This window comes from Mycobacterium sp. IDUB_19 (assembly GCF_055419445.1).
This window is the reverse complement of sequence record NZ_JBVAXR010000009.1, coordinates 1-54062: the sequence shown is the minus strand read 5'-3', so window position 1 is coordinate 54062 and position 54062 is coordinate 1. Positions and strand designations below refer to the sequence as shown.

Below are 54062 nucleotides of genomic sequence, written 5' to 3'. Positions count from 1 at the left end.
TGCCCTCGCGATAGCGGGGGAGGGCGGTGTTCTCCAGGCTGGAGAACACATCGCTGCGCCGCGAAACCTCTTTGACGTCCTTGTGCTTGGATACCACCCAGTAGCCGTCGTCATCGAATCCGCCGGAGCCGTTAGCCTGCTCGTTCCACCAGATCGGCGCGGTGCGGCGCAGCTCGGCCAGTTCTTCCACCGGCAGTCGCTCGGCGTGAATGTCTGGATCGGTGAAATCGAACCCCGGAGGGAGATTGGGGATCGGCTTGGTGGTCGGCTTGGTAGTTGACAAGGCCCACTCCTCGATACGAAGTCTTCTAGTCGTATGTCTTGTGCCAAATAAACCACTGCTACACCACCGTTGGGAAGCATTGACACAAGTTCGCCCGACCGAATTGCAACATGTTCACCGGCGATGAGTTCCGGGCATCACGCCGGTCTAAACGCACAAGCGGCAACGGCCAACCGAAAGGCACGAGCCATGCGCATCGTCTTGAGCGACTTCATGAGTCTGGACGGCGTGGTCCAAGCCCCGGGCGGCCCGGGGGAGGACACCGACGACGGGTTCGCGCACGGCGGATGGTCTTGAGCTAGTTCGAGCCGTACTTCGAACCCGAAACGATGGGGCCCGCCGTCGCCGAGACCATGGCCGACACGGAGGCACTCCTGTTCGGCCGGCGCACGTGGCAGGCGATGTCCCCCGCGTGGCCGGGCCGCGCCGGCGATCCGTTCGCTGGCCGGATGAACGAGATCCCCAAGTACGTGGCATCGCGCACGCTGATCGACGACGACCTGACCTGGCGCGGCTCGACTCTGCTTCCCGCCGATGACGCCATCGGGGCCATTCGCCGGCTGCGAGCCGACGACGGCAAAACTATTCAGGTCATGGGAAGTGCGTCATTGGCAGCACAACTGATCGCACACGACTTGGTCGACGAGTATCGGCTGATGATCGAACCCATCCTGCTCGGCGGTGGAAAACGAGTGTTCCCCCGCGACGGTCGGTCGCGCGCCCTCAAGCTGGTTGCGGCGACGACCACCGGGACCGGCGTCCTGATCTGTACCTACCAGCCGGTGCGCTGACGAAGGGGGTCGCGCAAAACCACCTTGTGGCGCGCGGCACAATCTATATGCTTTTGTCCAGGTCACCGGCACACCGACGGACCAGGTGACGCTCACGCGAAGGGGTGGAGCGCATGATTCGCGAATTACTCGGCGTCGCCGCGATCACGGCAGGCGCCGTCGCAGTCGCACCGTGTGCGGCAGCCGGTTACGAAGGCGACGTACCGGGGATGAACTATCAGGCCTCGTTGGGTGCGCCGTGCGACAACTACGAGAGCTTCATTTTCGGACGCGGCCCCAGCGGCCAGGCCGAAGCGTGCCATTTCCCGCCACCTAACCAGTTCCCCGCGGCGACCACCGGCTACTGGGTGATCTCGTATCCGCTGTATGGAGTCCAGCAGGCCGGGGCGAAGTGCCCGGGCCCGCAGTCGGCGGCACAGTCAGACCGCGGGCTTCCGATGCTCTGCCTGGGAGCCCAAGGGTGGCAAGAAGGCTGGTTCACCGGCGCAGGGTTCTTCCCGCCTTCCGGGTAATGATCATGCGCGAACGTCGGCCTGCGCAAAGTCCGATTCCTCGGTGGCTGCGCTTCGTGCTGATGTCTGACCGTGCCGGCTCGGCCTGGTACGTCGGGACCGGCTTCTTCTTCGCGCCGGTGCTCGCGGTGTTATCGCCGTGGCCAGACGTCACCGCCGCGCTCTGGGCAATTATCGGATTGACGGGGCTGTGGCTGGGGCTGCTCGGAATCGCGATGGCCGTGGGGTTGGCGCGGATACTGCGCTCCGGCGCCGAGATCCCCGAGGACTATTGGCGCACCCTGGTCAACTACTGACCCTCTAGAGTCGTATCAAAGTCCGCAACGATAGGAGACTCCAGTGGCGGTCAACCCCAAAGACGCCGTGGACGCGGTCAAGGACATCGCGACCAATGCCGTCGAAAAGGCTTCAGACATCGTCGAAAACGCCAGCGACATCATCCGAGGCGATCTCAAGGGCGGTGTCAGCGGCATCGTCGAGAATTCGATCGACATCGCGACACACGCCGTCGAAAGAACCAAGGAAGTCTTTACCGGCGGTAAGTACGAAGTCGACGACGAGTAGTCGCCGTCAGACGGTGGCAGCCTCGTTGAGCTCGTCGAGCCGGTTCGTCGCCTCCAGGTACTCCTGCACCCAGCGCTCGATCACGGTCGACGTCTTCTCCACCTTGTTGAACTGCCCGACAACCTGACCGACCGGGTTGAACGCCACGTCGACGGATTCGTTGGGGTACCTGTTGGTCGCCCGCACGGCCATGCCGGAAACCATGTACTGCAACGGCATACCGAGCGGTTTCGGGTTGTCCGGGTTCTCCCACGCCTCGGTCCAGTCGTTGCGCAGCATGCGGGCCGGCTTGCCGGTGAACGAACGGCTACGTACGGTGTCGCGGCTACCGGCCTTGACGTACGCGGCCTGCTGAACCGGAGTGTTCGAGGATTCCTCGACCATCAGCCATTGCGAGCCGGTCCATGCGCCCTGGCAGCCCAGCGCCAGGGCCGCGGCGATCTGCTGGCCGCTGCCGATGCCTCCCGCGCCAAGGACGGGGACCGGAGCCACCTCCTTGACGACCTGCGGCCACAGCACGACGGAGCCCACCTCGCCGCAGTGCCCGCCGGCCTCGCCGCCCTGGGCGATGATGATGTCGATGCCCGCGTCGGCGTGCTTACGTGCCTGCGAGGGGGAGCCGCACAGCGCGGCAACCTTGAGTCCGGCTTCATGGATGTGCTTGATCATGTCCGCGGGCGGGGTGCCGAGCGCGTTGGCGATCATCTTCACCTTGGGGTGCTTGAGCGCCACCTCGACCTGGGGCGTGGCTGTCGCCTCGGTCCAACCCAGCAGCTGCAGGGTGTCGCCGTCGCTGTCGTCAACCGGCACGCCGTGATCGGCAAGGATCTTCTTTCCGAAATCCAGGTACTCCTGGGGAACCATCGCCTGGAGTTGTTTGGTCAGCTCCTCGGCCGACAGGTTCGAGTCCATGCCCTCGTATTTGTTCGGGATCACGATGTCCACGCCGTACGGGTGGTCGCCGATGTTCTCGTCGATCCAGTTGAGCTCGATCTCGAGTTGCTCGGGGGTGAAGCCGACCGCTCCGAGCACGCCGAACCCCCCGGCCTTGCTGACCGCCACCACGACATCGCGACAGTGCGTGAAGGCGAAGATCGGGAACTCGATACCGAGTTCGTCGCAAATAGGGGTGTGCATTACAACTCCTGGGATGCTGGCCGAATTGGAACGTGTTCTAGTTTAGTACGCGCGCCCATGACGTGGCCAGTGGCCCCTGACTAGCGCGCTGCAACTACGACGCGTCGCTCCGGCGCGTCAGAACGCCAAGGTGCGGGCCACCCACAGGATCAGGAACGCAAGCATGCACCCGACACAGACGAGGTGATCGCGACAGACCGACCGTGCCAGGCGGCTTTGTTCGGGCACGCTATCGGCGCGATGGCCGAGCCGAACCGCGTCGGGAACCGTCTGCGTCAACGCCAGCATCGCCGGGATACCGCCAAGCCCGGCCGACAGCACCAGCAGCCAGGCTGGGTCTTGTTCCCGGGTTGCCTGAAAACCTAACGCGCCCAACAAAATCAACATCACCAGAGCGATCAGCCGGCTCATCGGCCGCGAGGTGGTGGTCGCGCGGTGGTAATAGCCCGCGATGGAAGCCAGTACGGGCTCGGGCAATTCCGCACCGGCGGATCGGTACCTCAGAACCTGGACGTCGAACATCAAATCCATCCACAAGACGGCGAAAAGGAACCCGCTGCAGGCCGTGAGCAGGGGAACCATGCTCATCCACCTCCGGGTCACTCACTGGCGCATTGTCTGGTTCAAACGCTACGAACTCAACGGCTCGAAGACGAACACCTGACGTGTGCCACTTCGCTTGACGTAAGTGTCGTGCGCCGGCCACATCTCGATGAGTTTCGCCATGTTTCGGTCTGCTTCGTCCGCAGTGGCCAGTCGCGACACAAAACTGGCCGTGACGCCGTCAATCTCGACGCGCGCCGTCGGTTCGGCGAGCAGGTTTTTTGGCCAACTCGACGCTGTCTGCAGACCGAAGTCCTCGCAGACGGCCACGAGATTCTTGCCGTCGCGCACGTAATACACCGGCACGGTTCGCTCTTTGCCGCTCTTTCTGCCGGTTGTGGTGAGGAGCATTGTCGGCATCGCGGGACCGCTTATCGACAGTCGACCCCGGCTCGCGTGGATCAGCGCCCGGTCCAGCCGCGAGCCGACGTGCTTGATGAACACCGAGAACCAGCGATAGTGGCCCAGCTGCCGCGTGACGCGAAGGTACAGCTCGTACACCTGGTTCGGCCGGTCCTGCGGCATTGCCCAAGAATCCCACGTCTTTGGAATTCGCGCGCTCGGCCCGCGAAATCACTTGCGCCACTTCTCTTCCAATGGTTTCGGCGGGGCATTTTGTGTCGGTGGGCGGTCGTATCATTCGAACATGAGTTCGATTTGCCCTGGGGAGATCCGGGACGACTACGACGCGTTGCGCGCCATAGTGTCTCGTATCCAACGGCATACTTATGATTCGCTGACCAACCCGGAACGCTTGGGGCTGTTGGAGATACTCGAACACCAGACGCGCCGACTCCAAGTTCCTGGCCACCAGCTGATCAACCAGATCGATCACCAAGCCACGCCAGTTGAACTAGGCGGACGACTCGCCAGCGCCTTGTCGGACCGGTTGCACATCAGCCGTGCCGACGCTGCACGACGGGTAGCCGAGGCCAGCGATCTGGGGCCACGGCACGCGCTGACCGGCGAGCAGTTGGAACCCCGGTTGCCGGCCACCGCCGCCGCGCTGCGCGACGGTGCCATCGGCTCCGGCCAGGTATCGGTAATTCGCGAGTTCTTCGCTCAATTGCCGCAGTGGGTGGACGTGGAAACCCAAGAATGCGCCGAACGACAGCTGGCCCACCAAGCCGCCCAGTTCAGGCCGGAGCAGGTACGCAAGCTTGCAGACCGGCTCGCCTATTGCCTCAACCCCGACGGCAACTTCACCGACGTCGATCGGGCGCGACGACGTGGGCTGACGCTAGCCAAGCAGGATGTCGACGGCATGTCGCGGTTTGGTGGCTGGCTGACGCCGGAAGCGCGCGCCACGTTCGAGGCCGTCCTGGCGAAATTGGCCGCTCCCGGGATGTGCAACCCTGACGACCCCACCCCCGTCATCAACGGCGCGCCGGGGGAGGAGGCGATCCAGCATGACTCCCGGTCGACAAGCCAACGCAATCATGACGGACTGCAAGCCGCACTACGCGCGATGTTGGCGAGTGGAGAACTGGTTCAGCACAACGGGTTACCGGTAACAATCATCGTGACCACGACGCTCGAAGAACTGGAAACCGCGAGCGGCACGGCGCTCACTGGCGGCGGCACTCTGCTACCCATGAGCGACGTCATCCGCATGGCCCGGCACGCGCACCATTACCTTGCGATATTCGACAAGGGCCGCGCGGTAGGCCTTTGTCACGGAAAGCGATTGGCATCTCCTGGGCAACGAATTGTGCTCTACGCCAAGGACCGTGGCTGTTCGGCGCCCGGCTGCGACGTACCCGGCTATCTGTGCGAAGTCCACCACGTCGACGACTACGCCGCATGCCTGACGACCGACATGGACAACCTCGCGTTCGCCTGCGGGTCCCACCATCGGTTGGTCAAGCCCGGGGGCTGGAACACTCGCAAACGCGCCAACGGCGACACCGAATGGATCCCACCGCCCCACCTTGACCGAGGCCAGCCGCGCGTCAACACCTTCCACCACCCCGAGACGTTGCTTAGCGGTGACGACTCTTGATCCGCTCCGTCGGCAGCAGGTAGCGTAGTGCTGCCAATTACGAAACGGTCCGTAGCGTAATAGGATTTCCCCGTCCACCGAAAGGATCGGCTCGATGCGCAGCCCCTACTCCGGCCGCCCTTTCACCACGTCAACGCCGGAGATCGCGGCCGCCTTGGCGGACGTCAGCATTCCCACGCTGCTGCTGTCGCTCGTCCACATCACCGGCGACCCGCGATTCATTCGCGACTACAAACAGATGGGCATCTTCCTCAACGAGGTGCAGGGATTCATGTCGGAGGAGGACAAGGCCCGCGCCCGCGCCGAGGCGCTGACCGTGATCAGCGAGTATCGCGACCGGGGATGTCCCGAGCCCGAACCGCTGAGCCCGGAACTGATCAGGGAAATGATGGACTGGGCGGCCTGCGAGCACGTTCCCGACGACTACCTATCCCTGGTCGCCGAAGAACTGGACCTCGACGGCGTCGACCCGCGCCGGCCGGCGGCGATACCCGCCGAGCGCGCAGCCGACGTCCCGGTCCTCGTCGTCGGATGCGGGGAATCCGGACTGCTTGCCGGCGTTCGGCTCAAACAGGCCAACATCGGATTCACGATTGTGGAGAAGAACGCCGGCCCGGGCGGAACATGGTGGGAGAACAGCTATCCCGGGGCTCGCGTCGATGTGGCGAACCATTTCTATTGCTACAGCTTCGAACCCAACAATGACTGGACGCATTTCTTCGCCGAGCAGGACGAGCTGCAGGACTATTTCACCCAGGTGATGAAGAAGCACGACCTTGCCGAGCACATCCGCTGGAACACCGAGGTTCTCGCCGCCGAATGGAATGACGACGAGGGGATGTGGAGCGTTTCGCTGCGCGACGCCGACGGGCAGACCAGCACACTGCGGGTACGCGCCGTGATCACCGCCGTCGGCCAGCTCAATCGGCCACAGATCCCCGAATTCGACGGCGCCGAAAGCTTCGAGGGCCCGTCGTTTCACTCCGCGGCCTGGGATCACTCGGTCGACGTCAGCGGCAAGCGGGTCGCCCTGATCGGTGCCGGCGCCAGCGGCTTCCAGATCGCACCCGCCATTGCCGCCGACGTCGAACATCTCACCGTGTTCCAGCGGACCGCCCAATGGATGTTCCCGAACCCGATGTACCACGACGAAGTCGGTGACGGTGTGCGCTGGGCAATGCGCAACCTGCCGTTCTACGGACGGTGGTACCGGTTCCTCGTCCTGTGGCCCGGCTCGGACAAGGGCCTCGACGCGGCCGAAGCCGATCCGAGCTATGCCGACCAAGACGCGGCGGTGAGCGACATCAACGCCGCCGCCGCAATGATGTTCTCCCAGTGGATCACCAGCCAGGTCGGCGACGACCACGAACTGTTGGCCAAGGTGATGCCCGACTATCCCGCCTGCGGCAAACGGACCCTGCAAGACAACGGCAGCTGGCTGCAGACACTGCAGCGCGACAACGTCGAACTGGTCCGCACCCCGATCCAAAGGATCACCCCAGCCGGAGTCGTCACCGAAGACGGCGTCACGCACGAGGTCGACATCATCGTCTACGCAACCGGGTTCCGGCACACCGACGTGTTGTGGCCACTAAAAGTGACCGGGCGCAACGGAATCGACCTGCGCGAGATGTGGGGGAGCCGACCGTATGCCTACCTGGGCATCACGGTTCCGGATTTCCCGAACTTCTTCATCATCTACGGGCCCGGAACCCACCTGGCCCACGGCGGCAGCCTGATCTTCCAGTCCGAGCTGCAGATGCGCTACGTCGATCAGTGCCTGCAGCGATTGGCCGACGCAGACGTGCATTCGATGGAGCCCAAGTCCGAAGCCGCCACCGACTGGCATCAGCGGACGCAGGCCCAGATCAAGAAAATGGTGTGGTCACACCCCGCGGTCAAGCACTCCTACTTCAAGAACGCCGACGGGGAGATCCATACCGTTAGCCCGTGGCGCCTCAACGAGTACTGGGCGGCGGTCCGCGAGCCTGACTGGTCTCAATTTATTGTGCGACAAGGAAAGTGAGCACACCACTATGCGCACGGTAGTCGTCGATGGACCCCGCAACATCCGGGTGGACACCCGTCCCGATCCCGCACTTCCCGGCCCCGACGGAGCGATCGTCGAAGTCACCGCCGCCGGCATCTGCGGATCCGACTTGCATTTCTACGAGGCCGATTTTCCGATGACCGACCCGATCGCCCTGGGCCACGAAGCGGTTGGCACCGTGGTCGAGGTCGGGCCCGAGGTGCGCACCGTCAAGGCCGGCGACCAGGTCATGGTCTCGTCGGTGACCGGCTGCGGCACCTGCCCGGGATGTGCCACCCGCGATCCGGTCATGTGCTACGCCGGTTTTCAGATCTTCGGCGGGGGCCTGCTCGGTGGTGCACAAGCCGATCTCCTCGCCGTGCCGGCCGCCGATTTCCAGCTGCTGAAGATGCCCGAGGGAATCAGCACCGAACAGGCTCTGCTCCTTACCGACAACCTCGCCACCGGCTGGGCGGCGGCGCAGCGCGCCGACATTCCGGTCGGCGGCACCGTGGCGGTCATGGGCTTGGGCGCGGTCGGCTTGTGCTCGCTGCGCAGCGCAATTTTCCAGCGCGCCGCAACGGTTTTCGCCGTCGATCAGGTCGACGGCCGCTTGGACCGTGCCGCCAAATGGGGTGCGACGCCGGTCAAAGCGCCGGCCCTCGAGGCGATCATGGCGGCCACCGGCGGACGTGGTGCCGACGCGGTGATCGACGCCGTCGCCACGGACGCCTCCCTAACCGACGCGATCAACGCGGTACGGCCGGGCGGCACAGTCTCCGTTGTCGGTGTGCACGACATGAATCCGTTTCCCCTCAACGCCCTGGGCTGCCTGATTCGCAGCACGAGCTTGAGATTCACCACGGCGCCGGTGCAACGGACCTGGCCGGAATTGATCCCGCTGCTGCAGTCCGGCCGGCTCGACGTCGACGGCATCTTCACCACGTCATTGCCATTGGACGAAGCCGCCAAGGGGTACGCGACCGCGGAGTCGCGTTCGGGCGACGACGTGAAAATCCTGCTGAAGCCTTAGTCACCGGCGCGCTGCGCGTCACGGCGAACGTGATTCGCCAGATAGCGCAGGGGCCGCATCGGACGGCGCCTCACCGACGCGAGGCACATCACCGGCCAGCCGTGTGCCGCGGCAGCGGCGGCCAAGCCTGAGCGGGGGTTCACCGGTCGCGGATAGCCGACGACGGACATCGACGCCGCATCCTCGTCACCGTCGGCGTAGAAGTAACTATGTTGCACCGCAACGTCATTGTCCGTGCAGAACTGCTGCACCGCGGCTGCCTTCGTCGTGCCCCACACAACCGGTTTGAGGATTCCGCCGGTCAGCCGGCCAAGGTCGTCGAGCTCGAAACGATTGCACTGCACGTTGGAGATCCCGAGAAAGCGGGCGACCGGCAGCGCCTGAATCGAGAGCGCCGATGAACTCAGTACAACGGTATGCCCGCGCTCCTGATGCGCTTGCACGATTTCACGCATGTGCGAATACAGCCGCGAGGCAACACGTTCGACGAACAACCGCTCGCCCAGCTCGTCCAGGTCGACCAGTGACTCGCCTTGCAGATAGCCCGCGGCCCGCACGATGAGGTGTTCGAATTCGAGGCGGCCGAATCGATATCGCAGCGCGGCTTCGAACACGCCGACGAGCTCGCCCATCCCGACCTGGCGGCGCCGGATCCGGTCACCGACGTGAACCGCAGCGGTGAAGCCGTCGACCAACGTCCCGTCGAGGTCGAAGAACGCACCGACCTTTGGTCCCGGTGAACTGGCGGCGATCTCGGCAATGGCATCGTCGGGGGAGAGCATCGTCATCGTCGCCACGTCGACTCCGTCCGTTACCGGGTTGCCGCTATGTACTGCGAATGCATGAAACTGTCGATCTTCACGTCGACGTCCGGCGGCGTCATGCCGTAGCCGGCCTGCAAATCGAGGGTGTTGCGAACGGGCTCAACGCTCCAGCCGTGTGCCGCCAGCCATTCGGCGGGATCGCCCTTGGGCTCGTAGGTAAGCGCGGAGAAGTCCACATCACCGGACACGTTGACGCCGGGGTGGTTGGTTTCCAGCGCTTCGAGCTGATCGTGGTCCAGCCGCGATCCCAGTGCGCCGATGGCGATTCGGCTGCCGGGAGCACTAAGCCCGCTGATCCGGGTGAAGAGCGTGTTTTGGGCTTCATCGGTGAGGTAGGGCAATATCCCCTCCACCGACCAGGCACTGGGCCTTTCGGTGTCGAAGCCGGCCGCTTCCAAATCCCTGGACCAGTCGGTACGCAGATCGGCAGCGACCTCGACCCGCGACGCCTTGGGTACCGCGCCATGCTCGCCCAGCACACGCCCCTTGAATTCCAGGACTTTCGGCAGGTCGATTTCGAAAACGCTTGTTCCGTGCGGCCATTCAAGGCGATATGCGCGAGAGTCCAATCCGGCAGCCACTATTACTGCTTGCCGTATACCCGCGTCACCCGCGGCTGCAAAGAAATCGTCGAAGAAACGTGTTTGCACGCCATACAGGCGCGGGAAGGCGGTCTCGTCGTCATTGGTTCCCGGATTGGCAAGCACACCGGCCAAATACGGGTCCTGTGACGCCTCGATGAATACCTTCGCATAGTCGTCGCGGACCAGCGGTTGCGCGCTGACCGCGTGCAGCGCGCGCCATCCCGCCACCAGAAGGGCGGTATAGCCGACGCTGCTGACGATGTCCCACTGGTCGTCATCGGAACGGAGCGAGCCGAATTCAGGCCCGGATTCAGGCGCGGTGCCCATGGTCGCCCCTCCTAGATCGATCGGCCACAACGCGCCGACATATCAAAGGTACCTGCGCGGACTTGCTCAGAGCTCAAGAAACACCGTTACCGGTCCGTCGTTTACCAACTCGACCTGCATATTCGCGCCGAACACGCCGGTTTCGACGTGGGCACCCAACCCGCGCAAAGCCTCCGCGAACGCCAAGACCAATGGTTCGGCGACCGTTCCGGGTGCCGCGGCGTTCCAGGATGGCCGGCGGCCCTTGGCGGTATCGGCGTAGAGCGTGAATTGGCTGACCACCAGGATCGGCGCATCGACGTCGGCCGCGGACCGCTCTTCGGCGAGAATACGTAGGTTCCAGAGCTTTTCGGCAAGGCGGCGCGCCTTGTCGACATCGTCGCTGTGGGTGACGCCCACAAACGCCAGCAGCCCCTGGCTTTCGGGCCGGATGGCACCCACCACCTCGCCATCGATGGATACCGCCGCTGACGAGACCCGTTGCACCAGAACCCGCATACTTCGATGCTGCCAGGCCGGATGGGTACGCTCGTCAGGTGTCTGTCCTAGTCGCGTTTTCCGTCACCCCGCTCGGCGTCGGCGAGGGTGTCGGCGAGATCGTTGCCGAAGCGGTTCGGGTGGTGCGTGATTCCGGTCTGCCCAACAAGACGGATTCGATGTTCACCGTGATCGAAGGCGACACCTGGGAGGAAGTGATGGCGGTCGTGCAGCGCGCCGTCGAGGCCGTGGCCGCTCGAGCCCCCAGGGTCAGCACCGTGATCAAGGCGGATTGGCGAGTCGGCGCCCAGGATGCCATGACGCAGAAAGTCGCCACGGTCGAGCGCTACCTCGCCGACGGTTAGCTGGTGCTGCCGCCCGGCCGGGCGAGCGCGCGCTGACGGCTTCGCGCGTGCGTCCGGGGCGGCCTCGACCGGCGTGTCCCCGCCATCAGCACACACTCGACGCCAGGGCTGCCCACGCGAGCAATCCGCCCGGCCGACCCGGGAGCGCAGGTGCGTAGGCTCATGCCGGTGAGCGCACGCGCAGGCATCGTCGTCACCGGTACCGAAGTCCTCACCGGACGCGTCCAAGACAGAAACGGCCCGTGGATCGCCGACCGGCTGCTGGAACTGGGTGTGGAGCTGGCGCACATCACCATCTGCGGCGATCGCCCTTCCGATATCGAGGCGCAGCTTCGCTTCATGGCCGAGCAGGGTGTGGACCTGATCGTCACCAGCGGCGGCCTGGGTCCGACGGCCGACGACATGACCGTCGAGGTGGTGGCGCGCTTCTGCGAGCGCGAGCTGGCACTCGATGAAGAAGTCGAAGGCAAGATCGCTAACATCCTCAAAAAGCTTATGGCGCACTTTGATTCGGAAAGTTTTGACGCTGTGCGCGCCGCCAACCGCAAGCAGGCCATGGTTCCCGCCGGTGCGCAGGTGCTCGATCCGGTGGGCACCGCCCCGGGCGTCGTGGTGCCCGGAAAGCCCACCGTGATCGTGCTTCCCGGACCGCCGCGCGAGCTTCAGCCGATGTGGCACACGGCCATCGAGACTGCCGCGGCGCAGCAGGCGATCGCCGGAAGGACGATCTACCGCCAGGAGACCATCCGGATGTTCGGCCTGCCCGAGTCGGGTCTGGCCGAAACGCTGCGCGATGCCCAGAATTCCGTCCCCGGATTCGAGTCGCTGGAGATCACCACGTGCCTTCGGCGGGGCGAGATCGAGATGGTCACCCGCTACGAACCGGATGCGGCGCAGGCCTACGCCCGACTGACCCAGCTGCTGCGTGAGCGGCACAGCCAGCAGCTGTACTCCGAAGACGGATCGCAGGTCGACGATCTGGTCGCCCGGTTAGTGTCCGGGCGCCGGATAGCCACCGCGGAGTCCTGCACCGCGGGCCTGGTGGCCGCACGGCTGACCGACCGGCCCGGATCGTCGGACTACGTGATGGGCGGCGTGGTGAGCTACTCGAACGAAGCGAAGGTGCAGCTGCTCGGCGTCGACCCCGCGCTGATCGAAGCGCACGGCGCGGTGTCAGAACCGGTGGCCGAGGCGATGGCGGCGGGCGCACTGCAGCGCTTCGATGCCGATACCGCAGTCGCAATCACCGGAATCGCCGGTCCCGGCGGGGGAACGCCGGAAAAGCCGGTGGGAACGGTCTGCTTCACCGTCCGGCTCGCCGAAGGCCGAACCGACACCCGGACACTGCGGCTTCCCGGCAACCGCTCCGATATCCGGGAGCGCTCGGCGACCGTCGCGATGCATATGCTGCGACGCGCGCTGAGCGAGCAGGCGCCCCTTTAAGTCACTTCACTTCCGTTGGGAGAAAAGCACTTTCGGTGGTGCCGAAGCGGATTCCGGTCGCATCTTTGCCGATGAGCGTCAGAAACGCCACCGCGCATAACACCGGCACGATCGTGACGGTCAGCGCAAACGGATAGCCGTGCGTCTCCGCCAGGCGTTCCTGGATGGGCAGGTTGAACGCGGCGAGCAGATTGCCGAGCTGATAGGTCACGCCGGGGTAGAGGCCGCGAATGGCGTCCGGCGACAACTCGGTCAGGTGCGCGGGTATCACACCCCAGGCTCCCTGCACGCAGACCTGCATCAAGAACGAGCCGAGGCACAGCATCGCCGCGGTCCGCGAGAAGGCGAACAGCGGGACGATCGGTAGCCCCAAGATCGCGCAGAAGATCACCGTGTAGCGGCGACTGATCCGTTGCGAGAGAGTGCCGAAGAACAGCCCGCCCATAATGGCGCCGATGTTGTAGACCACCACGATCCATTTGACCGTCACGCTGGACAGTCCGGCACCGTGGTTGGCCGTCGACCCCAGGAAAGTCGGATAGACGTCCTGAGTGCCGTGGCTCATCCAGTTGAAGGCGGTCATCAGCAGCACCAGGTAGATGAACCGGCGAACGATCTTGCCGTCGCGCAGCACGTCGGTGACTTTGGTGTTGGTGAGCTTCATCTGGTCCTGGGCGGCTTCCCAGACCTCGGATTCCTGCACCCGGTAGCGGATGATCAGGCTGATCAGTGCGGGAATGATCGACAGACCGAACAGCCAGCGCCACGACAGCCCCAGCCAGTCCATCACCACCAGCGACCCCACACTCGCGAGCAGATAACCGAATGCGTAGCCCTCTTGGAGCAGCCCGGAGAAAAAGCCGCGCCGTTCGACGGGGACCTTCTCCATCGCGAGCGCGGCGCCCAGTCCCCATTCCCCGCCCATGCCAAGGCCATACAGCAGCCGCAAGATCACCAGGACGGTGAAGTTAGGCGCGAATGCGCACAGGAAGCCGACGACCGAGTAGAAGACCACGTCCACCATCAGCGGCGTGCGTCGACCGACCCGGTCGGCCCAGAGACCGAACAGCAAGGCGCCTACGGGGCGCATCGCCAGGGTCGCCGTCGTGATGAACGCGACCTCGGCCTTGCTGTGGTGAAAAGTCTTCGCGATATCGGCGTAGACGAACACCACGATGAAGTAATCGAAGGCGTCCATCGTCCAGCCGAGCATTGCCGCAATGAACGAGTTTCGCTGATCGGCGTTGATCTTTTCTCGTGCCACCACAGCATCCTGGCGCACGCAGCGCGTTGGCGCGAGCCGGTTCCACACTGAAAACAGCGAGAGTAAGTTCCCGATACATGCGAATCATCGATGCCGATGGACACGTCGCCGAGAACTCCTCGCTGGCGGTCGAAGCGATCAAACGCTGGCCCGATCACGTCAAGCCCAGCACAGACAGACGCCTCCGGTTGATGATCGAGGGCCGCAATTACCCGGAGGACCGCGGCCCGGGTGCGGGTTGTCCGCCCGAGCACGGAATCAGCAAGTCGCCCAACATCAACTGCTCGTCGCCCGATGGCGTGCTGGGTGACGCCGACCGCGATCACATTGACACGATGGTGCTGTACCCGAGCCTCGGGCTATGCGCGCCCAGCCTCGAAGACCCGGAGTTCGCCGCGGGATTCGCGCGGCTCTACAACCAATGGATCGCGGATTACTGCTCCTCGTCGGGCGGCCGGTTGCGCGGCGTGGCGGTGACACCGATCGAACACGGGCAACTGGCCATCGACGTCATGACCGAGGCCAAAGAACTCGGGTTGGTCGCGACTCTGGTCCCGCCGGCGCTCAAGACCCGCAACCTGGACCACCCCGATCTCGACCCGTTCTACGCCGCCGCAGTAGACCTTGCGATGCCGCTCGGCGTTCACGGCGCGCCCGGAATCCATCTGCCGAAGATCGGCGTGGACCGTTTCACCAATTACATCCAGGTGCACTGCATCAGCTTCCCGTTCGACCAGATGACCGCGATGACCGCGATGGTCTCCGGCGGCGTATTCGAACGCCATCCGCAGTTGCGGGTCGCCTTCCTCGAAGCCGGCGCCGGCTGGGTCCCGTTCTTCATGGACCGCCTGCACGAGCATTACGAGAAGCGAGGGGATTGGGTCGAGGGCGGCTGGCGGCGCGATCCGCACGAGTATCTGTCCGCGGGCAACATCTGGGTGACGTGTGAGCCCGAAGAACCGATCTTGCCCGGTGTCATCGACGTGCTAGGCGCCGACTTCATCATGTTCGCCAGTGACTACCCGCACTGGGACGGCGAGTGGCCGGAGAGCACCAAGCACCTGCGAACCCGCCCGGACATCAGCGAAGAAGCGCGCGAAAAGATCGGCGGGCGCAACGCCCAGCGCTTCTACGCGCTGAACTGAGTCGCGGGGCACCGCGGAGGCGAATGGGGCTGCCCGGCCTTCAATTCGGTCCCGACGGCGACGCTCGGTGGCAGGATCTCCCGGCATGGGTCCTTTTCTGCTTCGCGCCACATTGACGGGTTTTGCCTTATGGATCGTCACCCACTTCGTTCACGGGCTGAGCTTCGTCGGCGGTAACACGCCGTTGGAGAGAGTCGGCATCATCTTCGTCGTCGCCGTGATCTTCGGTCTGGTCAACGCATTCATCAAACCGATCGTTCAGTTCTTGTCGATCCCGCTGTACATCGTGACTCTCGGGCTCTTCCATATCGTCGTCAACGCGTTGATGCTTTGGCTCACCGCACGGATCACCGAACACACGACGCACTGGGGGCTGGCGATCGACCACTTTTGGTGGACGGCGATCTGGGCCGCAATCCTGTTGTCGATCGTGAGCTGGCTGCTGTCCCTGGTGATCCGCGACGTCGACCGTCACACTCGAGCCTGATTCTCAGCGCGCCTGCCACCGCGGTGGTCGTTTCTCGGCGAAGGCCCGCGGGCCTTCCTTGGCGTCCTCGGTCTCGAAAACCCGGTCACTGTGCCGGGTCTCGTTGTCGTAGGCCGCCTCCAGGTCGAGTGTCAGCCCTTCGACCGCAGACTGTTTGGTCGCGAACACCGCGAGCGGCGCGTTGGCCGCGATGCGCTCCGCATAGTCGTACGCCGTGTCCATCAGCCGGTCAGCCGGCACCACCTGGTTCAGCAGCCCCATGGCCAGCGCTCGTTGCGCGTCCACCATGTCGGCGGTCAGTAGCAGCTCCATCGCCAGGGCGTAGGGAATCTGGCGCGGCAGCCGCACCGTGCTGCCGCCGCCGGCGAAAAGCCCGCGCTTGGGCTCCATCACCGCGAACCGTGCTTCGGGCACGGCGACGCGAATGTCGGTGCAGCCCAACATTTCAAAGCCGCCCGCGACGCAGGTGCCGTTCACCGCGGCAATGATCGGCTTGTACACCGGGAACCGATGGAGCACGGCGTGGATGGCATCAAGCGCGTCCCATCCCTCGGGTTTGGGAAGGTCGCCGGTCAGTTCCGGAATGAATTTCTTCAGATCCGCCCCGGTGCAGAAATCGCGCCCGACGCCGGTGACGACGGCAACCCACGCGCCGTCGTCGTCACGGAAGTCGGCCCATGCGTGCGCCAGATCGCGGAAATGTTCCATATCCAGCGAGTTGCGCGTCTCGGGGCGGTTGATCGTAATGGTGACAATGTGAGTATTAAGCGCGTAATCGATGCTCACTGGTGCGCCACCGTTTCGGTTCGTCGTTGCTACCGTTACTGAAATAGTAAGGCTTTCAGTGACCTTCGGCCGTGAGCCTGAGCAGGGAAACCGAGCGATTTGCGCAATTCACATCGGCAAATTTCAATTGCACATATGCTTAGCAACGACGTGAAAACCGACGGGGGTCGGTTTGACGACAACCCTGCCGACCTTATCGGGAAAAGGACGGCGTCGCCCGATACCTACCCACGACGACGGGATGTCGCGAAGATGGACACTGCCGCAATTGGATTCTCACGAACCCACAACGGGTCGTATCTTGACCACGCGCCAAGCGGCCTGCGCACGGTTATCGAGCGCACCGGTTCCTCGGTAGTCGTCCACGTCGGCGGTGACATCGACGCCAGCAACGAGACCGCCTGGCAGGACGTGCTGAGCCGCGGCGCCGCGGAAACCGTCGCTCCCGGCCCGCTCGTAATCGACGTCTGCGACCTCGATTTCATGGGCTCGTGCGGTTATGCGGCGCTGGCGCACGAGGCGACGCAGTGTCGCGATCGCGGCGTCACGCTACGGCTGGTCACTTGCCAACCCATCGTGGCCCGAACCATTGCCGTCTGCGGACTGCGTCCGCTGCTGCCGACATACGCGACCGTGGAGACAGCGCTTTCTCCGGTCAGCGATCACGGCTGACCAGGCGGACTACCTCGCGCGCACAACCCCAGGACAGCGTCACACCGTTGCCGCCGTGGCCGTAGTTGTGGATGCAACGTGCCCGCCCGAGCGGCTCGGCTTCCAATCGCACCGAGGGACGATCGGGACGCAGCCCGGTAATCGTCTCGATAACCTCAGCATCGCCAAGTCTCGGCTCGATCCGGCGACAACGCGCCAGGATGCGGTCGGTGATCTCGGGCTCCGCAGTGGTGTCCCAGCGATCGGGGATGCTGATCCCGCCGCACACCACGCGCTGCGGGTGCGGAAAGTAGCAGACCCACTCCGGACCATTGTTGATCTCTAGAAACAGTTGCCGCAGACCAGGATTGGCGAGGACAACATGCTGGCCGAACAGGGGCCGCACCGTGTCGTCGCGGACCAACGCCCCTGCGCCGAGACCGGAACAGTTGATCACGATCGGTGCGGCGTCGGCGGCTTCGGCCAGTGACTGCACTCGGTGTTCTTCGATCTCGCAGCCGGCCGCGGCAAGTCGCTGCGTCAGATAGTCGAGGTACTGCGGCATGTCGATCATCGGCACGGTCGCGCGAAACCCGACCTCGAAGCCCTCCGGCAGCTCGGCCTGCTCGGCCGGCCGCAGCTCGGGGATGAGCTGCGCCGCGGACGACATCGCCTCGGTCGCGGTCAATTCGCCGACGCTGATCGCCGGCGCCATTTGCACGCCGGTGTCGGGATCGGTGGCCAGTTCGCGAAACACCGCGAGCGAATATTCGGTCCACGCCAGTGTTTCGGTAGCGCGTTCGGCTGGCCGTGGCGGGAGCCACACCGCACCGGCAATCACCGAGGTCGTCTGCTGTGGCAGGGCGGCGGTCCACACCCGCACCTGCCACCCCGCTTCGGCCAGACACAGCGCCGACGTCAGTCCACTGACTCCGGCACCGACGACGATGATCTGTTGCGTACTGGCCACGACGCCACGCTATCCAAAACGGGGCGATCGGAGATCACGGCTGGTCGCCGTCATCCTCCGATCAGGTGCCGGGTACGCGCTGTCCGTTCGGCGCAAGCAGGCCGTTGAGAGTGCCGATGATGCCCTGTACCTGGGCGCCTGCGACCGGCCCGGCGACGTCTGGGGGCGGGCTGGCGTCCGGGGTCAGCTGCCAGGGCTGGCAGCCGTCCGTCTTGAACGCTTTGTCCGTGGGGTCGATCTTGACGACCTGCGGCTTTTTGCTGAGCGAGTTGTCGATCAGGGCGCCGTCAGGATTGGACGTGCGCTTCCAGTAGCAGGTGCCGTTGCCGATGGGACCGCCACTGCTGTAGATGCCGGGCACGATGTCGGTGCCCACTGCGTAGAGGCCGTCTTTGTCCATGACCGTCTTCGGCGCTCCCGGCGGCGCCGGTGCCGGTGATGCCGACGGCGACGCTGCCGGCGCAGATGACGCCGCCGGCGATGGCGGCGCCGATTGCCCTGGTGCCGGCCCGGGTGCCGGTCCCCGTGTGTCGTCCGGATCGGCGCTGGCAACGACCGTGGACGCGGCCCAGCCCGCGACCATCAGACTCGCAGCAGCCAACCTTGCCGCAGTAGGAACTCCACCCATAGAAATCGAGGGTACCGGGGTCGAGAACCGAATTCACCTCGTTGTGAAATCAGCCGAGCAGCTTCGCAACGCCTAGGCCAGCCGCCGCACTGTGCCGGCGTATCCGAGTGCGTGCTCATAGACCGCGAGGTTGTCCCGCGAAATCTTCGCGTGCACCGGACGTTCCAGGAAGAAGCGCAGCACCGGGTTGTAGGCGTGGTACGTCTCGTGGAAGGTCAGCACGGTGGTGCCGTCCGACTGCTCCTCCAATTGGTGGTAGCCCTCGGCGCGAGACCACAGCGGCGCACCGACCGCGATGTACCGGGACAGCTTGTTGAGCTCGGCCTCGGTCACGGTTTCCCACGACCGCGCCCTGCCGCGGGTCAGCAGATACTTGGGCACTTCGAAGACGCAGGTGCGGACCAGGCCTTCACCGGCTTCGTTGCCCTCGTTCAGGATTTCCATGCTGCCGCCCGGCCACTCGAGCACCCGCGGGCGCGGGACATTCGGCGGCGCCGGCGGATGCAGCACCCGCCACACTTTCCGCGGCGGCGCGTCGACGTGGAATCGCACGGTGTAGGACTGCATCAGGTTTCTCCCCAGCCGTCCCAGAACGTGATGGTCTCCGCGGGCGGCCGCGTGGCCGGCCGGAAGTCGGTGCCGATCGTGTAGGCGACGGGGAACAGCGCGGCCTGCGTGACCGTGGGTGGGATACCGAGCAGCTCGGCCACCTCCCGCTCCTTGAACAGATGCATTGTCGTCCACACCGATCCCAGGCCACGCGAGCGAAGCGCCAGCAGAAAGCTCCAGCCCGCCGGGATGATCGATGCCCACGCCGCCGCGGCGATACCCGGTTCCGCGGTGTCGATGCGCTGGTTGAGGCAGGGAATGACGTGCACCGGAACCTGCCCAAGCGTTTCGGTCAGGCTCATCGCGCTCTGGTACACCCGTTGCGTCTGCGGGTCCGTCGCGTTGTCAACCGCGTACGCCAGGTACTGCGCACCGATACTGCGGTAGATCTCGGCGATGGCCGCGCGCTTGTCCGCGTCGGTGATCACCAGCCAACGCCAGTCCTGCGTATTGCTCGCCGTGGGCGCTTGCATCGCCAGCTGGATGCACTCCAGAATCACGTCGCGGCTGACCGGCCGGCTCAGGTCGAGGCGTTTGCGCACCGACCGTGTGGTGCTCAGCAGTTCGTCGACGGTCGCGAGGTCCATTGGTTCCTTCCGATGCTTGGCTAGAGGTCGATGGCGCAGGATTGGTCGACGCCCAGCACGGTCAGGGAGCGCCCCAGGCCGAGGAACACCGCGACGCATAACGTGAGATCCAGAATCTCCTCGTCGGAGAACGACTCTCGAAGTCGTTGGAAGAACACGTCATCCATGGACGCATGGTCGTTGGCGAAGCGCTCGGCGTACTCGATGGCAAGGCGCTGGCGCTGCGTGTAGCCGGGGTAGCTGGCATACGCGGCGACGTTGTCGTACAGCTCTGGTGCCACGTCGGCGTCGAGCACCGACTGGGCGCGAAAACCCGAGCAGGCGACGCAGTCGTTGATCTGCGCGATTCGCATTCTGGCCAGCTCACGCTCGTCGGCCGGCAGGATGCTCTGCTGATACGCGCCGCGGATCATGCGTTCGACCATGCCGCCGAGCTGCGGACGCAGCGACCAAATCATGGCGGCTTCTCCACCGGGGCCGTCGGGCACGTCGAGCCTTGCCATGGGAACTCCTGCCCGGTAAGGACGATACCGACTTGAGCAAACCAGATTCTCAACTCGGCTGTCTAGGTCACGGACCGGGCCTAATTGCGCATATGACTAACCCGGCCTGGACGCGCAATGCGGCCGGGGTTTACCGTCCGTTGAGCGGCCTTGCTACCCAACGCCGCGAATTGGAGGTCTGTGCGTGCTGTTCATGCACGAACTACACACGGTGCGCGGCCGCAAGGAAGACGACTTCGAGGCGGCGTTTCGCGACGGCTGGATGCCGATACTCGCGCGCGGTGACGACGCTCGGTTGCTGTGGTACGCCAACCAGGCGCATGGCAGCGGCCCCGCGTACACCGTCGTCACCGTGACCGCCGTTCGCGACGGAGCGGCGTGGGAGCGGCTGACCTTGCGGGTGCAGAAGGGCGACCTTCAGGAGTGGATGCGTGGCCTCGATGAGCTCCGCCACGAGGTGGACGCCAAGCTGCTGATGCCGCTGCCGTGGTCACCGCTGGGCGACGTGCAGTTCGACGAGGTGCCGGTCGACGGGCGAGAGCACGAGATGACGCTCTATATGGAAGACACCATGTGGCCCTACGAGGACAAGTTCGAGGAATACATCGTCCGTTGCGGTGAGGTGTACGCGAGGAGTCTTGAGGAGCCAGCCTCAATGCTGACGATGCACGCGGCATTCCAGCCGGCACTCGGCAGCCATGTGCGGCGCGAGGTGATCCTGATGCAGCGCATCAGCCGGCCGGACGCGCTGCTCGACCTGCTCCGCAGCCATATTCCCGCCGAATACCGCGCGCCGGGCACCTGGATGTACGACGCCCTGGACCTGCGCGATCAGTGGAGCAGCCGGTTGCTGCGCACCTCCGAGTGGTCACCCCTGTATTAAGCCGCGCATGAACACCGGGACGATCCATGACGCCGCCGCCAGCGGCGATCCCGCCCGGCCCGCGCTCATCGTCGGCGGGCGCACCGTCAGTTATTGCGAGCTGGGCACGGCAGTACGCCAGTGCGCGACGGGCCTGGCCGCGCACGGCGTCACGCCCGGACAGCGCATCGCCGTCGTCGATGGTGGCAGTCTGCTGTCGATTGCCGCCTTACTCGGCGCGGCGCGCATCGGCGCCGCGCCCGCGCTGATGAACCCCGCGCTGACGCCGCTGGAGTTGCAAGGCCTGCGCAAGAATGCCGCCTGCGCCGATGTGGCTGTCGCGGGGGAGCAGTACGTCGACCGGGTCCGGGCAGCGGGTGCCCCCACGGTGTTGACGCTCGACGATCTCGCTGGCCAACCCGGGTCACCCGCCGTCGACGAGGATCCCGATGCCGCCGACGACCGCGACGCGTTGATCCTGTTCACCAGCGGCACAACGGGACTCCCAAAGACCGTCAGCATCACCGGAGGTCAGCTCGCAAGGCGCATCACCGGAATGTCGCGACCCTTCCGGGCCGGCGCGAAGCCCTCGGTGAGCATGCTGACCGTCCCCCTGTTCCATGTCGGCGGCGCGCTGGGGGTCCTCGGCAGCTTGTATTCGGGCAACACCACGGTGATACAGCAGCGGTTCGACGCCGGCGAATGGCTGCGCCTGGTGTCAGAGCACCGCGTCAGCACCACATTCATGGTGCCGACGATGTTGCAGCGGATCCTCGACCATCCCGACTTCGCCGGCACCGATCTGTCGTCTCTGATCGCCATTGCGTACGGGGCCGCGGCCGCGCCGCTGAGTCTGGTGCGCAGGGCCATGACCGCGCTGCCGCACGTGGCGTTGGCCAACGTATTCGGTCAGACCGAAACCCTGGGCGCTTACACGACTTTGATGCCAGACGATCACCGCGATCCCGCGCGCGCCGGCTCCGTCGGCCGGCCGCTACCCGGAGTCGAAGTGCGAATCGTAGACCCCGACACCGGCAACAACGTCGACGCCGGAGCGGTCGGCGAGTTGTGGGTGAACACGACCCAGAACGTCACCGAAGGCTGGCTGCGCACCGGTGACCTAGCCCGCCAAGATGGCGACGGCTACATCTTCCCTAGCGGCCGACTGAAGGACACAATCAATCGCGGGGGAGAGAAATTCGGACCGATCGAGGTCGAGGAAGCGTTGCGTTCACATCCGGCAGTCCGTGACGTCGCGGTCGCCGGGATCGCCGACGACGAGTTGGGCCAACGAGTCGGTGCCGCCGTGGTGGTTGGCGCTCCGGTGACACTCGACGAGTTGCGAGCTCACTGTCGCGAGTCGATCGCGTACTTCAAGCTTCCGGAGCGATTGGCGATCGTCGACAACATCCCCTACAGCGCGACCGGAAAGGTCAATCGCGATCAGCTCGCCACGCTGATCGCCGATGACGCCCGAGCTTAGGAGCCCAAGTGCTATTCCTGCACGAGACCCACAAAGTGGTGGGCATGCGGCACGACGAATTCGAGGCTGCCTACCGCGAGGGGTGGATGCCCACACTGGCCATCGAAGACAATGCCCGGCTGCTCTGGTACACCAACCACACACACGGCACCGGGCCCTCCTACACCGTGGTCACGATCACGGGCATTGCCGATGGCGCGTCCTGGGAAAGTCTCGCGCGACGCGCCCAGCGGGGCGATCTGCAGCCTTGGATGCGCGAACTGGACAACCTACGCCACGAGGTGACGGGCAAGCTCCTGCTGCCGGTGGCATGGTCCCCATTGCAGTCGGTCGATCTGGCGACCGTGCCCACCGACGCTGGGACACACCCACTGAGCCTCTTCATGGAAGACACCGGCTGGCCTTCCGCGCCGCTCGATGACTACATCCGCTCCTGGAACGACATCTACTATCGGCCGCTGTCCCAGGCGCCGGCGCGAATGCGGATACTGGACATCCAGGCCTGTTTCCAAGTCGCGCACGGAAGCTATCAACGACGAGAAGCCATGCTGTGGCAGAAGATTGACGACTCCAACGACTACGCGGCACTCGTCCATCTGCTGACCAAGGAGGTGCCGCCCGAGTACCGGGCACCGGGCAGTTACATGTTCGAAGCCCTCAAGTATCGCGATCAGTGGGAGAGTCGGTTGCTGCGGACGTCGGACTGGTCGCCCCTGTACTGAGCGTCACGCCCGGCCCAGGATCCGGGCGGCGTCGCTCGCCATGTCGCGCACGATGCCGGCAGCCGGTCGAATGTCGCGGACGAGTCCTATCGCCTCGCCGACAAGTATCGCGGCTGCATCGAAATCCTCTGCGGCCAGAGCCTTTTCGAACGTATCCACCGCCTCGGGCAAGGCCGCCGACAGCTGGTCCTCGTTGCCATGCCAGGTGTCTAGGAAGGCGTTGCCCAGCGCTCGCGCGTTGTAGTCGGGAGGCCAATCGAGCTGTCTTACAACGTCGTACACGCGTGTTCGGAAGGTCTCGTCGCCGCTGACCGGGATGGCCCGCTGATGGGCCCGCGGCGACACCAACGCCTCCGCGCTGGCCCACAGCCGAGTGCCGACCAGCGCACCGTCGGCGCCGAGTGCCAACGCCGCCGCAAGCCCACGGCCGTCGGCGACGCCGCCGGCGGCCACCACCAGCGTTTCCGGGGAGCGTGCGGCGACAAGGTCGACGACCTCGGGCACCAGCGTGAAAGTGGACCGGACGGTCATGCCGTGGCCCCCTGCCTCACCGCCCTGCGCCACGATGATCTCCGCACCGGCCGCCACCGCCTGGCGCGCATGGTCCAGGTTCTGCACTTGGGCGATCAGCGGAACACCCGCCGCGTGAAGACGTCCGGCGAACGGCCGAATATCCCCGAACGACAACATAATTGCGGCGGGTTGCCGCTCGAGGACCTGGTCGAGTAACTCGGGCTTTCGGGCCAGGCTCCACGTGATGAACCCGCAGCCAACCTTCGCGCGATCGGCTTCGTCGAATTCACGCCGGAGCCAGTCGGCGTCGCCGTACCCACCGCCGATCAGACCAAGGCCGCCAGCGGATGTCACCGCGGCCGCGAGCCGTCCCCCGGAAACCATGGCCATCGGCGCGAGCAGGATCGGATGTTCGATGCCGAAGAACTCGGTGAGACGGCTGGACAGCGCGGTATTCACTTGAGCTCTCCGGTGAGGAACTGCGCCCGGCCGTAACCGAAAGACCAATCGTCGTCCTCGTTTTCGGTGATCGACACGATCAGATCGGCCGGATCGAGCCCACACCGTTCGGATAGATTCGACGCCAGCAGCCCGTAGAACCGCTCCTTCATTGTGCGGGCGCGCCGCCTGCTCACCACGTGGACCACCACCAGCCGTGCCGAACGATCGATACCCAGGCCGGTATCCCAGGCCACGATTTCGTGGTCGGGATGGGCATGCACCACCTGATAGCGGTCGCGCGGCGGCACCCCGAACGCTTCGACTACGGCATCATGAACGGCGTCCAGCAACGCCCGAACCTCCGACGGCGTGCGCCCCTCGATGAGGTCGATGTACACAAGCGGCATTTTCTTCTCCTCTGATCTGCCTCGGTTACGACGTTAGGACCGCGGGAAGCCGCTGTGAAATGCCTGTCGTCAAGCATCTATGCTTGGCAGGCATGGGCGTGATGGACGGCGGCCGAGTCGAATTGCGTCACCTGCGGGCGTTCGAAGCGGTGGCGCGACTGCGATCGTTTACCCATGCGGCCGATGAACTCACGATCACCCAGCCCGCGCTGAGCCGCACTATCCAGCAGTTGGAAGATGCGCTCGGGGTCACCCTTCTCGATCGCAGCTCGCGGCACGTTGAGATGACGCACGCCGGACGAACGTTCTTCGGCCACGTCGAAAGAGTGCTTGCCGAACTCGGACGCGGCGTGGACGCCGTACGGCGCCAGGCGAGTATTCGCCTCGGGTTCAGTTGGTTGTTGCCCGACCCGTGGGCGCAGGACACCGTCGCCCGGTTTGAGCGGGCCACCGGGACGACGGTCAGTTTGATCCGCGCCGACGACGCGCTGGCCGCGGTGCAGCAGGGGCGGGTCAACATCGCCGTGGTACGCGGCCAGGTGACGTCGACCGCCGTGCGGGTCGTGCACTTGTTCAACGAATCACGCGTGGCGGTGTGTTCTGTGCACTCCCGCCTGGCAGACCGGGAGGAGTTGGACTGGGCCGAGGTCCCACTATGGCCGCTGGTGGTCAACGTCGCCAGTGGAACCACCGGGCCGTGGTCCTGGCCGGCGGGCGAGGGCCCCGAAACAGTGGTGGAGACATCGAATTTCGACGAGTGGATCGAGTCCGTGGCCGCCGATCGCGGCATCGGCGTGATCCCGGACGTCGCCGTCAGGCGCAACATTCACCCCGGTGTGCGGTTCATCCCGCTGCGGGGGGCACCCCAAAGTCCGGTCGCCCTGGCTTTTCTACCGCGCGCTCGCAATGCCGAGCTGCGCCGCTTCGTCGAGGCGGCAGTGGCTACCGCGGCAGCGTGCGGCACCTGATATCGGTTGTGCGCTCACGGCTTTCGGTGTGCGTCCACGGTGGGGCCCGGCGGCGTGTCGTCACCTACGGTGCACGCTCGACTACTGACACGCCGCAGAAACGGCTCGGCAATTGCCAGGAAGCCCTGCGGATCCGAGGAGAATGCCACGTGTCCGGTGTCCAAGACCTCAAGCCGGGAGCCGCGGATGGCGTCATGCGTCGCCCGCCCGGCGCGCAGCGGTATCGCGATGTCTTTCGTGCCCCACACGATGAGCGTGGGCGCCGTCAATTCCGCGGCACGGCTTCGCAAATCATGCTCGGGTGTCGCAAAGCTTCGCCACAGCCCCGTTTCGGTCCGGATGCCCTCGGCTGTTTTCGTCGCAGCGATGGCACGCGCAACGATCTCGCGGTCGTTGTCGGTCTTGGCCTTCATGTAGCCCCGGATGAACGCCGGCGCACCAAGCCGGACAAAGGCCCGCGAGCCAATGACCCGGCAGAAGGCGCGCGTCGCCGGGCCCAACGGCACGAACCCGCCGGTGTTGACCAGGACCAGTCCCGCGACGCACTCGGGCCGGTTGATCGCCAACCGCGCGGCGGCAAACCCGCCGACCGAATTTCCGATCAGCACAGCCTTTGTCACGCCCAGGCCGTCGACGACATCTTCGAGTACGTCGGCGAAGAGTGGGGCACTGGGCTCGACGGCGGGGTCGACGGGATCGGAGTCCCCGTGCCCCGGCCAGTCCACGGCGATGACGCGATAGTGGCGGGCCAGCGTCTCGAGGATCGGGTCGAAGTCACGGCGGTCGTGCAGGGTTGCGTGCAGTAGTAGCACCGTTGGGCCACTGCCAATTTCGTTATAGGCAACCTGGCCTGCCCTGGTGTGGATAGTCGGCATGGAAGTTCCTCTCGGATGCGTTGACCGACTGGTCGGTCATGCCGTACGATACATCTATAGGAACGTCATGACAAGGACGGAATCGAGATGCGACAAGTCCCACCGCCCGAAGCGCCGTTTGCGGACAAAATGGCCTACTACCGCACGCAACACACGTCGAAGGGGGTCAGGACGACTCATCTCGTCGGCATTCCGATCATCGCGGCCGGCCTGCCCCTGATGTTCGCCAAGCCAAAGGTCGGCGCCCCGATGTTCATCGGCGGATGGACCATTCAGATCCTCGGTCACCGACTGTTCGAGAAGAACCTGCCGTCGACCCACAAGGGGTGGATCACGTATCAACTCACCGGGGTAATCGATGTCTGCGAGCAGTACGGCGAAATGCTGGCACGGCGCAGCCAGCGCAAGGCGGCACTGCGGTGAGATCCCCTGAGCCCGGCCGCAATGCGCTGCTGGACGCCGGACAGCGCCTATTGGGAACCGCCGACTTGGCCAGGATCTCGGTGAATGCGATTGTCGCCGAGGCCGGCATGGCGAAGGGGAGCTTCTACCAGCACTGGCCCAGCCGCGCCGAGTACGTGCGGGCATTACATGTCCGATTCCACGACGAGCTCGTGGAATCAATCGGCGCCGCTATGGCAGATCGGCCACCCGGACACGATCGGCTCGAGGCGGCGATGAACGCCTATCTCGATGGGTGTTTGGCCGAACCGGCCACCAAGGCATTGCTGGTTCAGTCCCGCACCGAGGCCGGGTTGACCGATTTGGTCGCGGCGCGCAACCACGACGCGGCGACCCTGATGATGCCCGACCTGGAGGCGCTCGGCTGGGTATCGCCGGAGCCGATCGCGGCGCTGCTCGTCGCGGCGGTCGCCGAAATCGCCCTTGTCGAACTCGATGCCAGGCAGCGCGACGACGAGTTGCGCCGAGGTTTGCTTCGGCTCGCATCTCGAACGCCTACCGTGGGTTAGGCCAGCGGCGCCAAGCCGGAGCGGACCAAATCCAGACTCGCGATCACCAGCTCACCAAGATCGTCGATGCAGCCGTTGTGGCCCCAATGCTGCACTGCCGCCACGAGAGCCGCCGCCACGGCAGAGCCCGCAACCTCGGCGGCCAGATCGAGATTCGGCGCGTCCGGATTGCGGATTCTGATGAAATCGGTCAGCACCGCAGCGAACGAGGATTGCACCACCCGCAAATGACCGGCGATGCGTTCCGCACTGATCAACTCGGTGCGGGCGGTCGCGGCCTGGCGGACGACTTCGAGGTCGTGTGGAAACGCCGCGACGCTGGCCAGCACCGCATCGAAGAGCGACTCGGAGGCCGGCCGTTGCGCGAGGGCTTCGGCCAGCCATTCAAGCTGCGTCTCGTAGTCGGCGAACAGCACCGACTCCTTGGTCGGGAAGTGCCGGAAGAAGGTGCGTTCCGTGACGCCGGCCTCGCGCGCCAGCTCTGTGACAGTTACGTTCGCAAACCCTTTGCGGGCGAAGCTCTTTAATGCGGCTTGGCGCAGTGCCTCGTGCGTTGATCGTCGGCGCAGCTCGTGGCGGTTGGTCGGCTTACCGGCTAGCGCAGTCATCTCAGGCCGATCGTATCTCACCGCTCGCGTCAGCACTGACATCTTCCAATTGTGTCAGTACTGACATATTCTTGTCACGCGCAGACCACCGACGGAGGGCAGGGCCGGCACGATGAGCAAGACGGAATACGACGCAATCGTGGTGGGTGCCGGGCACAACGGGCTGACCGCCGCGGCGATTCTGCAGCGCGCCGGGCTACGGACCGTCTGCCTGGAAGCCAATACCTACGCGGGCGGCATGGCGGCAACGGTGGAATTGATCGACGGTTTCCGTTACGAGATCGCCGGTTCGGTGCAGTTCCCGATGGCAAGCCAACTCACCAAGGACCTCGGCCTCGACACGCTGCCCGCGGTAGAGCCCGAAGTCATGTCGACCAACATCGGCGAAAACGGTGAAGAACCGATGGTCTTCTATCGCGACCCGATGCAGCTGATGACGCATTTGAGCGAGAAGCACGGCATCGAGGCCGTCACCGGCATGGCCGAACTGATCGGCTGGAGCCAGGCTCCCGCGCGGGCGCTCGGGCGCTTCGACGTGCGCCAGCCACCCAAGACTCTCGATCAGATGTACGCCTGCGCAACCAACGACGCCGAACGCCGTGCGATTCACGAAATGCTGTTCGGCTCGGCGATGGACGTGATCGACCGCTACCTGCCGGACAAGGACAAACACGCCGTAATGCGCGGAATGCTGGCATTTTTGGCGGTCAACTCGACATACCGCGGCCCGTACACACCGGGCAGTGCCACGTGTTTGGCGTTCGCGCTTGCGGTGCCCGACGACAGTACCGCGATGATGACCAAGCTCAAGGGCGGCATCGGCGCACTCACCGAACACCTGCGCGAGCTTTTCGTATCCCATGGCGGCGAGATCCGCTTCCGCACCAAGGCCGAACAGATCCTCGTCGAGAACGGCAAGGTGTCCGGCGTGCGATTGCGGGACGGTTCGGCGATCTCGGCGCCGGTCGTGGTCTCCAACCTGTCTCCCGATGTCACCCTCACCGAGCTGATTGCACCCGAACACGTTCCCGCGGAACTGGTCTCACGTGTCTCCGGCCGTGACCACCGAGCCTCGTTCGTGCAGATTCATTTCGCGCTGGACGGACTGCCCGAATTCGCACCACCCTATGAGTTCCTCAACGAGGAGGGCATGCAACAGTCGGTCGGGATTTTTGGGTCACCGGAAACCCAACAGCGGCAATGGGAGATCTGCCGGCAGGGCCTCGTTCCGGATAATCCGTCAATGGGCATGCAGATCCCGTCAGTGCACGATCCCGGCATGGCGCCGCCCGGCAAGCATGCCGCCAGCGCTTACGCATACGCCTTCCCGGTCGAAGCCAACCGCGACCAGCATGGTCACCTGAAAAACGAGATGGCGCAGCGCGTTATCGACAAGATCTCCAAATTCGCGCCGAACTTCAAAGACATTGTGATCCGTCATATCACGTTTGCGCCGTACCACATGAACACGATGTTCGGCGCACCAGCCGGAGACTTCTGCCACGGTCTGTTGCACCCGGATTTGATGGGTCCCAACCGTCCCGGTCCGAAAGGCTTCCTCGACATGCCGATTCCGATCGACGGTCTTTACCTGGGCGGCGCGGGATGCCATGGCGGCCCGGGCATTACGTTTACTCCCGGCTACAACGCGGCCTACCAGATTCTGGACGACCGATAGCAGGTCAGCCGCCGAACGTTCCGGTCAGCTGCGCCTGTGCCGTGGCCGCGCCGGCAATCGTCTGCGCGGCCTGCACCCCGGCCAATCCGCCGGGCAGCTGGTAGTCGTTGGGAAGCTGGTAGAGGGTAAACCGGTAGTGGTGTGTGCCGGTGCCCGCCGGCGGACAGGGGCTCTGGTACGCCGCCTGGCCTGACGTGTTCGGCAGGGTGGTCCCGCCGCCGGGAGTCTGGCCCGCTGCGGAGCTGCCGGATCCGAACGGGATTCCGGTGACGATCCAGTGGACGTAGACCCCGTTGACGGCATCGGGATCGTCGACGACGAGTGCCGCCCCCAACGGTGCCGACCACGTCAACGGCGGCGTGACGCCGGCCCCCTTGCAGGTGTATTGCACCGGTATCGGCGCACCGTTGGCGAACGCCGGACTACTGATCGTCAGTGGCGCACCGGCGGGTGCGGCTTGACTGCTGCCGGCGCCGCCGTAGCCGGCCGCCGCGAGCACCAATGCCAGCCCGCCGATGGCCAAACCCGTTCGCCGACGTGTGCTGGCCGCGGTCGGTTCCATACCGAACAGTGTCGCTAACCGCCGCGAAAGAAGATAGCCGTCTAGCCGCCCTTCTTGACTTCGAGCACGCGCTTGCGTAGCCCCTCGGTGGCGGTGTCCATAAGACCCTTGGTTCCTCTTTTGATCAGGAATCCGGGAAGCGGCACGGTGAGGTCCACCGAGAGTTCAAAACGCAGCCGGGTGGCGTCGCCGTCAGGGATGAGCGTGTACCGGGCATCTTGTGCGCGTTGCTGTTTGGCGCTTACCAGCGTCCAGCTCACCCCATCGTCGTGCACCGAGTAGGCGAGCACCTGTTCCTCGCTGATGCCGGCGATCTTGACGACCTGCCGGGATCTGGTTGGACGGCCCTGGTCGTCGCGCTCGAGGACTTCGACCGTTTGATGGGCCGACGACCATTCGGGCAATGATTCGATATCGAACAGCACCTCCATGATCTCGTCAGGGGTCGCCTCGATGACGATTTCACGCGAATCGGAGACAGCCATGCTGGGAACCTAGCCGACGCCGCAGCGCCCGACGCATTGACTCACGGCACCAGCACAACCTTGCCGACGTTCTCCCGCGCCGCCAGGATCCGGTGCGCCTCGGGCGCCTCGGCGAACGGCACCGCCGCATGCACGATGGGGCAGATCGTGCCGTTGTGCAGCCCCTCGGTCAACGGGGTGATCCAGGGTTCGAGGGTGCCGCGGTCGTCCCACAACCGCAGCATGTTCAGGCCGATGACGCCCTTCGAGTCCTGCAACTGGGTGAGCAGGTTGAAACCGCGCATCATCGACAACGCGTGGGGCACCGCCCTGCGTAGCGAGCGCTTCTCGCCCTGCTGCATCGCCGAAACGCCATAGCCGACCAGCCTTCCGCCGGGGCGCAGCAACTCATATGACCGCCGCAGTGACGTTCCGCCGAGGGCATCGAGGATCAGGTCGTAAGGTCCGACGTCCTTCCACCAGCCGTCGCGGCGGTAGTCGATCGCACGGTCCACGCCGAACTCGGCCAGCTTCTGATGCTTGGCCGGCGACGCGGTGCGGTGCACTTCGGCGCCGGCAGCCTTTGCGAACTGGATGGCCGCGGTGCCAACACCGCCGGCCGCGGCGTGAATCAACACCCGCTCGCCGCGGCGCAGCGAGCCATAGCCGTGTAGCGCCGCCCACGCCGTCGCATAGTTGACCGGGACGGCGGCGCCCTGTTCGAAGCTCAGCGCGTCGGGCAGCACCACGGAATCGTTGGCGGCAACGTTGACGATTTCGGCGTAGCCGCCGAATCGCGTTCCGGCCAAAACCCGTTCGCCGACCCGGTTCGGGTCGACGCCGTCGCCGACGGCCGTGACGGTCCCGGCAACTTCGTAGCCAACGATCGCCGGAAGTTTCGGCGCGTCGGGATACATCCCGACGCGGGCGAGGTGATCGGCGAAGTTCACCCCAGCGGCACGGACCGCGACCTGCAGCTGACCCGGGCCCGGCGGGGACGGGTCGGGGCGCTCCTGCACCTGCAAGACCGACGGATCCCCGTGCTTGGTGATGACGACTGCGCGCATCTCGATCCTTTCTCTACGTTTGTGCCGCCGCCTCAGCAAGGCGGGGGAGTACCACATCGCGCCACCCGGAACCCATGCGGTCGAAGGCCTGAGCCATCCTGGTGTCATCCAGGTCAAAGCCACTGTGCTCCAAGAACACTCGGGCACCGGCACCGTCGGGTTCCAGGCGCCAGGTGAGCGTCCAAGCTGGGGTGAAGGTGTAGACGAAACGGTGCGGTGCATCGACCTCGAGCACCTTGCAGAGTTGCTTGCCGTAGCCGGGCATGTCGAGGACGAACTGGTGGCCGACGACCGCGGCCACTTGCCCCTCGGCCCACCAGAGCCGCATCAGCTCGGGTTCGGTCAGCAACCGCCACACCGTCTCCGGCGGCGCGGCCACGAATTGGTCGACCGTGATCGTCGCAGGTGATGACGTCTGATTCATTTCAGCTCCTCTGCTACGTCGGCGAGCGCGGCCAGCCGTCCGCGCCAGAACTTTTCGAAGGGGTGCAGCCACTCGCCGAGTTCGGCGAGTGGTTCCGCGGTCAGGCGGTAGATGCGGCGGCGGCCTTGCGGCTCGTCGGCAACCAGCCCGGCGTCACGTAGCACCTTGAGATGCTCGGCGACGGCGGGGCGACTGAGCTCGAACCGGTCACTGAGTTCCCCGGCGGATAGTTGCTGGCGCGTCAGAATCTCCAACAGCTCCCGCCGCACCGGATTCGCCAGGGCGAGAAAGACGCGGTCCGAAGTCGCCACGTCGGCACTATATGTCGGAAATTCCCGACATGTCAACTATTCCCGACACATTGGTCCACGCGCTACCTTCTGTTATGCGATTCGCCTGGGAGCGGCTGACCCCTAGCGTGCATCGCTGCCGGCTTCCGTTCTGCGACGTCACAATTGGCCTGGTGCGCGGAAGCGCTGGAGCCTTACTCGTCGACACCGGCACAACGCTGACCGAGGCGGCCGCGATCGACGAGGATGTCCGACAGCTCGCCGGAGTTCCGGTCACCCATATCGTGTTGACGCACAAGCACTTCGACCATGTCCTGGGTTCGTCGCGGTTCGCCGGGGCCGCGATCTACTGCGCGCCGGAGGTTGTCGATTACCTGTCGTCGGCCCACGACCAGATTCGGGAGCATGCACTCAGCTATGGCGCGGACGCCGCCGAGATCGACCGGGCGATCGCGGCGTTGCGGCCGCCACAGCGCGGGATCTACGACGCCGTTGTCGATCTGGGCGACCGCGAGGTGCGGATCACTCACCCGGGCCGCGGGCACACCACGTCGGACTTGGTCGTGGTTGTGCCCGGGTTGGACCATGACGATGACCGAGTCGTGATATTCACCGGTGACCTCGTTGAAGAGTCTGCCGACCCGTTCATCGACGCCGACTCCGACGTGGCTGCCTGGCCCGCAACGCTTGATCGGGTGCGGGCGATCGGCGGGCGCGCAGCGATCTACGTCCCGGGTCACGGGAAGATTGTCGACGCGGAGTTCATCCGCCGCCAGCGGGCTTGGTTACAACGACGTTCGGGTTAACCGGCCGCGACTGTGCACGCGGCGATGAGCGCGTCCGGATCGGTCACGCTGAGTACCAACGAGCGCAGCGTCGTTGACGTCAGTGGGACTTTCGCCTGTACCGGAGGCTCGATCGTCAACGCCACCAGTCCTTTGCGCGAGCCGTTGACCAGCCAGCGACCGTTTGAGTAGTGAACGCCCGCGGTGAATGCACGCTCATCGCTCGCTGCGGCGCGAACGATCGACGCGACCGGGATATGGGCTTCAAACGCCCAGCCCATCTTTACGTGCAGAGTCCCGTCTTCGACCCGCACCTCGCTGCTTTTGGGCCCGAGACCCAGCGGCGTGGATAGCAGCACATACCAACGCTCGTAGCGCAATTCCGTCTGCACCGGAACGACCTTACTCGAAGTTTGCTGGCCGAGGTGGATTTCTTTTCATTTACCCGTCTATGCAGTTTGCCGGATGGTGTCCCATTCCGCCGTCCGAACGAGCATGGCGGCGACGGTCCCGTCGAAAAGCATTGCACCGCAATCTCTTAGAGAGTCCGCAATAACGGGACCCGGCGGGCCCGGGCCCGCGCTTCGGTGATCTATGACCCTGGAGTACGGGGTGCGGCAACGGGTTTGGCCCGGCTCGGTAACCGGTCAATTAATCATGATTGAAATAGCGGGTCCGGGGCTAGACTCACGGTCAGCGGAATCCTGCTGACAGAGGAGCGTAAGGCCATGGCCATCATCGACGCGGACACCGAGGTCCCCGCCCCGTTCGAACAAGACGTCGCCGCCACGCAGCGATACTTCGACGACCCACGCTTTGCCGGGATTATTCGCCTCTATACGGCCCGCCAGGTAGTAGAGCAACGCGGCACGATACCGACCGACTACACCGTGGCCCGGGAAGCGGCAAGGGCGTTCTATCCCCACCTACGCGAACTTTTCGCGTCGAAGAAGAGCATCACGACCTTCGGGCCGTACTCACCCGGACAGGCAGTGAGTATGAAGCGGATGGGCATCGAGGGGATCTACCTCGGCGGTTGGGCAACTTCCGCCAAGGGGTCCACGACCGAGGATCCCGGGCCCGACCTCGCCAGTTATCCACTGAGCCAGGTGCCCGAAGATGCCGCGGTGCTAGTGCGCGCGCTTCTCACCGCGGACCGCAACCAGCACTACCAGTGGCTGCAGATGAGCGAGCAGCAGCGCGCCACGGCCAAGCAGTATGACTTTCGGCCGTTCATCATTGCCGATGCCGACACCGGTCACGGCGGTGATCCGCACGTGCGCAACCTGATCCGCCGCTTCGCCGAAGTCGGCGTTCCCGGCTACCACATCGAAGACCAGCGTCCGGGTACCAAGAAGTGCGGTCATCAGGGCGGCAAGGTTCTGGTTCCGTCCGACGAACAGATCAAGCGCCTCAATGCCGCACGCTTCCAACTCGACGTCATGCGGGTGCCGGGCATCATCGTCGCGCGCACCGACGCCGAGGCGGCCAACCTGATCGACAGCAACTCCGACGAGCGCGACCAGCCGTTCCTGCTAGGGGCTACCAACTTGGGCATCCCGTCGTACAAGTCGTGTTTCCTGGCGCTGATGAGGCGCTTCTACGAGCTGGGCGTCAAGCAGCTCAACGGTCATCGTTTGTATGCGCTCGCCGATGCCGAGTACGGCATCGCCAGCGCGTGGCTTGAGCGCCAAGGCATCCTCGGCCTCGTCGCCGACGCCGTCAACACCTGGCGGGAGAACGGAAAGGATGCGATCGACGACCTTTTCGACCAGGTCGAGTCTCGGTTCATCGCCGCATGGGAAGACGACGCCGGGCTGATGACCTACAGCGATGCCGTGGCGGAAGTGCTGACGTTCGGTGAGAGCGAAGGCGAGCCGGCGAGCATGAGCCCCGATGAGTGGCGGCAGTTCGCCGGGCGGACGTCGCAGTACGCGGCCCGGGAAAAGGCGAGGGAGTTGGGCACCGACCCGCCGTGGAGCCCGGAGCTGGCCAGAACCCCCGAAGGCTATTACCAGGTCCGCGGGGGCATTCCGTATGCGATCGCCAAGTCGCTCGCGGCCGCGCCGTTCGCCGACATCCTCTGGATGGAGACGAAGACCGCAGATCTGGCCGACGCCAAAGAATTCGCCGACGCGATTCACGCCGAGTTCCCTGACCAGATGCTGGCCTACAACCTGTCGCCGTCGTTCAACTGGGACACCACCGGAATGACCGACGAGGAGATGAAGCGTTTTCCCGAAGAGCTCGGCAAGATGGGCTTCGTCTTCAACTTCATCACCTACGGCGGGCATCAGATCGACGGCGTCGCCGCCGAGGAGTTCGCCACCAACCTCAGGCAAGACGGCATGCTGGCCTTGGCTCGCCTGCAGCGCAAGATGCGCCTGGTCGAGTCGCCCTACCGGACGCCGCAGACTTTGGTTGGCGGCCCGCGCAGCGACGCCGCGCTGGCCGCTTCGTCGGGGCGCACCGCAACCACGAAGGCGATGGGCAAGGGCTCGACCCAGCACCAGCACCTGGTGCAGACCGAGGTGCCCAAGAAGCTGCTGGAGGAGTGGCTGGCGCTGTGGAGCGAGCACTACCAGATCGGCGAGAAACTCCGTGTCACGCTGCGGCCCCGCCGCGCCGGCTCGGATGTGCTCGAACTCGGGATCTACGGCAGCGGTGAGGAGCAGCTCGCCAACGTCGTCGTCGACCCGATCAAAGACCGTCACGGCCGCAGCATCCTTCAGGTGCGCGATCAGAACACCTTCGGCGAGAAGCTGCGCCAGAAGCGACTCATGACCCTGATACACCTCTGGCTGGTGCACCGCTTCAAGGCCGACGCGGTGTACTACGTGACGCCGACCGAGGACAACCTCTATCAGACCGAGAAGATGAAGTCCCACGGCATCTTCAGCGAGGTCTACCCGGAGGTCGGCGAGATCATCGTCGCCGAGGTGAACAAGCCGCGAATCACCGAACTGCTCAAGCCCGATCGGGTGGCACTGCGGAAGCTGATCACCAAGGAAGACTAGTTTTCCGGGCCAATCAGTCGCGAAACTGCTTGGTAGACTTCATCTTTCGTGACATCGTGGCTTGCCGCGCCCCAATGGGGCACCTCGTGAAGCCGTCGTGCGGCGGTTCGCGAGTTTGCCGATCGCGGCATCAACGCAGCAGTCGGAGTCCGCCATCCCTCGTGCGGGCCAATGGCATCGCCCGCCGGGGCGGGGTTTCTCTACCGCCTAGACATGCCCGGTGGGCCCATGAATCCCCGGACCCCAAAGCATCAAAGTCATCACACTACAGATCCCTAGGTGAACGTTGTCCTCCAGCAACTATTGCATAGGTGTAGCATTTAGCTGTCAAGCGACTTATGCCCCTGATGGACCCCGATAGAGAGGACAGACCGGTGAAGTCCCAGACCAAGATGACGGTCACCACGTTCAGCGGAGCCGCCGCACTCGCTTTCGCCGTCGCCTTCGGCGGTCTCGGTGCCGGCCCCGTCGCCCCGGCGCCGGCACCGCCAAGTCACGCTTTGTCGACCGTCGCGCCGGCGAACGCAGCATCCGCGGGCAGCGTCCACACGGCCGTCCTCACCGCCTGCATCTCCGGACTCAACTGCTAGGCCGCCGAGCGCCCAAGGCCGGCCCATCGATGGCCCATCTCCGCCCCGAGATGGGCCATCGTCATGTCCGGCCCGATCCATGCGGTTTGCGGGCGACGTGAGCGGGTAACAACCAATGAGTTTGCAGAAGAGTCGTAGAGAGTGGGGAGTCTGATGAGATCGGAAGCTCGGACGGCGGCTGCGGTTTTCGGCGGTGCGGCCATGCTCGTGTTGGCGGTCGGGTGCGGCGGCGGCAATAAGGCACCCAGCAGCAGCACAACGACAACCACGACAACCACTTCGACGTCCAGCGTCGCGCCGTCCGCGGCCCCGGATACCGGTGGCCCCACTGGCGGTGGCGGACCGGGCGGCGGCGGTGGCAGCGTTCCCGGCGGCCCCACCGGTGGTGGCGGACCCGGCGGCGGCGGTGGCAGCGTTCCCGGCGGCCCCACCGGTGGTGGCGGACCCGGCGGCGGTAGCGGCAGCATCCCGGGCGTCGGCGGCGGTGGTGGCGGACCCGGCGGCGGCGGTGGCTGCGTCGGCAACATCTGCGGCCACAGCTGATCGCGCCCTTGCACCACTAAGACTTGCTCGCGGTAGCCGAGGGGGCCAGGTAGGTCTGGCCCCCTCGGCTGAGCAATATCGCGGTCGAGACAATCGACGACGTCAAGGCCGCTGATCCTCCCTGAGGCTTGCCGGCCTGAGTTATGGTTCTCCGCAACGCGACTGCAAGGAGACCTTCAATGGCGAAGCTCAGGTTTGGATATTTCATCGCGCCATTCCACCGCGCTGGCACCAACCCGACGCTGGCGTTGCAGCGGGATCTAGAGTTCGTCGAACACCTTGATGCCCTGGGCTTCGACGAAGCGTGGATCGGCGAGCATCACTCGGCCGGCAGCGAAATCATCAGTTCGCCTGAGGTCTTCATCGCTGCCGCCGCGGAGCGGACCAAGTGGATCAAGCTCTGCACCGGAGTCATCTCGCTCGCGTACCACAACCCGCTGTGGGTCGCCGACCGATTGATGCTGCTGGATCACCTCACCCACGGTCGCGTGATCGGCGGCATGGGGCCGGGGTCGCTGCCCAGCGACTCGTCGATGATCGGGCTGACGCCGACCGATACCCGTGAGCTATTGGAAACCAACCTTGACATCGTGGTCCGGCTGTTGGCGGGCGAAACGGTCAGCGCCAAGACCCCCACCCACGAATTGCACAACGCCAAGCTGCAACTGAAGCCCTACTCCGAAGACGGCATCCCGCTGGCGGTCGCCGCAGTCGCCTCGCCGACCGGAGCCCGGCTGGCCGGCAAGCATGGCATCGGCCTGCTGTCCATCGGGGCGACCCTGACCATCGAGGGCTTCAACGCGCTGCAGTATCACTGGGACATCGTCGAAGAACGCGCTGCGGTGTTCGGCACCAAGGTCGATCGCCGGAACTGGAGCCTGGTCGGGCCGTTCCACATCGCCGAAACCGACGAGCAAGCCCGCGAGGACGTGAAGTTCGGCCTCGAGCCCTGGTTCCGGTACTTCCAGAAGGTGGCCGCGTTCCCGCAGATGACCATGCCGGGAGAACAGATCGACGAAATGATCGACGTCATCAACGAGAACGGCGCGGGTGTGATCGGCACGCCGGAGCGGGCGCGGGCGCAGGTGCAGCGGATGTGGGATCAGTCCGGCGGGTTCGGCTGCATGCTGCAGATGGGCCACGAGTGGGCCAATCCCGCGGCCACCAAACGGTCGGCCGAGTTGTTCGCCGCCGAAGTGATGCCGCACTTCCAGGGTCAGGCGCAGCCGACACTGGATGCGGCCGCGCGCGCCAGCGAAGCCCGGGAAGGGCTCGCGGAGTCACAGAATCAGGCCGTCGAGCACATGACCAAGAAGTATCAGGACGAACTCAACGCGAAGACGTAGCGCTCACAGTCCGAACCACCGCGCGAGCGCACCGCGCAGACCACCCAGATCGTCCACGCCGGGTGCGGCCGCCGACGACGCCCACGCCACATAGCCATCGGGGCGCACCAGCAGCGCGGTGGCCGCCACGTCGCCAATCGGATATCCGGTGGCGACGGTGAGCAGGTCCGGGGCAGCCGCCACCGCGGCCGCCACTCCGCCCGATTCGGTGAGATCGAGTAGCAGGGGTCGCCCGGTGCGGGCCAGCTCGGCAACGCGTTTTGTTTCACCGCCGTTGGCCACGCCGAACTCGGGCACCCAGTGCCCAGTCAGCGGGTGCGCGTCGGGGTCTGTGCTGTACCGGTTTTCGGCTCCGGATATCAGGTCACTCAGACGACGGGCGATACCGGAATCGGTGAGTAGCTCCGAAAAGAGCTGCCGCAGCGCGGTGACCTCGGGCCCGGGCCGGACGAGTGCCAGTTGCGCCCGGCTGTGCATGATGACCCGCTCGGCAGCGGGCCGGCGCTCTACTTCGTAGCTGTCAAGCACTGCAGGGTCAACGCGCCCGCGCAATACCGCCGCGAGCTTCCAGCCAAGATTCACCGCATCTTGCAAGCCCAGGTTGAGTCCCGGTCCACCCATCGGGGAGTGGACGTGCGCAGCGTCGCCGACCAGAATCACCCGCCCCACCCGGTACCGCGACGCGATCCGCGAATTGATCCCGCAAAATCTGCGCAGATCCAGCGGTTCGTCGGGCGATGCGGGCCGCAGCGGTACGTCGGCGCCGAGCACCCGCTTGGCGCTGGCCTCCAATTCGGGCAGGCTCATCGGCGGTTGGTCGTCGCTATCGTCAACGCGTTCCTCGCGAGCCGATCTGTCCAGCTCGAAGACGATCACCGCGGCGCGGCCGCCGAGCGCGCCGTACGCGAAAACCCCCTGATCGGCTCGATGGAACTGCAGCGGTGGCACTCGGCCAAACCCCGGGATGTCCAGCCCGCCGCTGACCGGGTCGACCCAGTCCGCAGGCGGCAGCACGTCGAATCCCATCCGGGCAATCAGGTCGTACGACGACATCCCGGGGAAATCGATGCCGGCCAACTTGCGAGTCAGGCTGGTGCCGCCGTCGGCGCCGATGAGGTACTTCGCGCGCAGCTGATAGGCGCCGCCCGGCCCGTCGACTTCCATGCTGACGCCCGCTGCGTCCTGGGTGAAACCGATCAGTGCGTGACCCCAACGAATATCCACGTCGTATTCGCTGGCCCGATCCGCAAGGACCTCAACAAGCCTGGGTTGCTGAACGGGCAGCAGGAACACCTGCGACTCGGGCATCAGCGCGAGATCCAACGCGAAAGCGGCAAACATCGGCCGAGGGTTGAGCGCAGGTGGCTCCGCTGTTCCCGCGAGTGTGCCGTAGAGGCCGCGATGGTCCAGGATCCGAACCCCTTGGCCGATAACGCCGTTGGCCCGCCGTAGGGGATTAGGGCCGTGCATCCGCTCCAGCACCACCGGCCGGATCCCGTTCAAGGCCAGTTCGCCGGCCAGCATCAGCCCGTTGGGACCGCCACCCGCGATGACGACGTCAATCACTTAGTCAATCTTAATACGCGCGTTCGACTCGATAACCGTCGAGCTGCGTGACAACGCGTGATCTCATACCCGGGCGACAGCCGCAACCTAGCTTCCGGCTAGTCATGAGGCGCAAACCGGAAGGATGACCCCCCAAATACAGGCAGCCGGCCCACGTCGCCGGCAATTGCGAATAGTTCAACTGATTTTCGCCGGCGCCGCAGCCGCCGCGATGCTCGCGCTATCCGACACGGCGCGCCCCGAGGCCACAATGCTCGGACAAGTGCGCGTGGCCGATACGGCCATTGAGTCGCTGTTACCCCAGAGCCCACCGGGCCTCGGGCGTGGTGGCTTCGCCACCGATAACGGCGACGATCAAGCTCAACAACAGGAGCAGCAGGCGCTGCAGCAGATGCAACAGGCCCAGCAGCAGGCCGAACAACAAAACGAAGCGGCCCAACAGCAGGCTCAGCAAGCTGAGCAACAGGGCCAATGGGTCGAGGAACACCCCGGCCCCTAGTCCTGCCGGAAGCATGGCGGCCGCTTCGTGCGGCCGTCATGCGCTAGGTGAAACAGCTTGATAGTCAACGAAAAAACGGAGTGGGTCAGCGGCTCGATTCGCGGTCGGCCGTCTTCACCAGTCGATCCGCGAGAAGCTTGACCGCCCCACCCAGCGCGGCCCGCGTCGCCGGCCCGGTCCCGCGAACCCCCTCGACGAACGAGCCCGACCAGCGGATGTCGGTACCGCCTGCCGCATTCGGGGTCAAGACCACCTCGCCGAAGTAGTCCTTTGCCGGGGACGGAGGCGCAAGCACCTTGTAGACCTGCCGACGGTCCTGCTCGTACTCGACGATCTCCTCCTGCGCCAGGATTGGCCACACTCCGATTTTGCGAATCGCCCCGACACCGCCCGGTGCCGGATCGCCTTGGCGGGCCCAACTCGAACTGACGACCACCGGCTTGGCCCAGCTCGACCAGTTGGCGCCGTCGGCCAGAAGCCCGAACACCGTCGCGGCGGGCGCACTACTGGTCCGGTTGACCTCGAACGAAAACTTGCGACCAGACATAGCCGCGTACCCTACCGCGAGAGCCACTGACCCCGAGGCCGGCCGGTGGACATTAGGTCGCGCCCGCCTCGGATCTAACGCTTTTCGAGGCAATCAGTCATCGGCCGTCACACCGATGACGGTGCGGCCGTCCTCGAGTTCGACGTTGGTCAGGGCCGACAGGAAGCGCCCGAGGCCGGCTTCGGAGATCCGGAACAATTCGCCCGGGTGGCCTTCGGTCGTCCAGATCTGCCCGGCGAACCGGGCGCCGAGTTGCTCGAGTTGCCAGTGCAGTTTGTGTCCACGTAGATGGGGGCCGAACACCGCCAGGTCGACGCCGGTTCGGGTCAACAGAGTGGAGGATGTGCCGGTCAATCGTGCCCCGATGTCGGCAGCGATTTGATCGTGGAAGGCGGGGACGACGATCGTCACCCCGAACGGAGTGCCCGCTTGTGTCGGCGCACTGGGAACGGTGACCGCGGCCATGTCGAGCAGATTGCAGAAATTGGTGTAGGTCCCCATCCGGCGGTTGATACCGACGGGATCGGCATCGACCTCGCTCAACGTCGGATGTTCGGTGGTGGTGGGCAACAGCAACGCATCGAAACCGTCGAGGAGGCACCCGGCGTGGACCCGCGCGCGTGCCAATGCGTCCAGGTCGGCGGCGAACGCGGGGCCGGTGACCGCGCGGGCCGCGGTGATGATCGACGAAACCACGGGATCGGCGCTTGCTGGTGCGGTGTCAAGAAACTCTCCGACTGCTGCGTATCGTTCAGCGACGAGTGCGCCGTCATAGAGCAGCAAAGCCGCGTCCAGCAGAACCGAGATATCGATCGGTTTGACGCTCAGCCCGGCATCCGTGGCAAGACGCACGGACTGCTCGAACGCGTAGCGGTAGCCGGGACTGAGTGCCGTGAGGTTCGCGGCCTCCGGAATTGCCAGCCGGGGAGCGCCGGGCGCGGCGAGCCGAACGTCGGCAGGCCAGGGGCGGCTGCCGGGGTCGTGCACATCGGGGCCGGCCATCACGGCGACGGCGGCGGTGGCCAGGTCGAGATTCGCGGCGAGGACGGCGACCGCGTCGTAGCTGGCGCAGGCCGGAACGACACCGTGGGTGGGGATGATCCCGAGGGTGGCTTTGATGCCGACCAGACCGTTGAGCGCGGCGGGGACCCGAACCGATCCTGCGGTGTCGGTGCCGATGCCGATATCGGCGATGCCCAGCGCGACGGCGACCGCGGAACCGGAACTGGACCCTCCCGAGACCAAGCCTGGATGGTGCGAATTGCGCACGGCACCATAGGGACTGCGGGTGCCGACCAAACCGCAACCGAATTGGTCGAGGTTCGTCTTGCCGAGAACGACGGCCCCCGCATTGCGGAGTCGTTCAACGGCGACCGCAGTGGTTGCCGGCTGATAGGCGAACTCTGCGCACCCCGCGGTGGTCGGCAAACCCACGACGTCGATGTTGTCCTTGACCGCGACCAATAGTCCCGCCAGGGGCAAGCGCTCTCCCGCGCAGACCCGTTGTTCGACGGCAGCGGCGTCACTGAGCACATCGTCGCGATCGCGCAGCGTGATCCAGACCTCGGGCCGGTCGGCTTCGGCGATCCGCCGGTACGCGGCGGACACCCGCCCGGTGGGCGAGAGATGCGTTGCGGCCGAAGACTTCACAGGACGTGGGGTGCGATGAGGACCGCGGCGCCCGACACCGCGAAACCGATCAGGAACGCGATCACCGTAAAGCCCATCACCTGACGCACATTGAGCTTTGCGATCGCGAGCACCGGCAATAGCCAGAACGGCTGAACCATGTTCGCGACCCCCTCACCGACCGCCACGGACATCGAGATCAGCCCAAGGTACGCCGGCGAGTGTTGGCCGATGGCAAGCGCCGAGCCCACCGCGATCGGCCCCTGCACCGCCCAGTGTCCGCCGCCCGACGGTACGAACAGCGAGATGATGACCGAGCCCACGAACGTCAGGAACGGGAGCGTGAACTGATCCGCACCCCGCACCAGGGCCTCGGCGAGCACCGTCTGCAGCGCTCTGCCCGACCCCGGCGGCAGGTAACCCAGCAGACCGGCGATGCCCCCATACAACGGATATTGCAGTAGTAATGGGCCGGACACCTTCGCCGCACCAGAAAACGCGCGGATGAATCGAATCGGTGTACCGTGCAACAGCGCGCTGGTGACGGTGAACAACATGATCATCGACGAGATGTTCAGCGCAAAACCGCTCAGCACGAAATACGTTATGCCCGCGGCGAACACAAGCACATTGAGGATCCACAGATTCTCCAGCCGCTCGGCGAATGTCCGGGGGCCCTCCGGCGTATCGGGCGTGGGCTCTTCGTCGAACACGGCGGGATCGGGTTCCAGACTTTCATCGGGCTCCATCCGCCAGATCGTGATGGCGACAAGTGCGACCATCGCGACGACGGCGACCCAGCTGTAGGGCTGGAAGATCGTCAACCTCAACGGCACGATCGTTCCGGTCATCTTGTGAATAACGTTGATGGGGCTGGTCGTATCGGTATTGGCCAGCGCGATCGATGACGACAGGCCCTGCGTCCACACGAGGTAACCCATAAACCCCGTCGCGATCAGGTAGCCGAAATGCACACCGGGAAGCCGTTTTGCGACCTGACGCGCAACCAGCGCGCCGGACACCAGACCCAAACCCCAGTTCAACAGCGAGAAGACGCTGCTGACGCCGAAACACAGCAAGGCTCCCTGAACCTGATTCGTCGGCTTACTCGCGAGGCCCATGATGGCCCGTTTCACGATTGGCGCCTCGGCCAGTGTGTAACCGGTGACCAATACGAGCACCATCTGGAACGCGAAGGTGAAGATATTCTGCGATCCCCACACTCCGCCATACCAGGCTTTCAGCACGCCGGCGGGCGTCGCGTCCCGGACGAACCCCGCGACGAGTGCGACCACGATCAGGGTCAGGACGATCGCGAACAAATACGGGTCTGGCATCAAGCGTTCGACATACCGAACGCAGAGCATGGTGAGGCGCTGCATGAAGCCGCGACGTCCGACATGTTCGTCTTTTGTGGTCGTCATTGCCCGCCTTTACCGCGATGATGCGCCCGCGTGGTCGTCGCGTTGAATAGTGGAATCGCTCAGGTAACTCTAGATTGGTTACCGGCACATGGCTTTAGACGAACTCGTAGATAAAGACAACGACTATTGCCACCGCCAGCAGAATCAGAACCGTGACGATGACGGCGCGAACAACGCGGGATTGGCGATGGAACCAGTGCTGCATTTGGGCAAAGCGCCAATCGGTCCAGGCATAGGCGCGCGCCGCCCAAAGGGCTTCGACCGCCAGGAGCCGAAAGGCGATCAGTAGCGCCGGGATGCCGAACTCGGGGAGCAACACGGTGAGCGGAATGGAAGCGACGAGCAGCACGCCACCGAGGACCGCGAGGCCCGCCCGTACCGGTATCGCTCTCGCCCGCCCGCGCGTGCGGTAGTCGAGCACTCGAGCCAGGGCGTCGTCGCGGGTCACGGGGTGCTGGTCGCGAGCATCCACTGTTGCTCCTTCTACGCCCCCGCGACGGTCTCGGCTCGGACTCTAGCCGAAGACTCGACCCGGAGGGCAGTCTCGGAGCGCACCTAGACTGCGGATATGGATGATGGTTCCCGACAGGACTCCGTGGCTCCAAAAGGCCTGCTACGAATAGAGGATTGCCTGGACGCCGACGGCAACGTCTCTTTGCCGCCGGGAACCACACTGATTTCGCTGATCGAGCGCAACATCACAAATGTCGGTGATTCCGTGGCGTATCGCTACCTGGACTACGCCCGCACCGAAGGACACGCGCTCGAAGTCACGTGGGCCCAACTGGGTGTCCGATTGCAAGCCATCGCCGCGCGCATCCAGCGGCTCGCGGGCGAGGGCGATCGAGTGGCGATCCTTGCGCCGCAAGGCATCGACTACGTCGCCGGCTTCTACGCCGCGGTCAAGGCGGGAACCATCGCGGTGCCGTTGTTCGCGCCCGAACTGCCGGGTCATGCCGAGCGTCTGGAGACGGCGCTTCGCGATTCCGAGCCGACCGTGGTGCTGACGACCGCGGCGGCGAAGGGCGCGGTGGAAGAGTTTCTGATGCATGGCACGCAGCTGCGGAAGCCGCATGTCGTCGTGATCGATCAGATCCCCGACTCGGCGGGGGACTCGTTCGTCCCCGTGGAGCTGGATGTCGACCGGGTTTCCCACTTGCAATACACGTCGGGTTCGACCCGGCCGCCAGTTGGCGTGGAGATTACGCACCGGGCAGTGGGCGTCAACCTGACGCAGATGATTCTGTCGATCGATCTGCTGAACCGGAACACCCACGGCGTGAGCTGGTTGCCGCTCTACCACGACATGGGGCTGTCGATGATCGGCTTTCCCGCGGTGTACGGCGGCCATTCCACCCTGATGTCGCCGACCGCGTTTGTGCGTCGGCCGCAGCGATGGATTCAGGCGTTGTCGGCGGCGTCGAGGCAAGGCAACGTCGTCACCGCCGCGCCCAACTTCGCCTACGAGTGGACGGCACAGCGCGGCCTGCCCGCGGCGGGCGACGACATCGACCTGAGCAATGTCGTGCTGATCATCGGCTCCGAGCCGGTCAGCATCGAGGCCATCGCGACGTTCAACAAAGCGTTCGCCCCCTATGGGTTGCCGCGCACGGCATTCAAGCCCTCGTACGGGATCGCGGAGGCGACGCTGTTGATCGCAACGATCGAACCGAGCGCCGAGGCGAAGGTCGTCTACCTGGACCGAGAACAGCTGGGCGCGGGCCGCGCGGTGCGCGTCGGAGCGGATGCCCCCAGTGCCGTGCCCCAGGTGTCGTGCGGCCGGATCGCTCGCAGTCTGCGGGCCGTGATCGTCGACCCCGATACAGCTGCCGAGCTAACCGACGGCGCGGTCGGCGAAGTCTGGTTGCAGGGCGACAACGTTGGCCGGGGCTATTGGGGACGCCCCGAAGAAACCGAGCGGGCATTCCACGCACGGCTGCAATCGCGGCTGGCGCACAGCAGCCGCGCCGAAGGCTCGGCGGCCGAAAGCCCGTGGCTGCGAACCGGCGACTTGGGCGTCTATCTCGACGGCGAGATCTACATCGCCGGCCGTATCGCGGATCTGGTGATCATCGGCGGCCGCAACCACTATCCGCAGGACATCGAAGCCACCGTCGCCGAGGCGTCGCCGATGGTACGGCGCGGATATGTGACGGCATTCTCGGTGCCGGGCAACGAGGTGCCGGACTCCGACGCCACCTTGGTGATCATCGCCGAACGCGCGGCGGGCACCAGCCGCGACGACCCGCAGCCGGCAATCGAGGCGATCAAGGCCGCGGTACTACACCGGCACGGTCTCACCGCATCCGACGTGCGCCTGCTGCCGGCCGGCGCCATTCCCCGCACCACCAGTGGGAAGCTGGCTCGCCTGGCCTGCCGCACCCAGTACCTCGATGGCACGCTGGGCGCGCGTTAACCACCCGGTGCAACGATTCCGGGTGGCATTCTGGCCATATGGGTCTACTCATCCGGCTGGCGGAATTCCTGATTCTGCTGCTGCCACTGGTAGGTCTGGCCATCGGTGCGGTACGCGCCTTCGGTGCCAACAAACGCCGAGCCTCCGAAGCAATGGAGCCCGCGGCCGCGCCGCCCGAGCCCATCGCCAACGCCTCAGCCGCCCAATGGCAATCGGTGCGACGGATCTTGGATGAGCACAGCCGCACCGACACACGCTGGCTGGCCTACGAGCTCGACTTTGCCAAGCTGCTCGACTTCCCGGTGATGACGGATCTGCGCGATCCGCTCACCGCCGCCTTTCACAAAGCCAAGCTCCGGGCCGACCTGTTGCGGCCCATCAAGGCCGAAGATCTCCTCGACGACCGCGAAGCCGCCACCAAATATCAAGTCGCCGTGGAGGATTACGTGACCGCGTTCAACATCGCCGAGGCGGAGGCGATACGCAGGCGGCGCAACGACTTCTCACGTGACGAACAGCAGCGGTTTGCTCGCGCCCAGAGTCTGTTGAGAATGGCGTCGGACTCCGCCGCCGCGCCGCAAGAGCGTCGGAATGCCTACGAGTCGGCCCGTAAAGAACTCGATGGCCTGATCGTATTGCCCGCCAGCACACAGGCCAGCATCGAACGCGGGATCTCCGGTGAGATCGAGGGATAAGTCGCGCGGGCGTGCCACCATGACGAGATGACGATGCCCGGCCAGCCGGCCCAACCCGATGGGGTGCTCGCCGGCTATCCCGTCACTCCGCCACCCCTGCCCGGCCCGGTCACCTTCGACCAGCAGTGGAGCGACCTGACGTTCATCCACTGGCCGGTACAACCCGACACCGTCGCGCACCTGTACCCGCCCGGGACGCGTCCCGACGTTTTCGCCGACGGGCTGACCTACGTGGCATTGGTCCCGTTCATGATGACGAGCACCAAACTCGGTACCACGCTTCCGCTTCCGTACTTCGGCAGCTTCCTGGAGACCAACGTCCGGCTGTATTCGATCGACGACGCCGGCCGGCACGGGGTCCTGTTCCGGTCGCTGGAAACAGCTCGCCTGGCCGTCGTACCCGTCACCCGGATCGGCCTCGGCGTCCCCTACACCTGGGCGAAGATGCGGATGACGCGCGATGGTGACCACATCTCGTATTACAGCGTGCGCCGGTGGCCGCGCCGCGGCCTGTGCAGCCGGCTGACCGTCGCCATCGGCGACGCGGTGGAGCCGACGCCGCTGGAGATCTGGCTCACCGCGCGTTGGGGCGCTCACACCGAATCGGCCGGCCGCACCTGGTGGGTGCCGAACGAGCATGGACGGTGGCCGTTGCGCGCGGCGGCAATAGTCGAGCTGAGTGACGAACTGGTCGACGCCGGTGCGGTGCGGCCGGCCGGCGATCGCCTGCGCGCCCTCTTCTCGCCCGGTGTACGAACCCGCTTCGGCCGCCCCTGCCCGGTTCAGTGAGGCGGCCGCGATCTCACAGGATCGTGTAACCGCCGTCGATGACGACGTCGGAGCCGGTCATGTAGCTGGACGCGTCGCTGGCCAGGTAGACGTACAGGCCGGTGAGTTCCTCCGGCCGGCCGATGCGGCCGAGCGGAATCTTCGGCTCCCACAGCCGGTGATAATCCGCCATCGGTTCGACGAGCTCGGTGAGGATGTAGCCCGGGCTGACGCTGTTCACCCGGATGTTGTGCGGCGCGAGCTCCACGGCCATCGCCTTGGTCAGGTGGATGACGGCGGCCTTGGAGGTGCAGTAATGGCCCGCCTGTTGCGGGACGTTGATGATGTGTCCCGACATCGAGGCGGTGTTGATGATGGCGCCGCCGCGGCCCTGGGCGACCATTGCCCGGGCCGCCGCCTGCGCGGTGAGGAATACGCCGGTCACATTGGTGTCCTGGATGGCCTGGAATTCCTCCGGCGACATGTCCAGCATCGCTTTCAGATTGATGATCCCCGCGTTGCAGACGGCGATGTCGAGACCGCCCAACTCCGCGATCACTTGGTCGACCATTCGGTTCACCTGATCGGGTCGGGTCACGTCACAACCGATCGGAATGACCCTGCCACCGGCCGAGGCGAGCTCGGCGGCGACCGTTTCCAAGACCTCGAAATGCCGTGCCGCGATGGCCACTTGGGCACCCGCTTGCAGGTATGCCTCTGCCACCTTTTTGCCGATGCCGCTGGACGCCCCGGTCACCAGAGCCGTCCTGCCGTGCAAGTCAAACAAGTCCAATACGCTCATTCGATATCCCTATCCAGACGAGCCACCAAAAACCAGAACACGTTCTAGTGTGTCGGCTATGGGCAACTTCAGCAGGGCCGAAATCGAGCAAGCCGTCGAGCACTACACAACTGTGGCGGAAGGGTGCAGCGCTTCTGGCGACTGGGCGCCTTTTGCGGATTTATTCACTGAGGACGTTGTCTACATCGAACACCATTACGGGGTCTTTCACGGCCGCGAGGCGGTGCGGGAATGGATCGTTGCCGTCATGGCACCGTTTCCGCACATGCGCTTTCCCAGCGACTGGATCGCCTACGACGACGACAATGACGCCGTCGTCATCATGATCAAGAATCTGCTCGACCACCCGACCGACCCGAACGGGGAGCCGTTCTGGTTCCCGAACTGGACTCGCCTGGTGTACGCCGGCAACGGGCTGTTCTCCAGTGAGGAGGACATCTACAACCCCAACCGCGATGCGCCAGGCGCTGTCGCCGCCTGGATGCAGGCCGGCGGGCAGTTCGCGTCAACCGACTTCTTGCAACCCAACCCGAGCTAGGCCGACGAGAGGTCCGGCTGTCGTTTCCGGCGGCGTGACCGGACCGCCGACAGCGCCTTCTCCCAGGCGATCAGCGTCGTTGCCTTGAGATTGGCCGGCTTGGCGCTGTCTTTGGAGAGCAACGCGGCGGCAGCAGCTTTCGTGGTTGCCGACGCCTTCGACATGTGACCGGAGTCGAACGGTGGCTGCGGGTCGTACTCGATCGCGAGCTGGATCGCCTTGGCGCGGCCCTCGCCGCCGATCTCACCGGCCAGCCAGAACGCGAGGTCGAGTCCCGCGGAAACCCCCGCACTGGTGATGACGTTGTCCTGGCGCACGACCCGCTCGTCATTGACCGGGATCGCGCCGAATCCCTTCAGCATGGGTAGCGCCAACCAATGCGACGTAGCACGCCGACCCTCAAGCAAACCGGCCGCGGCCAGGATCACCGAGCCCGAGCACACCGACGCCGTCCATCCAGCGGTTCGATGAGCTCCACGCAGCCAGTCCAGCAACACCTCGTCACGCGCATGCACCGGAGTCGACGGACCGCCGGGCACGAGAATGAGGTCGGGCGAAGGGGTTTCGGCCAGCGAATGCGTGGCGCCGATGACCAGCACGCCCGAGTCAGCCGTGATCGGTCCGGGTTCATGCCAGACGAACCGCACGTCGGCACCCGGCAGGTTGCGCAGCACCTCATACGGGCCGATCATGTCCAGCGCTGTGAATCCGGGATAGGCCACGAACGCAATTTGGGTCATCGGACGGTCCTTTCTGACTGAGGCCTCGACAATTAAGCGAAGGCCTTGCGGTATTGATCTGGTGAAACGCCAATACGTCGAATGAAGTTGCGGCGCATGGTTTCCGCGGTGCCGAAGCCACACCGCGACGCGATGGCAACGACGGTGTCGTCGGTCTGTTCCAACTGGCGGCGCGCGGCTTCGGTGCGAACACGTTCGACGTAGTGGCCGGGCGCCTCGCCCACCTCGTCGGTGAACACCCGGGTGAAATGGCGCGGGCTCATCGTCGCCCGACGGGCCAGATCACCGATGCTGTGCGCGGCGCCCGGCTGCGCCTCGATGGCCTCCTGCACCTCGCGGATGCAGGTACGTTTGGCCCGCGGTATCCACACCGGCGCCGCGAATTGGGTCTGCCCGCCGGGGCGACGCAGATACAGCACCATCCAGCGGGCGACCGTCTGCGCGATCTCGGTTCCGTGGTCGTCCTCGACCAGCGAGAGCGCGAGATCGATGCCCGCGGCCACCCCCGCGGCGGTCCACACCGTGTCGGAACTCCTGACGAAGATCGGGTCGGGGTCGACGTCGATAGCGGGGAACTCATCGGCCAGACGCTCGGCGAAGGCCCAGTGGGTGGTCGCGCGGCAACCGTCCAGCAGCCCCGCCTCGGCCGCGAGGAACGCACCCGTGCAGACGGTGACGACGCGGCGGGCGGTGCCCGCGACAGCTTTGATCCAGGCCACGAGCTCAGCATTCGACCGCGCGCCGTCGACGCCTCCGCCGCCCGGCACTACGACAGTGTCGATCTGCTCGTGCGGGTCAGGCAGCGGGGTGCCCACGAACGCGAGCCCGGTCGCGGTGCTGATCGGCTGGCCGTCGACCGAGGCCACGACGACGTCGTAGCCACCGTCGGTCAGCAGCGCAGCGCCGGTGAACACGTCGTGCGGCCCGACCACATCGAGTGCCTGGACACCCGGGAAGCCCACGATGACGACCTTGCGAACCATGGAATCAGTGTCGGCCGGGCCGGGGCGTGTCGTCTAGGCCTGGTACCCCACGAATTAGGACATCCGGACCTGGCCCCAGGCCGTTTGATCGGCCTTGGCAGACTGTGTCCATGGCACAGATAACCCTGCGTGGAAATGCGATCAACACTGTCGGCGAGCTACCCGCCGTCGGATCGAAGGCCCCAGCCTTTAGTTTGACCGGCTCCGATCTGGGCGCGGTCACCAGCGACCAGTTCAGCGGTAAGTCCGTGCTGCTGAACATCTTTCCGTCCATCGATACCCCGGTGTGCGCGACGAGCGTGCGGAAATTCAATGAGCGTGCCGCCGGAGGGGGCGCGACCGTGGTGAACGTATCCAAGGACCTGCCGTTCGCGCAGAAGCGCTTCTGCGGCGCGGAGGGGATCGAGAACGTCACCACGGCGTCGGCATTCCGCGACAGCTTCGGCGAGGACTACGGCATCACGATCACCGACGGCCCGATGGCCGGGCTACTCGGCCGGGCGGTCGTGGTGATCGGCGCCGATGGCAACGTTGCGTACGCGCAATTGGTGCCCGAGATCGCCGAGGAACCCGATTACGACGCAGCGCTGGCAGCGCTGGGCTGACCTTCGGGTCATAACCCAAGCAGTCGGACCGTTTCGGCTCGCATGTCGACTTTGCGCACCTTTCCGGTGACGGTCATCGGGAACTCGTCGACGATGTGGACATAACGGGGAATCTTGTAGTGCGCGAGCTTCCCGGCGCAGAAGGTCCGGACGGCTTCGGCGTCCAACGGCCGACTGTCTGGCCGCATTTTGATCCAGGCGCAGACTTCCTCGCCGTACTTGGCGTCGGGAACGCCGACGACCTGCACGTCATCGATGTCGGGGTGGCTGTGCAGAAAGTCCTCGATCTCGCGCGGATAGAGGTTCTCGCCGCCCCGGATGACGACATCCTTGATGCGCCCGACAACTGCGCAATAGCCGTCGTCTTGCATCACCGCCAGATCGCCGGTGTGCATCCAGCCGTCGTGATCGATGACCTCGCGGGTTTTGTCGTCGTCGTGCCAGTAACCCAACATCACCGAGTAGCCACGAGTGCATAGTTCACCCGGCTGACCGCGCTTGACGATCTCGCCGGTGCCGGCGTCGATCACCTTGATCTGGACGTGCGGATGAGCCCGGCCCACGGTGGCTGTCCGGTGCGCCAGGTCGTCGTCGATCAGGGTCTGGCAGGACACCGGGGATGTCTCCGTCATGCCATAGGCGATGGACAGCTCCGCCATGTTCAGTTCGTCGACGCAGCGCCTCATCACCTCCACCGGACACGCAGCACCTGCCATGATCCCGGTCCGCAATGACGACACGTCGCGGCCGGCGAGGTCGTGATGGCCGAGCATCGCAATGAACATCGTGGGCACACCGTAGAGGCCGGTGCAGCGCTCGGATTCGATCGCTTCCAGCGTCGCGGCGGCATCGAACCCGGCAGCCGGAATCACCATGGTGGCTCCGTGCGTGGTGGCACCCAAGTTGCCCATCACCATGCCGAAGCAGTGATAGAAGGGCACCGGGATGCACAGGCGGTCCCCGGGCCCGAGCCTGATGCATTCGGTGACGAAGAACCCGTTGTTGAGGATGTTCCGGTGTGACAGGACGGCCCCTTTCGGGGAACCCGTTGTGCCCGAGGTGTATTGGATGTTGATCGGGTCCGATGGATTCAACGCGGCTAGCCGGCAGCGCAATTCGTCACCCGTTACCTCATCGGCATGCTGCCGCAGTCGCTGCCAATCGTCGGTACCCAGGAATACGACGTCGACCAACCCCGGGACCTCGGAACGTACCTCTTCGATCATCCGGCGATAGTCGGAGGTCTTGAAGGTCGTCGCCGACACCAAGAGTCGAGTATCCGAATCGCGCAACACATGTGACAACTCATGAGTGCGATACGCGGGATTGACCGAGACGAGAATCGCGCCGACCTTGGCCGTGGCGTACTGGAGGATGATCCATTCCGGGCAGTTGGGGGACCAAATTCCGACTCTGTCCCCGCGCTGGATGCCGATGGCCATCAATGCACGGGCCAGACAGTCGATTTCGGCGTTGAGTTCGGTGTAGGTCCAACGCCTGCCGCCGGCCACATCGACAAGAGCCTCGGCGTTCGGGTACCTCAGCGCGGTGCGCTCGAAATTCGCCCCGATCGTCTCGTCCAGCAGGGGAGTATCGACGGGCCCCGCGTCGTAGGACTCGACGGCGCCGT

Annotated in this window: 63 protein-coding genes (1 of these 63 running past the window's edge); 29 read left to right on the top strand and 34 right to left on the bottom strand. The window is 65.1% G+C overall.

Features of this window, described 5'->3' with window-relative positions; translation table 11 throughout:
* Positions 1 to 283: the start of a cytochrome P450 gene (locus ACZY0B_RS10045; RefSeq protein ID WP_463763950.1), read on the bottom strand. The gene continues 1004 nt to the left of window position 1, outside the view; only the first 283 of its 1287 coding nucleotides appear in the window; the start codon lies at positions 281 to 283; its stop codon lies off the left edge, out of view.
* 329 nt (positions 284 to 612) lie between these two features.
* Here ACZY0B_RS10045 and ACZY0B_RS10040 point away from each other — a divergent pair, with 329 nt between their 5' ends.
* The 4 genes from ACZY0B_RS10040 to ACZY0B_RS10025 all read left to right on the top strand — a co-directional run bounded on the left by ACZY0B_RS10040 (position 613) and on the right by ACZY0B_RS10025 (position 2150).
* Positions 613 to 1074 carry a dihydrofolate reductase family protein gene (locus ACZY0B_RS10040; protein ID WP_463763949.1) on the top strand — a complete coding sequence of 154 codons (462 nt, stop codon included), beginning with the start codon at positions 613 to 615 and terminating at the stop codon, positions 1072 to 1074.
* A gap of 113 nt (positions 1075 to 1187) precedes the next feature.
* On the top strand, positions 1188 to 1586 hold the full coding sequence (locus tag ACZY0B_RS10035; RefSeq protein WP_463763948.1) for a hypothetical protein: 399 nt from the start codon (positions 1188 to 1190) through the stop codon (positions 1584 to 1586).
* Positions 1586 to 1882, top strand: a complete 297-nt coding sequence (locus tag ACZY0B_RS10030) for a hypothetical protein (protein ID WP_463763947.1) — start codon at positions 1586 to 1588, stop codon at positions 1880 to 1882. Before ACZY0B_RS10035 ends, ACZY0B_RS10030 begins: the two co-directional genes overlap by 1 nt.
* Before the next feature lie 43 nt (positions 1883 to 1925).
* Entirely contained in the window at positions 1926 to 2150 is a 225-nt protein-coding gene (locus tag ACZY0B_RS10025) for an Rv1893 family protein (RefSeq protein ID WP_463763946.1), read from the top strand.
* Positions 2151 to 2156: 6 nt separating this feature from the next.
* Here ACZY0B_RS10025 and ACZY0B_RS10020 read toward each other — a convergent pair whose 3' ends face one another.
* The 3 genes from ACZY0B_RS10020 to ACZY0B_RS10010 form a co-directional block, all read right to left on the bottom strand.
* Positions 2157 to 3287, bottom strand: coding sequence for a nitronate monooxygenase (locus tag ACZY0B_RS10020; protein WP_463763945.1), 1131 nt, complete (start codon positions 3285 to 3287; stop codon positions 2157 to 2159).
* A 117-nt stretch (positions 3288 to 3404) separates the two neighbouring features.
* Positions 3405 to 3869: a hypothetical protein gene (locus ACZY0B_RS10015; protein ID WP_463763944.1), complete on the bottom strand. Its 465-nt coding sequence runs from the start codon at positions 3867 to 3869 to the stop codon at positions 3405 to 3407.
* A 48-nt stretch (positions 3870 to 3917) separates the two neighbouring features.
* On the bottom strand, positions 3918 to 4415 hold the full coding sequence (locus ACZY0B_RS10010; protein WP_463763943.1) for a nitroreductase family deazaflavin-dependent oxidoreductase: 498 nt from the start codon (positions 4413 to 4415) through the stop codon (positions 3918 to 3920).
* A gap of 121 nt (positions 4416 to 4536) precedes the next feature.
* On the opposite strand from ACZY0B_RS10010, the gene ACZY0B_RS10005 reads away from it, so the two are divergent.
* The 3 genes from ACZY0B_RS10005 to ACZY0B_RS09995 all read left to right on the top strand — a co-directional run bounded on the left by ACZY0B_RS10005 (position 4537) and on the right by ACZY0B_RS09995 (position 8954).
* Positions 4537 to 5892 carry an HNH endonuclease signature motif containing protein gene (locus ACZY0B_RS10005; protein ID WP_463763942.1) on the top strand — a complete coding sequence of 452 codons (1356 nt, stop codon included), beginning with the start codon at positions 4537 to 4539 and terminating at the stop codon, positions 5890 to 5892.
* A gap of 94 nt (positions 5893 to 5986) precedes the next feature.
* Positions 5987 to 7918, top strand: coding sequence for a flavin-containing monooxygenase (locus ACZY0B_RS10000; protein WP_463763941.1), 1932 nt, complete (start codon positions 5987 to 5989; stop codon positions 7916 to 7918).
* Between the two features lie 10 nt (positions 7919 to 7928).
* Complete coding sequence (locus ACZY0B_RS09995; protein ID WP_463763940.1) at positions 7929 to 8954, top strand: alcohol dehydrogenase catalytic domain-containing protein; 1026 nt, start codon at positions 7929 to 7931, stop codon at positions 8952 to 8954.
* Here the strand turns inward: ACZY0B_RS09995 and ACZY0B_RS09990 are convergent.
* The 3 genes from ACZY0B_RS09990 to dtd form a co-directional block, all read right to left on the bottom strand.
* Entirely contained in the window at positions 8951 to 9742 is a 792-nt protein-coding gene (locus ACZY0B_RS09990; RefSeq protein WP_463764042.1) for an HAD-IB family hydrolase, read from the bottom strand. The genes ACZY0B_RS09995 and ACZY0B_RS09990 overlap by 4 nt on opposite strands.
* A gap of 23 nt (positions 9743 to 9765) precedes the next feature.
* Positions 9766 to 10689 carry a class I SAM-dependent methyltransferase gene (locus ACZY0B_RS09985; RefSeq protein WP_463763939.1) on the bottom strand — a complete coding sequence of 308 codons (924 nt, stop codon included), beginning with the start codon at positions 10687 to 10689 and terminating at the stop codon, positions 9766 to 9768.
* A gap of 66 nt (positions 10690 to 10755) precedes the next feature.
* Positions 10756 to 11187 carry a D-aminoacyl-tRNA deacylase gene (gene dtd / locus ACZY0B_RS09980; RefSeq protein ID WP_463763938.1) on the bottom strand — a complete coding sequence of 144 codons (432 nt, stop codon included), beginning with the start codon at positions 11185 to 11187 and terminating at the stop codon, positions 10756 to 10758.
* A gap of 38 nt (positions 11188 to 11225) precedes the next feature.
* On the opposite strand from dtd, the gene ACZY0B_RS09975 reads away from it, so the two are divergent.
* Together ACZY0B_RS09975 and ACZY0B_RS09970 are read left to right on the top strand one after the other, a co-directional pair.
* On the top strand, positions 11226 to 11531 hold the full coding sequence (locus tag ACZY0B_RS09975; protein ID WP_463763937.1) for an MTH1187 family thiamine-binding protein: 306 nt from the start codon (positions 11226 to 11228) through the stop codon (positions 11529 to 11531).
* A 168-nt stretch (positions 11532 to 11699) separates the two neighbouring features.
* Entirely contained in the window at positions 11700 to 12974 is a 1275-nt protein-coding gene (locus ACZY0B_RS09970) for a competence/damage-inducible protein A (protein ID WP_463763936.1), read from the top strand.
* Position 12975: 1 nt separating this feature from the next.
* On the opposite strand, the gene ACZY0B_RS09965 is transcribed toward ACZY0B_RS09970, so the two are convergent.
* Entirely contained in the window at positions 12976 to 14187 is a 1212-nt protein-coding gene (locus ACZY0B_RS09965; RefSeq protein ID WP_463764041.1) for an MFS transporter, read from the bottom strand.
* A gap of 128 nt (positions 14188 to 14315) precedes the next feature.
* Between ACZY0B_RS09965 and ACZY0B_RS09960 the strand changes: the two genes are divergently transcribed.
* Together ACZY0B_RS09960 and ACZY0B_RS09955 are read left to right on the top strand one after the other, a co-directional pair.
* Positions 14316 to 15383 (top strand): amidohydrolase family protein, encoded by a 1068-nt coding sequence (locus ACZY0B_RS09960; RefSeq protein ID WP_463763935.1) that lies wholly within the window; start codon positions 14316 to 14318, stop codon positions 15381 to 15383.
* 85 nt (positions 15384 to 15468) lie between these two features.
* Positions 15469 to 15870, top strand: a complete 402-nt coding sequence (locus ACZY0B_RS09955; RefSeq protein WP_463763934.1) for a phage holin family protein — start codon at positions 15469 to 15471, stop codon at positions 15868 to 15870.
* Positions 15871 to 15873: 3 nt separating this feature from the next.
* Here the strand turns inward: ACZY0B_RS09955 and ACZY0B_RS09950 are convergent, their stop codons facing one another.
* Positions 15874 to 16656 carry an enoyl-CoA hydratase/isomerase family protein gene (locus tag ACZY0B_RS09950; protein ID WP_463763933.1) on the bottom strand — a complete coding sequence of 261 codons (783 nt, stop codon included), beginning with the start codon at positions 16654 to 16656 and terminating at the stop codon, positions 15874 to 15876.
* Positions 16657 to 16908: 252 nt separating this feature from the next.
* On the opposite strand from ACZY0B_RS09950, the gene ACZY0B_RS09945 reads away from it, so the two are divergent.
* Positions 16909 to 17328 (top strand): anti-sigma factor antagonist, encoded by a 420-nt coding sequence (locus tag ACZY0B_RS09945; protein ID WP_463763932.1) that lies wholly within the window; start codon positions 16909 to 16911, stop codon positions 17326 to 17328.
* Here the strand turns inward: ACZY0B_RS09945 and ACZY0B_RS09940 are convergent.
* The 5 genes from ACZY0B_RS09940 to ACZY0B_RS09920 all read right to left on the bottom strand — a co-directional run bounded on the left by ACZY0B_RS09940 (position 17312) and on the right by ACZY0B_RS09920 (position 20604).
* Positions 17312 to 18277 (bottom strand): FAD-dependent oxidoreductase, encoded by a 966-nt coding sequence (locus ACZY0B_RS09940; RefSeq protein ID WP_463763931.1) that lies wholly within the window; start codon positions 18275 to 18277, stop codon positions 17312 to 17314. The two genes, ACZY0B_RS09945 and ACZY0B_RS09940, sit on opposite strands and share 17 nt — an antisense overlap.
* Before the next feature lie 61 nt (positions 18278 to 18338).
* Positions 18339 to 18905: a hypothetical protein gene (locus ACZY0B_RS09935; protein ID WP_463763930.1), complete on the bottom strand. Its 567-nt coding sequence runs from the start codon at positions 18903 to 18905 to the stop codon at positions 18339 to 18341.
* A gap of 72 nt (positions 18906 to 18977) precedes the next feature.
* Positions 18978 to 19472, bottom strand: coding sequence for an SRPBCC family protein (locus ACZY0B_RS09930; protein WP_463763929.1), 495 nt, complete (start codon positions 19470 to 19472; stop codon positions 18978 to 18980).
* Entirely contained in the window at positions 19472 to 20101 is a 630-nt protein-coding gene (locus ACZY0B_RS09925; protein WP_463763928.1) for a nitroreductase family protein, read from the bottom strand. The genes ACZY0B_RS09930 and ACZY0B_RS09925 overlap by 1 nt, the downstream gene beginning before the upstream one ends.
* Positions 20102 to 20121: 20 nt before the next feature.
* A complete protein-coding gene (locus ACZY0B_RS09920) occupies positions 20122 to 20604 on the bottom strand; it encodes a carboxymuconolactone decarboxylase family protein (RefSeq protein WP_463763927.1) in 483 nt (160 codons plus the stop codon).
* Between the two features lie 193 nt (positions 20605 to 20797).
* Here ACZY0B_RS09920 and ACZY0B_RS09915 point away from each other — a divergent pair, with 193 nt between their 5' ends.
* From ACZY0B_RS09915 to ACZY0B_RS09905, 3 genes are read left to right on the top strand one after another with little or no spacing between them, the layout of a single operon-like run.
* Positions 20798 to 21487: a hypothetical protein gene (locus ACZY0B_RS09915; protein ID WP_463764040.1), complete on the top strand. Its 690-nt coding sequence runs from the start codon at positions 20798 to 20800 to the stop codon at positions 21485 to 21487.
* A 7-nt stretch (positions 21488 to 21494) separates the two neighbouring features.
* A complete protein-coding gene (locus ACZY0B_RS09910) occupies positions 21495 to 22949 on the top strand; it encodes a class I adenylate-forming enzyme family protein (protein ID WP_463763926.1) in 1455 nt (484 codons plus the stop codon).
* Positions 22950 to 22957: 8 nt separating this feature from the next.
* Positions 22958 to 23671, top strand: a complete 714-nt coding sequence (locus ACZY0B_RS09905; protein WP_463763925.1) for a hypothetical protein — start codon at positions 22958 to 22960, stop codon at positions 23669 to 23671.
* A 3-nt stretch (positions 23672 to 23674) separates the two neighbouring features.
* Here ACZY0B_RS09905 and ACZY0B_RS09900 read toward each other — a convergent pair whose 3' ends face one another.
* Together ACZY0B_RS09900 and ACZY0B_RS09895 are read right to left on the bottom strand one after the other, a co-directional pair.
* Positions 23675 to 24643 (bottom strand): NAD(P)H-dependent flavin oxidoreductase, encoded by a 969-nt coding sequence (locus ACZY0B_RS09900; RefSeq protein WP_463763924.1) that lies wholly within the window; start codon positions 24641 to 24643, stop codon positions 23675 to 23677.
* Positions 24640 to 25032: a tautomerase family protein gene (locus ACZY0B_RS09895; RefSeq protein WP_463763923.1), complete on the bottom strand. Its 393-nt coding sequence runs from the start codon at positions 25030 to 25032 to the stop codon at positions 24640 to 24642. Before ACZY0B_RS09895 ends, ACZY0B_RS09900 begins: the two co-directional genes overlap by 4 nt.
* A 92-nt stretch (positions 25033 to 25124) precedes the next feature.
* On the opposite strand from ACZY0B_RS09895, the gene ACZY0B_RS09890 reads away from it, so the two are divergent.
* On the top strand, positions 25125 to 26000 hold the full coding sequence (locus tag ACZY0B_RS09890; protein WP_463763922.1) for a LysR family transcriptional regulator: 876 nt from the start codon (positions 25125 to 25127) through the stop codon (positions 25998 to 26000).
* 14 nt (positions 26001 to 26014) lie between these two features.
* On the opposite strand, the gene ACZY0B_RS09885 is transcribed toward ACZY0B_RS09890, so the two are convergent.
* Positions 26015 to 26875 (bottom strand): alpha/beta fold hydrolase, encoded by an 861-nt coding sequence (locus tag ACZY0B_RS09885; RefSeq protein WP_463763921.1) that lies wholly within the window; start codon positions 26873 to 26875, stop codon positions 26015 to 26017.
* Positions 26876 to 26962: 87 nt separating this feature from the next.
* Here ACZY0B_RS09885 and ACZY0B_RS09880 point away from each other — a divergent pair, with 87 nt between their 5' ends.
* Positions 26963 to 27298 (top strand): DUF962 domain-containing protein, encoded by a 336-nt coding sequence (locus tag ACZY0B_RS09880; RefSeq protein ID WP_463763920.1) that lies wholly within the window; start codon positions 26963 to 26965, stop codon positions 27296 to 27298.
* Positions 27295 to 27846: a TetR/AcrR family transcriptional regulator gene (locus ACZY0B_RS09875; RefSeq protein ID WP_463763919.1), complete on the top strand. Its 552-nt coding sequence runs from the start codon at positions 27295 to 27297 to the stop codon at positions 27844 to 27846. The genes ACZY0B_RS09880 and ACZY0B_RS09875 overlap by 4 nt, the downstream gene beginning before the upstream one ends.
* On the opposite strand, the gene ACZY0B_RS09870 is transcribed toward ACZY0B_RS09875, so the two are convergent.
* Entirely contained in the window at positions 27843 to 28454 is a 612-nt protein-coding gene (locus ACZY0B_RS09870; RefSeq protein WP_463763918.1) for a TetR/AcrR family transcriptional regulator, read from the bottom strand. The genes ACZY0B_RS09875 and ACZY0B_RS09870 overlap by 4 nt on opposite strands.
* A 112-nt stretch (positions 28455 to 28566) precedes the next feature.
* Between ACZY0B_RS09870 and ACZY0B_RS09865 the strand changes: the two genes are divergently transcribed.
* On the top strand, positions 28567 to 30132 hold the full coding sequence (locus ACZY0B_RS09865) for a phytoene desaturase family protein (RefSeq protein ID WP_463763917.1): 1566 nt from the start codon (positions 28567 to 28569) through the stop codon (positions 30130 to 30132).
* A 4-nt stretch (positions 30133 to 30136) separates the two neighbouring features.
* On the opposite strand, the gene ACZY0B_RS09860 is transcribed toward ACZY0B_RS09865, so the two are convergent.
* The 5 genes from ACZY0B_RS09860 to ACZY0B_RS09840 are packed head-to-tail and all read right to left on the bottom strand — an operon-like array spanning position 30137 to position 32960.
* Complete coding sequence (locus ACZY0B_RS09860; RefSeq protein ID WP_463763916.1) at positions 30137 to 30694, bottom strand: YbhB/YbcL family Raf kinase inhibitor-like protein; 558 nt, start codon at positions 30692 to 30694, stop codon at positions 30137 to 30139.
* A gap of 41 nt (positions 30695 to 30735) precedes the next feature.
* Positions 30736 to 31179 (bottom strand): SRPBCC family protein, encoded by a 444-nt coding sequence (locus ACZY0B_RS09855; protein WP_463763915.1) that lies wholly within the window; start codon positions 31177 to 31179, stop codon positions 30736 to 30738.
* A gap of 41 nt (positions 31180 to 31220) precedes the next feature.
* The gene (locus ACZY0B_RS09850) at positions 31221 to 32225 is read right to left on the bottom strand and encodes a zinc-binding dehydrogenase (protein ID WP_463763914.1); all 1005 of its coding nucleotides are present in this window, start codon (positions 32223 to 32225) and stop codon (positions 31221 to 31223) included.
* Positions 32226 to 32238: 13 nt separating this feature from the next.
* Positions 32239 to 32649, bottom strand: coding sequence for an SRPBCC family protein (locus ACZY0B_RS09845; RefSeq protein WP_463763913.1), 411 nt, complete (start codon positions 32647 to 32649; stop codon positions 32239 to 32241).
* Positions 32646 to 32960, bottom strand: a complete 315-nt coding sequence (locus tag ACZY0B_RS09840; protein WP_463763912.1) for an ArsR/SmtB family transcription factor — start codon at positions 32958 to 32960, stop codon at positions 32646 to 32648. Before ACZY0B_RS09840 ends, ACZY0B_RS09845 begins: the two co-directional genes overlap by 4 nt.
* Before the next feature lie 74 nt (positions 32961 to 33034).
* Here ACZY0B_RS09840 and ACZY0B_RS09835 point away from each other — a divergent pair, with 74 nt between their 5' ends.
* The gene (locus tag ACZY0B_RS09835; RefSeq protein ID WP_463764039.1) at positions 33035 to 33745 is read left to right on the top strand and encodes an MBL fold metallo-hydrolase; all 711 of its coding nucleotides are present in this window, start codon (positions 33035 to 33037) and stop codon (positions 33743 to 33745) included.
* On the opposite strand, the gene ACZY0B_RS09830 is transcribed toward ACZY0B_RS09835, so the two are convergent.
* Positions 33742 to 34155: a hypothetical protein gene (locus ACZY0B_RS09830; protein ID WP_463764038.1), complete on the bottom strand. Its 414-nt coding sequence runs from the start codon at positions 34153 to 34155 to the stop codon at positions 33742 to 33744. The genes ACZY0B_RS09835 and ACZY0B_RS09830 overlap by 4 nt on opposite strands.
* 297 nt (positions 34156 to 34452) lie before the next feature.
* On the opposite strand from ACZY0B_RS09830, the gene aceA reads away from it, so the two are divergent.
* The 4 genes from aceA (at position 34453) to ACZY0B_RS09810 (ending at position 39220) form a co-directional block, all read left to right on the top strand.
* Positions 34453 to 36741 (top strand): isocitrate lyase ICL2, encoded by a 2289-nt coding sequence (gene aceA, locus ACZY0B_RS09825; RefSeq protein ID WP_463763911.1) that lies wholly within the window; start codon positions 34453 to 34455, stop codon positions 36739 to 36741.
* Between the two features lie 374 nt (positions 36742 to 37115).
* Positions 37116 to 37331: a hypothetical protein gene (locus ACZY0B_RS09820; RefSeq protein WP_463763910.1), complete on the top strand. Its 216-nt coding sequence runs from the start codon at positions 37116 to 37118 to the stop codon at positions 37329 to 37331.
* Positions 37332 to 37484: 153 nt separating this feature from the next.
* Positions 37485 to 37874 (top strand): hypothetical protein, encoded by a 390-nt coding sequence (locus ACZY0B_RS09815; protein WP_463763909.1) that lies wholly within the window; start codon positions 37485 to 37487, stop codon positions 37872 to 37874.
* A gap of 179 nt (positions 37875 to 38053) precedes the next feature.
* Positions 38054 to 39220 carry an LLM class flavin-dependent oxidoreductase gene (locus ACZY0B_RS09810; protein ID WP_463763908.1) on the top strand — a complete coding sequence of 389 codons (1167 nt, stop codon included), beginning with the start codon at positions 38054 to 38056 and terminating at the stop codon, positions 39218 to 39220.
* Positions 39221 to 39223: 3 nt separating this feature from the next.
* Here ACZY0B_RS09810 and ACZY0B_RS09805 read toward each other — a convergent pair whose 3' ends face one another.
* From ACZY0B_RS09805 to ACZY0B_RS09780, 6 genes are all read right to left on the bottom strand, one after another.
* Positions 39224 to 40786 carry an FAD-dependent monooxygenase gene (locus ACZY0B_RS09805; protein WP_463763907.1) on the bottom strand — a complete coding sequence of 521 codons (1563 nt, stop codon included), beginning with the start codon at positions 40784 to 40786 and terminating at the stop codon, positions 39224 to 39226.
* A 295-nt stretch (positions 40787 to 41081) separates the two neighbouring features.
* Positions 41082 to 41300 carry a hypothetical protein gene (locus ACZY0B_RS09800; RefSeq protein WP_463763906.1) on the bottom strand — a complete coding sequence of 73 codons (219 nt, stop codon included), beginning with the start codon at positions 41298 to 41300 and terminating at the stop codon, positions 41082 to 41084.
* Between the two features lie 70 nt (positions 41301 to 41370).
* Positions 41371 to 41832, bottom strand: coding sequence for an SRPBCC family protein (locus tag ACZY0B_RS09795; protein ID WP_463763905.1), 462 nt, complete (start codon positions 41830 to 41832; stop codon positions 41371 to 41373).
* A gap of 93 nt (positions 41833 to 41925) precedes the next feature.
* On the bottom strand, positions 41926 to 43482 hold the full coding sequence (locus tag ACZY0B_RS09790; RefSeq protein WP_463763904.1) for an allophanate hydrolase: 1557 nt from the start codon (positions 43480 to 43482) through the stop codon (positions 41926 to 41928).
* Entirely contained in the window at positions 43479 to 44885 is a 1407-nt protein-coding gene (locus ACZY0B_RS09785; protein WP_463763903.1) for a TIGR00366 family protein, read from the bottom strand. Before ACZY0B_RS09785 ends, ACZY0B_RS09790 begins: the two co-directional genes overlap by 4 nt.
* Before the next feature lie 94 nt (positions 44886 to 44979).
* Positions 44980 to 45357: a hypothetical protein gene (locus ACZY0B_RS09780; protein WP_463763902.1), complete on the bottom strand. Its 378-nt coding sequence runs from the start codon at positions 45355 to 45357 to the stop codon at positions 44980 to 44982.
* Positions 45358 to 45453: 96 nt separating this feature from the next.
* On the opposite strand from ACZY0B_RS09780, the gene ACZY0B_RS09775 reads away from it, so the two are divergent.
* The 3 genes from ACZY0B_RS09775 to ACZY0B_RS09765 are packed head-to-tail and all read left to right on the top strand — an operon-like array spanning position 45454 to position 48785.
* Complete coding sequence (locus tag ACZY0B_RS09775; RefSeq protein ID WP_463763901.1) at positions 45454 to 47301, top strand: fatty acyl-AMP ligase; 1848 nt, start codon at positions 45454 to 45456, stop codon at positions 47299 to 47301.
* Positions 47302 to 47339: 38 nt separating this feature from the next.
* Entirely contained in the window at positions 47340 to 47996 is a 657-nt protein-coding gene (locus tag ACZY0B_RS09770) for a hypothetical protein (protein ID WP_463763900.1), read from the top strand.
* A 27-nt stretch (positions 47997 to 48023) separates the two neighbouring features.
* Positions 48024 to 48785, top strand: coding sequence for a YqjF family protein (locus ACZY0B_RS09765; protein WP_463763899.1), 762 nt, complete (start codon positions 48024 to 48026; stop codon positions 48783 to 48785).
* Positions 48786 to 48798: 13 nt separating this feature from the next.
* Here ACZY0B_RS09765 and ACZY0B_RS09760 read toward each other — a convergent pair whose 3' ends face one another.
* Positions 48799 to 49566: an SDR family oxidoreductase gene (locus tag ACZY0B_RS09760; protein WP_463763898.1), complete on the bottom strand. Its 768-nt coding sequence runs from the start codon at positions 49564 to 49566 to the stop codon at positions 48799 to 48801.
* A 58-nt stretch (positions 49567 to 49624) separates the two neighbouring features.
* Here ACZY0B_RS09760 and ACZY0B_RS09755 point away from each other — a divergent pair, with 58 nt between their 5' ends.
* The gene (locus tag ACZY0B_RS09755) at positions 49625 to 50104 is read left to right on the top strand and encodes a nuclear transport factor 2 family protein (protein WP_463763897.1); all 480 of its coding nucleotides are present in this window, start codon (positions 49625 to 49627) and stop codon (positions 50102 to 50104) included.
* On the opposite strand, the gene ACZY0B_RS09750 is transcribed toward ACZY0B_RS09755, so the two are convergent.
* The gene (locus tag ACZY0B_RS09750) at positions 50101 to 50844 is read right to left on the bottom strand and encodes a DJ-1/PfpI family protein (RefSeq protein ID WP_463763896.1); all 744 of its coding nucleotides are present in this window, start codon (positions 50842 to 50844) and stop codon (positions 50101 to 50103) included. The genes ACZY0B_RS09755 and ACZY0B_RS09750 overlap by 4 nt on opposite strands.
* A gap of 32 nt (positions 50845 to 50876) precedes the next feature.
* The gene (locus tag ACZY0B_RS09745) at positions 50877 to 51827 is read right to left on the bottom strand and encodes a GlxA family transcriptional regulator (protein ID WP_463763895.1); all 951 of its coding nucleotides are present in this window, start codon (positions 51825 to 51827) and stop codon (positions 50877 to 50879) included.
* A gap of 110 nt (positions 51828 to 51937) precedes the next feature.
* On the opposite strand from ACZY0B_RS09745, the gene tpx reads away from it, so the two are divergent.
* A complete protein-coding gene (gene tpx, locus ACZY0B_RS09740) occupies positions 51938 to 52432 on the top strand; it encodes a thiol peroxidase (RefSeq protein ID WP_463763894.1) in 495 nt (164 codons plus the stop codon).
* 8 nt (positions 52433 to 52440) lie between these two features.
* On the opposite strand, the gene ACZY0B_RS09735 is transcribed toward tpx, so the two are convergent.
* On the bottom strand, positions 52441 to 54062 hold a 1622-nt coding region (locus ACZY0B_RS09735), incomplete at its 5' end, for an AMP-binding protein (RefSeq protein WP_463763893.1).

Coding starts and splice junctions, on each gene's coding strand:
- ACZY0B_RS09985 (WP_463763939.1), bottom strand. CDS start 10,689: ATGGGCACCGCGCCTGAATCCGGGCCTGAATTCGGCTCGCTCCGTTCC.
- ACZY0B_RS09815 (WP_463763909.1), top strand. CDS start 37,485: ATGAGATCGGAAGCTCGGACGGCGGCTGCGGTTTTCGGCGGTGCGGCC.
- ACZY0B_RS09795 (WP_463763905.1), bottom strand. CDS start 41,832: ATGTCTGGTCGCAAGTTTTCGTTCGAGGTCAACCGGACCAGTAGTGCG.
- ACZY0B_RS09855 (WP_463763915.1), bottom strand. CDS start 31,179: ATGGCTGTCTCCGATTCGCGTGAAATCGTCATCGAGGCGACCCCTGAC.
- ACZY0B_RS09910 (WP_463763926.1), top strand. CDS start 21,495: ATGAACACCGGGACGATCCATGACGCCGCCGCCAGCGGCGATCCCGCC.
- ACZY0B_RS09810 (WP_463763908.1), top strand. CDS start 38,054: ATGGCGAAGCTCAGGTTTGGATATTTCATCGCGCCATTCCACCGCGCT.
- tpx (WP_463763894.1), top strand. CDS start 51,938: ATGGCACAGATAACCCTGCGTGGAAATGCGATCAACACTGTCGGCGAG.
- ACZY0B_RS09955 (WP_463763934.1), top strand. CDS start 15,469: ATGGGTCCTTTTCTGCTTCGCGCCACATTGACGGGTTTTGCCTTATGG.
- ACZY0B_RS10010 (WP_463763943.1), bottom strand. CDS start 4,415: ATGCCGCAGGACCGGCCGAACCAGGTGTACGAGCTGTACCTTCGCGTC.
- ACZY0B_RS09990 (WP_463764042.1), bottom strand. CDS start 9,742: ATGACGATGCTCTCCCCCGACGATGCCATTGCCGAGATCGCCGCCAGT.
- ACZY0B_RS09850 (WP_463763914.1), bottom strand. CDS start 32,225: ATGCGCGCAGTCGTCATCACCAAGCACGGGGATCCGTCGGTCTTGCAG.
- dtd (WP_463763938.1), bottom strand. CDS start 11,187: ATGCGGGTTCTGGTGCAACGGGTCTCGTCAGCGGCGGTATCCATCGAT.
- ACZY0B_RS09845 (WP_463763913.1), bottom strand. CDS start 32,649: ATGAATCAGACGTCATCACCTGCGACGATCACGGTCGACCAATTCGTG.
- ACZY0B_RS09935 (WP_463763930.1), bottom strand. CDS start 18,905: ATGGGTGGAGTTCCTACTGCGGCAAGGTTGGCTGCTGCGAGTCTGATG.
- ACZY0B_RS10030 (WP_463763947.1), top strand. CDS start 1,586: ATGATCATGCGCGAACGTCGGCCTGCGCAAAGTCCGATTCCTCGGTGG.
- ACZY0B_RS09890 (WP_463763922.1), top strand. CDS start 25,125: ATGGGCGTGATGGACGGCGGCCGAGTCGAATTGCGTCACCTGCGGGCG.
- ACZY0B_RS09865 (WP_463763917.1), top strand. CDS start 28,567: ATGAGCAAGACGGAATACGACGCAATCGTGGTGGGTGCCGGGCACAAC.
- ACZY0B_RS09915 (WP_463764040.1), top strand. CDS start 20,798: ATGCACGAACTACACACGGTGCGCGGCCGCAAGGAAGACGACTTCGAG.
- ACZY0B_RS09945 (WP_463763932.1), top strand. CDS start 16,909: ATGGACACTGCCGCAATTGGATTCTCACGAACCCACAACGGGTCGTAT.
- ACZY0B_RS09755 (WP_463763897.1), top strand. CDS start 49,625: ATGGGCAACTTCAGCAGGGCCGAAATCGAGCAAGCCGTCGAGCACTAC.
- ACZY0B_RS10000 (WP_463763941.1), top strand. CDS start 5,987: ATGCGCAGCCCCTACTCCGGCCGCCCTTTCACCACGTCAACGCCGGAG.
- ACZY0B_RS09925 (WP_463763928.1), bottom strand. CDS start 20,101: ATGGACCTCGCGACCGTCGACGAACTGCTGAGCACCACACGGTCGGTG.
- aceA (WP_463763911.1), top strand. CDS start 34,453: ATGGCCATCATCGACGCGGACACCGAGGTCCCCGCCCCGTTCGAACAA.
- ACZY0B_RS09800 (WP_463763906.1), bottom strand. CDS start 41,300: ATGCTTCCGGCAGGACTAGGGGCCGGGGTGTTCCTCGACCCATTGGCC.
- ACZY0B_RS10035 (WP_463763948.1), top strand. CDS start 1,188: ATGATTCGCGAATTACTCGGCGTCGCCGCGATCACGGCAGGCGCCGTC.
- ACZY0B_RS09930 (WP_463763929.1), bottom strand. CDS start 19,472: ATGCAGTCCTACACCGTGCGATTCCACGTCGACGCGCCGCCGCGGAAA.
- ACZY0B_RS09750 (WP_463763896.1), bottom strand. CDS start 50,844: ATGACCCAAATTGCGTTCGTGGCCTATCCCGGATTCACAGCGCTGGAC.
- ACZY0B_RS09775 (WP_463763901.1), top strand. CDS start 45,454: ATGGATGATGGTTCCCGACAGGACTCCGTGGCTCCAAAAGGCCTGCTA.
- ACZY0B_RS09765 (WP_463763899.1), top strand. CDS start 48,024: ATGACGATGCCCGGCCAGCCGGCCCAACCCGATGGGGTGCTCGCCGGC.
- ACZY0B_RS09760 (WP_463763898.1), bottom strand. CDS start 49,566: ATGAGCGTATTGGACTTGTTTGACTTGCACGGCAGGACGGCTCTGGTG.
- ACZY0B_RS09885 (WP_463763921.1), bottom strand. CDS start 26,875: ATGCCGACTATCCACACCAGGGCAGGCCAGGTTGCCTATAACGAAATT.
- ACZY0B_RS09995 (WP_463763940.1), top strand. CDS start 7,929: ATGCGCACGGTAGTCGTCGATGGACCCCGCAACATCCGGGTGGACACC.
- ACZY0B_RS09880 (WP_463763920.1), top strand. CDS start 26,963: ATGCGACAAGTCCCACCGCCCGAAGCGCCGTTTGCGGACAAAATGGCC.
- ACZY0B_RS09785 (WP_463763903.1), bottom strand. CDS start 44,885: ATGACGACCACAAAAGACGAACATGTCGGACGTCGCGGCTTCATGCAG.
- ACZY0B_RS09895 (WP_463763923.1), bottom strand. CDS start 25,032: ATGCCGCTTGTGTACATCGACCTCATCGAGGGGCGCACGCCGTCGGAG.
- ACZY0B_RS09870 (WP_463763918.1), bottom strand. CDS start 28,454: ATGACTGCGCTAGCCGGTAAGCCGACCAACCGCCACGAGCTGCGCCGA.
- ACZY0B_RS10015 (WP_463763944.1), bottom strand. CDS start 3,869: ATGGTTCCCCTGCTCACGGCCTGCAGCGGGTTCCTTTTCGCCGTCTTG.
- ACZY0B_RS10020 (WP_463763945.1), bottom strand. CDS start 3,287: ATGCACACCCCTATTTGCGACGAACTCGGTATCGAGTTCCCGATCTTC.
- ACZY0B_RS09920 (WP_463763927.1), bottom strand. CDS start 20,604: ATGGCAAGGCTCGACGTGCCCGACGGCCCCGGTGGAGAAGCCGCCATG.
- ACZY0B_RS09835 (WP_463764039.1), top strand. CDS start 33,035: ATGCGATTCGCCTGGGAGCGGCTGACCCCTAGCGTGCATCGCTGCCGG.
- ACZY0B_RS09965 (WP_463764041.1), bottom strand. CDS start 14,187: ATGCTCGGCTGGACGATGGACGCCTTCGATTACTTCATCGTGGTGTTC.
- ACZY0B_RS09960 (WP_463763935.1), top strand. CDS start 14,316: ATGCGAATCATCGATGCCGATGGACACGTCGCCGAGAACTCCTCGCTG.
- ACZY0B_RS10040 (WP_463763949.1), top strand. CDS start 613: ATGGGGCCCGCCGTCGCCGAGACCATGGCCGACACGGAGGCACTCCTG.
- ACZY0B_RS09860 (WP_463763916.1), bottom strand. CDS start 30,694: ATGGAACCGACCGCGGCCAGCACACGTCGGCGAACGGGTTTGGCCATC.
- ACZY0B_RS10005 (WP_463763942.1), top strand. CDS start 4,537: ATGAGTTCGATTTGCCCTGGGGAGATCCGGGACGACTACGACGCGTTG.
- ACZY0B_RS09770 (WP_463763900.1), top strand. CDS start 47,340: ATGGGTCTACTCATCCGGCTGGCGGAATTCCTGATTCTGCTGCTGCCA.
- ACZY0B_RS09745 (WP_463763895.1), bottom strand. CDS start 51,827: ATGGTTCGCAAGGTCGTCATCGTGGGCTTCCCGGGTGTCCAGGCACTC.